This window comes from Stenotrophomonas sp. SY1 (assembly GCF_021202945.1).
Classification (GTDB): domain Bacteria; phylum Pseudomonadota; class Gammaproteobacteria; order Xanthomonadales; family Xanthomonadaceae; genus Stenotrophomonas.
This window is the reverse complement of the sequence record NZ_JAJOYR010000002.1, coordinates 227,182-284,852: the sequence shown is the minus strand read 5'-3', so window position 1 is coordinate 284,852 and position 57,671 is coordinate 227,182. Positions and strand designations below refer to the sequence as shown.

General features: G+C 65.2%; 46 protein-coding genes (2 of these 46 only partly in view). 21 read left to right on the top strand and 25 right to left on the bottom strand.

The genetic code is table 11. The features are described from left to right. From LR961_RS12790 to LR961_RS12780, 3 genes are all read right to left on the bottom strand, one after another. On the bottom strand, nt 1–208 hold the beginning of the coding sequence (locus LR961_RS12790) for an MFS transporter (RefSeq protein WP_232149843.1). 1,007 nt of this gene lie to the left of the window's left edge; the window shows 208 of its 1,215 coding nt (coding positions 1–208); the start codon lies at nt 206–208; the stop codon falls past the left edge of the window. Next, nucleotides 205–633, bottom strand: a complete 429-nt coding sequence (locus tag LR961_RS12785; RefSeq protein ID WP_232149841.1) for a MarR family winged helix-turn-helix transcriptional regulator — start codon at nt 631–633, stop codon at nt 205–207. The genes LR961_RS12790 and LR961_RS12785 overlap by 4 nt, the downstream gene beginning before the upstream one ends. A gap of 323 nt (nt 634–956) precedes the next feature. Then, nucleotides 957–3,152, bottom strand: a complete 2,196-nt coding sequence (locus LR961_RS12780) for a TonB-dependent receptor (protein WP_232149832.1) — start codon at nt 3,150–3,152, stop codon at nt 957–959. A 141-nt stretch (nt 3,153–3,293) separates the two neighbouring features. Between LR961_RS12780 and LR961_RS12775 the strand changes: the two genes are divergently transcribed. Next, nucleotides 3,294–3,707, top strand: coding sequence for a MerC domain-containing protein (locus tag LR961_RS12775; protein WP_232149831.1), 414 nt, complete (start codon nt 3,294–3,296; stop codon nt 3,705–3,707). Nucleotides 3,708–3,815: 108 nt separating this feature from the next. Beyond that, complete coding sequence (locus LR961_RS12770; protein WP_070208646.1) at nt 3,816–3,998, top strand: 30S ribosomal protein THX; 183 nt, start codon at nt 3,816–3,818, stop codon at nt 3,996–3,998. Between the two features lie 87 nt (nt 3,999–4,085). Here the strand turns inward: LR961_RS12770 and pilH are convergent, their stop codons facing one another. Next, nucleotides 4,086–4,469: a twitching motility response regulator PilH gene (gene pilH, locus LR961_RS12765; protein WP_232149830.1), complete on the bottom strand. Its 384-nt coding sequence runs from the start codon at nt 4,467–4,469 to the stop codon at nt 4,086–4,088. Between the two features lie 105 nt (nt 4,470–4,574). Continuing rightward, entirely contained in the window at nt 4,575–5,570 is a 996-nt protein-coding gene (locus tag LR961_RS12760) for an oxidoreductase (protein ID WP_232149829.1), read from the bottom strand. Nucleotides 5,571–5,713: 143 nt separating this feature from the next. Here LR961_RS12760 and hflK point away from each other — a divergent pair, with 143 nt between their 5' ends. From hflK to LR961_RS12740, 4 genes are all read left to right on the top strand, one after another. Further along, the gene (gene hflK / locus LR961_RS12755; protein WP_232149828.1) at nt 5,714–6,814 is read left to right on the top strand and encodes an FtsH protease activity modulator HflK; all 1,101 of its coding nucleotides are present in this window, start codon (nt 5,714–5,716) and stop codon (nt 6,812–6,814) included. Further along, nucleotides 6,811–7,674, top strand: a complete 864-nt coding sequence (locus LR961_RS12750; RefSeq protein ID WP_232149819.1) for a protease modulator HflC — start codon at nt 6,811–6,813, stop codon at nt 7,672–7,674. Before hflK ends, LR961_RS12750 begins: the two co-directional genes overlap by 4 nt. A gap of 307 nt (nt 7,675–7,981) precedes the next feature. Then, complete coding sequence (locus LR961_RS12745; protein WP_232149810.1) at nt 7,982–8,167, top strand: DUF2065 family protein; 186 nt, start codon at nt 7,982–7,984, stop codon at nt 8,165–8,167. A 244-nt stretch (nt 8,168–8,411) separates the two neighbouring features. Continuing rightward, the gene (locus LR961_RS12740; RefSeq protein WP_232149800.1) at nt 8,412–9,704 is read left to right on the top strand and encodes an adenylosuccinate synthase; all 1,293 of its coding nucleotides are present in this window, start codon (nt 8,412–8,414) and stop codon (nt 9,702–9,704) included. 186 nt (nt 9,705–9,890) lie between these two features. Here the strand turns inward: LR961_RS12740 and LR961_RS12735 are convergent, their stop codons facing one another. Further along, nucleotides 9,891–10,298, bottom strand: coding sequence for a hypothetical protein (locus LR961_RS12735; RefSeq protein WP_232149797.1), 408 nt, complete (start codon nt 10,296–10,298; stop codon nt 9,891–9,893). Nucleotides 10,299–10,984: 686 nt separating this feature from the next. On the opposite strand from LR961_RS12735, the gene LR961_RS12730 reads away from it, so the two are divergent. Continuing rightward, nucleotides 10,985–11,698: an AraC family transcriptional regulator gene (locus LR961_RS12730; RefSeq protein ID WP_232149795.1), complete on the top strand. Its 714-nt coding sequence runs from the start codon at nt 10,985–10,987 to the stop codon at nt 11,696–11,698. A 72-nt stretch (nt 11,699–11,770) separates the two neighbouring features. Further along, nucleotides 11,771–13,156 carry a DNA repair protein RadA gene (gene radA / locus LR961_RS12725; RefSeq protein WP_232149793.1) on the top strand — a complete coding sequence of 462 codons (1,386 nt, stop codon included), beginning with the start codon at nt 11,771–11,773 and terminating at the stop codon, nt 13,154–13,156. A gap of 89 nt (nt 13,157–13,245) precedes the next feature. On the opposite strand, the gene ccsA is transcribed toward radA, so the two are convergent. Next, nucleotides 13,246–14,037: a cytochrome c biogenesis protein CcsA gene (ccsA, locus tag LR961_RS12720; RefSeq protein WP_232149791.1), complete on the bottom strand. Its 792-nt coding sequence runs from the start codon at nt 14,035–14,037 to the stop codon at nt 13,246–13,248. Nucleotides 14,038–14,144: 107 nt separating this feature from the next. Between ccsA and ffh the strand changes: the two genes are divergently transcribed. The 7 genes from ffh (at nt 14,145) to rplS (ending at nt 19,925) form a co-directional block, all read left to right on the top strand. After that, complete coding sequence (ffh, locus tag LR961_RS12715) at nt 14,145–15,524, top strand: signal recognition particle protein (RefSeq protein ID WP_232149781.1); 1,380 nt, start codon at nt 14,145–14,147, stop codon at nt 15,522–15,524. A 259-nt stretch (nt 15,525–15,783) separates the two neighbouring features. Beyond that, nucleotides 15,784–16,860 carry a nitronate monooxygenase family protein gene (locus LR961_RS12710; protein ID WP_232151145.1) on the top strand — a complete coding sequence of 359 codons (1,077 nt, stop codon included), beginning with the start codon at nt 15,784–15,786 and terminating at the stop codon, nt 16,858–16,860. Further along, nucleotides 16,857–17,675: an aminotransferase class IV family protein gene (locus LR961_RS12705; protein WP_232149779.1), complete on the top strand. Its 819-nt coding sequence runs from the start codon at nt 16,857–16,859 to the stop codon at nt 17,673–17,675. Before LR961_RS12710 ends, LR961_RS12705 begins: the two co-directional genes overlap by 4 nt. 112 nt (nt 17,676–17,787) lie before the next feature. Next, nucleotides 17,788–18,048, top strand: a complete 261-nt coding sequence (rpsP, locus tag LR961_RS12700) for a 30S ribosomal protein S16 (RefSeq protein WP_232149769.1) — start codon at nt 17,788–17,790, stop codon at nt 18,046–18,048. A gap of 37 nt (nt 18,049–18,085) precedes the next feature. Next, the gene (gene rimM, locus LR961_RS12695; protein WP_232149761.1) at nt 18,086–18,601 is read left to right on the top strand and encodes a ribosome maturation factor RimM; all 516 of its coding nucleotides are present in this window, start codon (nt 18,086–18,088) and stop codon (nt 18,599–18,601) included. Nucleotides 18,602–18,606: 5 nt separating this feature from the next. Further along, entirely contained in the window at nt 18,607–19,374 is a 768-nt protein-coding gene (trmD, locus tag LR961_RS12690) for a tRNA (guanosine(37)-N1)-methyltransferase TrmD (RefSeq protein ID WP_232149744.1), read from the top strand. 134 nt (nt 19,375–19,508) lie between these two features. Then, a complete protein-coding gene (gene rplS, locus LR961_RS12685) occupies nt 19,509–19,925 on the top strand; it encodes a 50S ribosomal protein L19 (RefSeq protein ID WP_232149743.1) in 417 nt (138 codons plus the stop codon). 687 nt (nt 19,926–20,612) lie between these two features. Here rplS and LR961_RS12680 read toward each other — a convergent pair. The 7 genes from LR961_RS12680 to LR961_RS12650 all read right to left on the bottom strand — a co-directional run bounded on the left by LR961_RS12680 (nt 20,613) and on the right by LR961_RS12650 (nt 28,440). Beyond that, on the bottom strand, nt 20,613–21,086 hold the full coding sequence (locus tag LR961_RS12680) for a hypothetical protein (protein WP_232149741.1): 474 nt from the start codon (nt 21,084–21,086) through the stop codon (nt 20,613–20,615). A 109-nt stretch (nt 21,087–21,195) separates the two neighbouring features. Beyond that, a complete protein-coding gene (locus LR961_RS12675) occupies nt 21,196–22,995 on the bottom strand; it encodes an MFS transporter (RefSeq protein WP_232149739.1) in 1,800 nt (599 codons plus the stop codon). Nucleotides 22,996–23,072: 77 nt separating this feature from the next. After that, on the bottom strand, nt 23,073–24,197 hold the full coding sequence (gene nagA / locus LR961_RS12670) for an N-acetylglucosamine-6-phosphate deacetylase (protein WP_232149737.1): 1,125 nt from the start codon (nt 24,195–24,197) through the stop codon (nt 23,073–23,075). Next, the gene (locus tag LR961_RS12665; protein ID WP_232149727.1) at nt 24,194–24,970 is read right to left on the bottom strand and encodes a DeoR family transcriptional regulator; all 777 of its coding nucleotides are present in this window, start codon (nt 24,968–24,970) and stop codon (nt 24,194–24,196) included. The genes nagA and LR961_RS12665 overlap by 4 nt, the downstream gene beginning before the upstream one ends. A 51-nt stretch (nt 24,971–25,021) precedes the next feature. Then, on the bottom strand, nt 25,022–26,338 hold the full coding sequence (locus LR961_RS12660; RefSeq protein WP_232149725.1) for a D-tagatose-bisphosphate aldolase, class II, non-catalytic subunit: 1,317 nt from the start codon (nt 26,336–26,338) through the stop codon (nt 25,022–25,024). 16 nt (nt 26,339–26,354) lie between these two features. Then, a complete protein-coding gene (locus LR961_RS12655; protein ID WP_232149723.1) occupies nt 26,355–27,293 on the bottom strand; it encodes an ROK family protein in 939 nt (312 codons plus the stop codon). Then, complete coding sequence (locus tag LR961_RS12650) at nt 27,286–28,440, bottom strand: SIS domain-containing protein (RefSeq protein ID WP_232149721.1); 1,155 nt, start codon at nt 28,438–28,440, stop codon at nt 27,286–27,288. Before LR961_RS12650 ends, LR961_RS12655 begins: the two co-directional genes overlap by 8 nt. Nucleotides 28,441–28,762: 322 nt before the next feature. Here LR961_RS12650 and LR961_RS12645 point away from each other — a divergent pair, with 322 nt between their 5' ends. From LR961_RS12645 to LR961_RS12635, 3 genes are all read left to right on the top strand, one after another. Beyond that, nucleotides 28,763–32,125 (top strand): TIM-barrel domain-containing protein, encoded by a 3,363-nt coding sequence (locus LR961_RS12645; protein WP_232149712.1) that lies wholly within the window; start codon nt 28,763–28,765, stop codon nt 32,123–32,125. A gap of 123 nt (nt 32,126–32,248) precedes the next feature. Beyond that, on the top strand, nt 32,249–35,224 hold the full coding sequence (locus LR961_RS12640) for a TonB-dependent receptor (protein ID WP_232149710.1): 2,976 nt from the start codon (nt 32,249–32,251) through the stop codon (nt 35,222–35,224). A 117-nt stretch (nt 35,225–35,341) separates the two neighbouring features. Next, entirely contained in the window at nt 35,342–36,697 is a 1,356-nt protein-coding gene (locus LR961_RS12635) for a Gfo/Idh/MocA family oxidoreductase (RefSeq protein ID WP_232149708.1), read from the top strand. Nucleotides 36,698–36,820: 123 nt separating this feature from the next. On the opposite strand, the gene LR961_RS12630 is transcribed toward LR961_RS12635, so the two are convergent. Next, entirely contained in the window at nt 36,821–38,272 is a 1,452-nt protein-coding gene (locus tag LR961_RS12630) for an MATE family efflux transporter (RefSeq protein WP_232149706.1), read from the bottom strand. Nucleotides 38,273–38,376: 104 nt separating this feature from the next. Between LR961_RS12630 and LR961_RS12625 the strand changes: the two genes are divergently transcribed. Next, entirely contained in the window at nt 38,377–38,784 is a 408-nt protein-coding gene (locus tag LR961_RS12625; RefSeq protein ID WP_232149704.1) for an RNA-binding S4 domain-containing protein, read from the top strand. A 201-nt stretch (nt 38,785–38,985) separates the two neighbouring features. Here LR961_RS12625 and LR961_RS12620 read toward each other — a convergent pair whose 3' ends face one another. Together LR961_RS12620 and LR961_RS12615 are read right to left on the bottom strand one after the other, a co-directional pair. Continuing rightward, the gene (locus tag LR961_RS12620) at nt 38,986–39,594 is read right to left on the bottom strand and encodes a DUF937 domain-containing protein (protein WP_232149702.1); all 609 of its coding nucleotides are present in this window, start codon (nt 39,592–39,594) and stop codon (nt 38,986–38,988) included. A gap of 316 nt (nt 39,595–39,910) precedes the next feature. Beyond that, nucleotides 39,911–41,422 (bottom strand): catalase, encoded by a 1,512-nt coding sequence (locus tag LR961_RS12615; protein WP_232151144.1) that lies wholly within the window; start codon nt 41,420–41,422, stop codon nt 39,911–39,913. Nucleotides 41,423–41,772: 350 nt separating this feature from the next. On the opposite strand from LR961_RS12615, the gene LR961_RS12610 reads away from it, so the two are divergent. Together LR961_RS12610 and LR961_RS12605 are read left to right on the top strand one after the other, a co-directional pair. Beyond that, nucleotides 41,773–42,465, top strand: coding sequence for a YafY family protein (locus LR961_RS12610; RefSeq protein ID WP_232149700.1), 693 nt, complete (start codon nt 41,773–41,775; stop codon nt 42,463–42,465). Between the two features lie 66 nt (nt 42,466–42,531). After that, entirely contained in the window at nt 42,532–43,149 is a 618-nt protein-coding gene (locus LR961_RS12605) for a glutathione S-transferase family protein (protein WP_232149699.1), read from the top strand. A 592-nt stretch (nt 43,150–43,741) separates the two neighbouring features. Here the strand turns inward: LR961_RS12605 and mutS are convergent. The 8 genes from mutS to LR961_RS12565 form a co-directional block, all read right to left on the bottom strand. Then, nucleotides 43,742–46,312, bottom strand: coding sequence for a DNA mismatch repair protein MutS (gene mutS / locus LR961_RS12600; protein WP_232151143.1), 2,571 nt, complete (start codon nt 46,310–46,312; stop codon nt 43,742–43,744). Nucleotides 46,313–46,440: 128 nt separating this feature from the next. Further along, a complete protein-coding gene (locus LR961_RS12595; protein ID WP_232149698.1) occupies nt 46,441–47,760 on the bottom strand; it encodes an amino acid permease in 1,320 nt (439 codons plus the stop codon). After that, nucleotides 47,757–48,662 (bottom strand): cation diffusion facilitator family transporter, encoded by a 906-nt coding sequence (locus LR961_RS12590; RefSeq protein ID WP_232149697.1) that lies wholly within the window; start codon nt 48,660–48,662, stop codon nt 47,757–47,759. Before LR961_RS12590 ends, LR961_RS12595 begins: the two co-directional genes overlap by 4 nt. Before the next feature lie 205 nt (nt 48,663–48,867). Next, nucleotides 48,868–51,159, bottom strand: coding sequence for an Orn/Lys/Arg decarboxylase N-terminal domain-containing protein (locus tag LR961_RS12585; RefSeq protein WP_232149696.1), 2,292 nt, complete (start codon nt 51,157–51,159; stop codon nt 48,868–48,870). Between the two features lie 30 nt (nt 51,160–51,189). Further along, complete coding sequence (adiC, locus tag LR961_RS12580) at nt 51,190–52,539, bottom strand: arginine/agmatine antiporter (RefSeq protein WP_232149694.1); 1,350 nt, start codon at nt 52,537–52,539, stop codon at nt 51,190–51,192. A 102-nt stretch (nt 52,540–52,641) separates the two neighbouring features. Further along, complete coding sequence (locus LR961_RS12575; RefSeq protein ID WP_232149692.1) at nt 52,642–54,087, bottom strand: DcaP family trimeric outer membrane transporter; 1,446 nt, start codon at nt 54,085–54,087, stop codon at nt 52,642–52,644. 323 nt (nt 54,088–54,410) lie between these two features. Next, a complete protein-coding gene (locus LR961_RS12570) occupies nt 54,411–55,520 on the bottom strand; it encodes a metallophosphoesterase (protein WP_232151142.1) in 1,110 nt (369 codons plus the stop codon). A gap of 233 nt (nt 55,521–55,753) precedes the next feature. After that, nucleotides 55,754–57,671, bottom strand: partial view of a TonB-dependent receptor gene (locus LR961_RS12565; protein WP_232149690.1) — the 3' portion only. The gene runs 593 nt beyond the window's last position; 1,918 of the gene's 2,511 nt are visible here — the last part of the coding sequence; its start codon lies beyond the right edge, outside the window; its stop codon occupies nt 55,754–55,756.

Genomic DNA, 57,671 nt, shown 5'->3' with positions numbered 1-57,671 from the left:
GCGCGCCGAACACCGGTTGCACCGCGCCCCATACGAACTGGCCGATGGCCAGCGAAAAACTGATCTGGGCAATGCTCAGGCCGGTGGACGAGTGGATGGGGTTGATCAGCAGGCCGCTGGTCTGGCGTACCCCCATCGTCACCATCAACAGTGCCGAGGCAACCACCAGCACGCCCCACGGCGTGCGACCCAAGGGCGTGGGATTCATGCGCTCACTCCTGCATCCAGCACCTGGGTCAGCGCTTCCAGCTGCCGGTTGAGGCCGGCCACGCGGGTGCTGCCGAACGCGGCCTCGACGTCTTCCTGCGCACGCTGCCACAAGGGAAAAGCCTTCTTCAGCCGGCGCCTGCCCGCTGCGGTGATGTGCAGGCGGCGCTGGCGTGAGTCCTTGCCGGGTTGCGAGGCGAGAAGCCCGCTATCGACCAGCGGTTTCAGATTGCGGCTGAGGGTGGTGCGGTCCATGCCGAGCGCGTCGGCCAATTCGCCCAGCGAACGCGGTTCGCGGGCCCGGCGCAGGATGGAATAGGCGTTGAGGCTGAGATCAGCGGCGGCCAGGTGGTGGTCATAAACCTGCGAAACCCGGCGCGCGGCGCGGCGCAGTTGGAAGCAGGTGCAAGGGCTGCTGGTGTCCATCACGGCATCCGGGAAGTGATGGTCCGCAGTTTATGTGCATATGCACCTATTTGGCGTGACGAAGATGGAACGCTGGCATCGCGTGGAAGTGCGGAAGCAGGAAGGAGCGGAAGCCGGTGCCGGGAGAATCAAAGCCCCTAAACAGGGATGGCAGAGTGAAAGTCCCAGAAACGGGGCCGGGAGCCGGAAAGCCGAAAGCCCCTCTCCCGTTTACGGGAGAGGAGTTGGGGTGAGGGCAAGCCGTTGCCAGTCCGCAGGATCGCCAGCGGCCCCCGCCGAGCACGGCTCGCCGCTACCGGATCGAGCCGTCCAAGCGTTGACGATCAGAACCAGGCGCGGATGCCGAACGCCACGCCACGGCCCGGCAACGGCGAGTAGTCACGCAGCAGCGAGGTATGCGGACGGGCCTCACGATTGGTCAGGTTGTTGCCGTCCAGGAACACTTCGTAGCTGTTGCTGCCATTGCGGTCCCAGCGATAGGCGAAGTGCGCATCCACCAGCGTGTAACCCGGGCTCGGCTCCTCGTTCTGTGCCACATCCTTCTGGCTGCCGTAGCGCACCGCGCCCAGCGAGGCACGCCAGCCATCGCGTGACCAGCGCAGGTCGGCACCAACGCGGGTCGGGGCGATGCGCGGCAGGTAACCGCTGTTGGCCAGATCCACCGTGTAGTTGTGGTTGTGGTCACCATGCGGCACCGCCAGCGCAACCGTGCGGGTGCCACTGCCATCGAGTTCGGCCTTCACGTAATCGCCGAACACGCGCAGGTCCCAGTCACCGGCATTGCCTTCGAACAGATGCACCGTCGCCTCGGCCTCGGCGCCCTTGAAAGTGGCGTCCTGCTGGGTCCACAAGCGCACCGGCAGCGATTCGACCACGCCGGTGTCGGCCAGATAGATGAAGTCCTTGAACTTGGTCTGGTAGATCGACGCGGTGAAATCCAGGCGGTCGCTGTGGGTATGGATGCCCAGCTCGACGCGCTGACCGCGCTCGGTCTTCAGGTTGGCATCGCCGATTTCCAGCGAGCGGGTGGCGATATGCGCACCGGCGGCGTACAGCTCCTCATTGGTCGGTGCACGCTCGGAGCTGTCGATGCCAAAGCGCAGGTCAACCGCTTCATTGACCTTCCAGATGCCGGCTGCCGACAGGTTGGTGGCATCGAATTTGCGGCGCGGGTTACTGTCGGCCGGGTCGAGCTTGACCTGGTCATGGCGGCCGCCGAGTTCCAGCTTGAACGGGCCGAACTGCTTTTCCTGCAACACGAACAGGCCAACGCTCTGCGTGCCGGTGTCCGGTACGAAGGCTTCCTCGCCCTTCGCGCCGAAATCACCGTTGCTGACCTGCAGGCCGAACGCACCATCCCAGCCGCCAATCTGCTGCTGCACCGCTTCCAGCCGGCCTTCAATGCCACGGTTGGTGAAGCGGGTGGACGGCGTGCCGGCTTCCAGTTCGGTGTGTTCGTAATCGGTGTAGCCGGCGCGCAGGTTGATGTTCTTCAGGAACGAGGTCGGGTTGTAGATGCCGGCCTTCATGTCGAAGCGGTTCTGCACCATGTCGATGCGGACATCGTGTTCTTCGCCTTCTTCCCCATGGTCGTGGTCATGGTCGTGATCATCATGGCCATGGTCATCGGCATGGACGTGCGCACCATTGGGAATGCCGTAGTTGGTGCGGTAGGTGCCGGCCGATACGCCGAAGTAGCCACCTTCACCCAGCCAGGTCGCGCCCAGGCCACCGGCGCGGGTGCGGATCGAACTGTTGTCCAGGCGGCCACGGCGCGGTTCGTCACCGTCGGCAGGATCGTGGTCATGCCCGTCGTGGTCTTCCAGGCCATCGATCACCGCATAGCCGGGGATGCGGTAGTCGTCACCGTTGCGCACCAGGCCATCGACATGCAGCACCCAGTTGCCGCTCACGCCATCGAGCCGGAACATGCCGCTGCGTTCTTCATTGACCGAGTTGCCACGCAGTTCGGCACGGCCGCTGAGCGGGCGGTCAGGGATCTCGCTGGCGATGCGGCCATCGACCACGTTCACCGCGCCACCGATCGCGCCGCTGCCGAACAGCAGTGTCGCCGGGCCCTTGAGCACTTCAATCTGATCGGCCAGGAACGGCTCGATGCTGGTGGCATGGTCAGCGCTGACGGTGGAGGCATCCATGTTGCCCACGCCGTTGGACAGTACCTGCACGCGCGGGCCTTCCTGGCCGCGGATGATCGGGCGGCCCACGCCGGGGCCGAAGAAGGTGCTCTGCACGCCGGGCAACTTGCCGACGGTGTCGCCGAGCGTGCCGGCTTTCTGCTCGTCCAGGCGTTCACCGGCAAGTACGTCCACCGGGCGGGCCAGCGATTCGGCCGGACCCTGCAACGGCGAGGCGGTGACCTTGACGGTGGACAGCTCGGTCAGATGGTGGCTCTGGCCGCTGGCGTCGTTGTCGTCGGCAGCCAGGGCGAGGCCGGGCAGGGCGGCGCTCAGCGCGACGGCCAGCAGGCGGCGGTTGAAGTGACGGGGAAGTGCATGCATTGGAAGGTGCCCTTGTTGTTACTGTGTATCACTTGGTTGGCGTGCTGAACCTGCGGCCAGGGGAGGAAGCGACAGGTGTTCGGCGCGGGTTCGAGATAATGTTATATTATTCCATAACGCTCTGCCGCCCTGCTGGAAGTCATGCCTCTACCGACCGCGCTACGCCAGTTCCTTGATCGCTTCGGAGCGACCGGCTCCCTGTTGTGCGCGGTGCATTGCGCGGTATTGCCGGCGCTGCTGGCGGTGGCTCCGTCGATCGGGCTGTCGTTCTGGTTGAGCGACAGCGTCGAATGGACCGTGGTCATCTTCGTGACGCTGCTGGGCCTGGCCAGCCTGATCTGGGGCTACTACCGGCATCGCGCGCTGTTGGCGCTGGCCTGGTTGGTACCGGGGCTGCTGCTGCTGTGGGCCGGCCTGCTGCACCCGGAACTGCACCATTCGCGGGTGCCGCATGCGGTGGTGATGACCGTCGGCGGTGTGCTGGTTGGCCTGGCCCATCTGCTCAATCTGCGACTGAATCACCGGCACGTTCACGACGCCAGCTGCGCACATTGAGGGGCGCGTGCTAGGCTTCCATCTCATGTGTGAGGGCGCCCGTTGCGGCCTCGCCAAACCCGTGTAAATACGGGTTTTTTTGGGATTCAAAACTAAGGAGTTGACGACATGGGTAAGGGTGACCGCAAGACCGCCAAGGGCAAGCGCTATAACGCCAGCTACGGCAATTCGCGCTCGCATGTGGTGAGCAAGGTGGCCGTGGGCGCTGCTGCGCCGGTCGCCAAGAAGACTGTCGCCAAGGCTCCGGCCAAGAAGGCTGTTGCCAAGAAGGCCGTCGCCAAGGCCGGTTGATTCCCGCCAGGCGTGGTGAAGAAAAAAGCGGCGCTTGCGCCGCTTTTTTTGTGGCTGCGGTTCCGGCATTACGGAACGCGGTGTTGCTCAGGCCGCCGGCGGCGCCTCGGCGCTGAACACCTGGGCGATCACCTCCGACAGCTCCTCTTCGGAGAACGGCTTGGTGATATAGGCCTTGGCGCCCTGGCGCATGCCCCACAACCGGTCGGTGTCCTGGTCCTTGGTGGTGACCAGGATGACCGGGATGTGCTGGGTGCTGGCTTCGCGCTTGAGCGTGCGGGTGGCCTGGAAACCATTGAGGTTGGGCATCACCACATCCATCAGCACCAGGTCCGGCAGCACCTGCTTGGCCGCTTCCACCCCGGCCGCGCCGTCGGTGGCGGTGAAGGTTTCATGCCCCAGCTTCTCGACGATGCGCTGGATGCCCATCAGCTGCGACGGTGAGTCGTCGACGATAAGGATGCGTGCCATGTGTTCCCCACTACCTTGTTTCCCCAAGATGCGGGCGAGTGTAGTGCCGGCCCGGCATGGACGTGAAGCGGCGTGCGTCACGTCCATGGCGCGGCGTGACCGGGTTCAATCAATTCTTACGACGGTGCGGCCGAAGGAGTTGCCGGCCAGCATCGTTTCGAACACCTCCGGCAGCTCGGTCAGGCCGACTTCGCGGGTGCAGATGCGGTCCAGGTGGCGCGGCTTCCAGTCACTGCCCAAGTGCTGCCAGACCTGCTCGCGCACGTCGCGGGCGGTACCGGCCGAGGCCACGCCCAGCAGCGAAACGCCGCGGATGATGAAGGGCATCACCGTCATGTCCAGCTCGGCGGTGGCCGCCAGGCCGGCCGAGGCGACGTTGCCATAGGGCGTGGTCTGCGCCAGCAGGCTGACCAGCATCGGGCCGCCGACGTTGTCCAGGCCGCCGCCGAAACGCGCCGATTCCATCGGCCGGCTGGTGGCCAGCGCATCGCGCCCCAGCACCTGGCTGGCGCCGATCGCGGTGAGGTAGTCAGCCGCCTCGGCCTTGCCGCTGACGGCGTGCACCTCAAACCCGGCGCGGCTGAAGATGTCCACCGCCAGCGAACCGACGCCGCCGGTGGCACCGGTGACCGCCAGCGGGCCGTGGGCGGGCGATTGGCGGTTCTCCTTCATCCGGAACAAGGCCAGTGCGGCGGTGAAGCCGGCCGTGCCCAGCACCATGGCCTCGCGCAGCGACAGTGCGGCGGGCAGTGGGATCACCCACTTCGATTCCAGCCGGACGTACTGGCTGTAGCCGCCGTCGCGGGTTTCGCTCAGGCCGCAGCCGGTGGTCAGCACGGCGTCGCCTTCGCGGAAGGCCGGGTCGGTGGAGGCGACCACCTCGCCAGCCACGTCGATGCCGCCGACCAGCGGGAAGCGGCGCAGGATCTTGCCCTTGCCGGTACCGGCCAGCGCGTCCTTGTAGTTGACCGAGGACCAGCGGGCGCGGATCACCACCTCGCCGGGGCTGAGCTGGTCCAGCGCCAGCGGCTCCACGCCGCTGCGGTAGCCGGCGTCGTCACTGTGGATGCGGAAGGCGGGGAACGGGGTGGTCACGGACATGCTCGGGCCTGCGTTGGAACGGGGGATGTCCAAGATAGCGGTTGCTAAACGGCAGGTCTGCCCCATCTTGTAGAATCGGGATTCGATTGATGGCTGGGCAGGTGGGAACCAACCCGCACCCGGCCCTTACAGATGGAGCATGCATGGCCTGGAATACACCCGGCGGCAACAGTGGGGACGACAACCGAGCGCCCCGCAAGCCACGCGGCGGCAATGGGGGTGGTTGGGGCGGTGGCCTGCCCGGACCTCTGCGCGACTTGTTTGATGGCGGTATCTGGCGCTGGGTGCTGATTGCGGTGGCGTTGCTGGTGTTGTTCTCCAGCTTCCAGCTGATCGGCGAACAGCAGCGCGGCGTGGTGCTGCGCTTCGGCCAGTTCTCGCGCATCCTGCAGCCGGGCCCGAACTTCAAGTTGCCGTGGCCGATCGAGTCGGTGGTCAAGGTCAATGCGACCCAGATCAAGACCTTCAGCAGCAACGTGCCGGTGCTGACCCGCGACGAGAACATCGTCAACGTGTCGGTGAACGTGCAGTACCGCGTGGACGACCCGCGCCAGTACCTGTTCGGCACGGTTGATGCCGACCAGATGCTGGAGCAGTCCGCGCAGAGTGCCGTGCGTGAGCAGGTTGGTCGTGCTGACCTGAACACCGTGCTCAACAACCGCGGCCCGCTGGCCGTGGTCGCCGAGCAGCGCCTGCAGGCTTCGCTGAAGGCTTACAACACTGGCCTGAGCGTCACCGGCCTGACCCTGCCCGACGCGCGTCCGCCGGAAGAAGTGAAGCCGGCCTTCGACGAGGTCAACGGCGCCCAGCAGGTCAAGGAACGCCTGATCAACGAAGCCCAGGCCTACGCGGCCAAGGTGGTACCGGAAGCGCGTGGCCAGGCCTCGCGTGCACGCACAACCGCCGAAGGTTACAAGCAGGCCTCCGTGGCCCGCGCCGAAGGTGATGCGCGCCGCTTCACCTTGTTGCAGGGTGAGTACAAGAACGCCCCGGAAGTCACCCGCAAGCGCCTGTGGCTGGAAACCGTGCAGCAGGTGCTGTCGGAGAACCGCAAGGTCATCGGTGGCGATGGCCGCCAGCTGATCTACGTGCCGATGCCGGTCGATGCGGGCAAAACCTCGGGCAATGCGCCGCAGCTGACCCCGGAAATGGTGGTGCCGGCACTGCCGGCCGCTGCCGACAGCATTCGCAATGCGGACCGTTCGGTCTCGCGCTCGGCAAGTCGTGAGGAGGCCGGTCGATGAAAAATTCTCTTGGAATCGGCCTGCTGGTCGTGGTGCTGCTGGGCCTGCTGGGCTCGGTCTACGTGGTGCGTGAAGACCAGACCGCGATGGTGCTGAACCTGGGCAAGGTGGTGCGCGCGGACATCAAGCCGGGCCTGCACTTCAAGGTGCCATTGGTGGAAACGGTGCGGGTGTTCGACCGCCGCTTCCAGGTGCTGGACACGGCTCCTGCGCGCTACTTCACAGCCGAACAGAAGGACGTCAGCGTCGACTTCTTCGCCATCGGCTACATCTCCGATGTGCGCTCGTACTACCGCGCCACCGGCGGTGACGGCAAGGTCGCCAATGCGCGCCTGGCGCCGATCATCACCGACTCGCTGCGCAACCAGATCAACTCGCGCACGCTCCAGGCGCTGGTGTCCGGTGACCGTGGCGAGCTGATCGCCGGCCAGCTGAAGAGCATCAACGAGGCAATCGTGCCGCTGGGCATGCAGATCGTGGACCTGCGCATCAAGCAGATCGACCTGCCGACCGACAGCCAGGTGATCACCGACGTGTACGAGCGCATGCGTGCGCAGCGTAAGCAGGAGGCCGCCAAGCTGCGCGCCGAAGGTGAGGAACAGTCGTTGACCATCCGCGCCCAGGCCGACCGCGAAAGCACCGTGATCGTGGCTGAAGCCGAGCGTGATGCGCAGCAGCTGCGTGGTGAAGGCGATGCCCAGGCTGCCGCCATTTATGGCAAGGCCGGTTCGGCTGACCCGTCGTTCTATGCCTTCTACCGCAGCCTGGAGGCCTACCGTGGCTCGATGACTGACGGCAACGGCGTGATCGTGCTCGACAAGAACGACCCGTTCCTGCAGTACCTGAAGAACGATCGCTGAGCGCAGTTGCTCATGGCCCCTCTCCCGTTGGTGAGAGGGGCAGTTTGCGAACCACCGGTTCGCTGCCCATCGAACGCCCTTGCGTCAGCGCAAGGGCTGGCGCAGCGGGGGAGGGCAGCTTGAATAGAGCGCCTGGCCCCTATCCGCCCTGCGGGCACCTGTACTCGGCACATCCATGTACCTCATCCTCCGGGCGGCCAAGTCGTACAGATCGGCAGTCCTGCCGACCTGTCGTCCCGCAAGCGGGAGAAGGGATGGTCGAAGGCCAAAGCCAAAGCTCAAGCCCGAGTCTTGCTCCCTGGATCCAATGAACGACCTCTTCTCCGCTCTCTGCCTCGTCGCTGTCCTCGAAGGCCTGTTCCTGTTCGCCGCGCCATCGGCGTGGAAGCGCATGGCCGCGCAATTGCTGGAATTGCCGTCAGCTGCCCTGCGCAGGATGGGCGTGCTGGTTCTGGTCGTCGGCCTGGCGGCGCTGTGGTGGTCACGCCACTGAACGGGCGGCCACCGGCTCCGGTGGGCGTGACGCCAAGGGGTGGAAGCCGTCAGACAAAACCCGGATAATCCACAAAAGCCGGTCGGGACTGCTCCAAACAGAGCGCCTCGTTCGGCTTTTTCCGTGTATGGCCTTCGCGTTTGCCGGACGCTCCCCGATGGGGCTTCCACCGTGGCGGATGCTTTGCGATGCGCGGCCCCGTCCGCGGCCCCGATGGCCGCAGCAAATTCAGGAGTTACCCGTCATGGGTCAATCAGTTGTTGTTCTCGGCGCCCAGTGGGGCGATGAAGGCAAGGGCAAGATCGTCGATCTGCTGACCGAGGAAATCGGTGCAGTGGTCCGTTTCCAGGGTGGTCACAATGCTGGCCATACGCTGGTCATCAACGGCAAGAAGACCGTCCTGCACCTGATTCCGTCCGGCATCCTGCGCGATGACGCACTGTGCCTGATCGGCAATGGCGTGGTGATTTCGCCGGCTGCGCTGCGCAAGGAAATCGAAGAGCTGGAAACGGCCGGCGTTGAAGTGCGTTCGCGCCTGAAGATCTCCCCGGCCGCGCCGCTGATCATGCCGTACCACATCGCGCTGGATCAGGCCCGCGAAAAGGCAGCCGGCGGCAAGGCCATCGGCACCACCGGTCGCGGCATCGGCCCGGCCTATGAAGACAAGGTGGCGCGGCGCGGCATCCGCATCGCCGACCTGCATTACCCGGAACAGCTGGCTGAAAAGCTGCGCGCCGCGCTGGATTACCACAACTTCGTGCTGACCAAGTACCTGGGCGTGGAAGCGGTGGATTTCGACACCGTCTACCAGGAAGCGCTGGCCTTCGGCGAGTACGTCGAGCCGATGAAGTCCGACGTTGCCGGCATCTGCCATGACCTGCGCAAGCAGGGCAAGCGCGTGCTGTTCGAAGGTGCGCAGGGCGCGCTGCTGGACATCGACCACGGCACCTATCCGTACGTCACCAGCTCCAACACCACCGTCGGCGGCGCACTGGCCGGTGCCGGTGTTGGCGCCGATGCGATCGACTACGTGCTGGGCATCGCCAAGGCCTACGCCACCCGCGTTGGCGGTGGTCCGTTCCCGACTGAACTGGATGATGAAATCGGCCAGGGCATTCGTGACCGTGGCGCCGAGTACGGTGCTTCGACCGGCCGTCCGCGTCGCTGCGGCTGGATGGACATCGTTGCGCTGAAGCGCGCTGTGGCCATCAACGGTATTTCCGGCCTGTGCATCACCAAGCTCGACGTGCTCGACGGCATGGAAAAGCTGAAGATCTGCATCGCCTACGAATACCGTGGCAAGCGTACCGAGTACGCGCCGCTGGATGCGCAGGGTTGGGAAGAATGCACTCCGGTGTACCTGGAGTTCCCGGGCTGGAGCGAGAACACCCACGGCGTCACCGAGTGGGACAAGCTGCCGCCGGCCGCCCGTGCTTACCTGCGCGCGCTGGAAGAACTGGCAGGTTGCCCGATCTCGATCGTTTCGACCGGTCCGGACCGCGACCACACCATGGTCCTGCAGGATCCGTGGGGCTGATCGCAGCCATTAGTTGCGAACGATGATTGAAACAACGCCCCGCTCAAAGCGGGGCGTTGTCATTGGGGCGCCGGCAGGCCACGTCTTGGTCAAGGCGCGGGGCCGGTCGCCAGCGTGAACCTCGCGCGGTCGGCATCCGTGCGTAACGGAATTCTATGGTCGTCGCGCTTGAGAGCCGGTGACAGCTCAGGCCTGGTCGAGCGGGATGTCGTTGATGCGGCGTTCGACGATTTCCAGGATGGTCGGCGTGCTAACCCCGAACGAGCCGGCCTGGCCGTCGTCAAAGGCCTGGCGCCACTGCGCGTAGCCCTTCTGGTACGACGGGTCCGGATCGCGCTGGCCGATCAGGCGCAGCTCGCTGCGCTGCAGGGTCTGCTCGGTGACCGGTGCGTGGTCCAGTTGGGTCATGTAGCCGCCCGGGAGGCCGGGGTGACGGATCTTCAGTGCGCCCAAAGTGACGTGATAGATGTTGCCGCCGAGCGGGTGCTGATCAATGCGGTTGATCAGCAGAGTGGGCTGCTCGTCGGCGTGGCGGCCCTTGCAGGCCCACAGCTGGCCGACGGCGTAGTGGTTCGGGGTGGAGGCTTGGCTCATGGCGCGGCTTCGGTTTGCAGGTGTCGCCGATGATGCCGGCTATGCGGGCAGGGCACTTGTCCTGATCTGGCGGATGCCGGGCTTGGCGCGGTGCTGGCGTGGCCGGGTGGCTGGATGTGGGCGCGGTATCGCTGGTGATGATCGTGATGGCATATCGTTCAGATGTGCTTTCCTTTCGTTTGTGTCGGATTCGGCGATGTATCGTTGTCGAGATGTGGGAATTGGCATATTCAGACGGATTCAGCTTTGTCCTGCAGGCTTTCGATTGTGCTGAGTTCGGCCGCATGTCAGATTGAATTGCTCAAGACGAGACTCGGTCCGTACCCGGAAGATCAATGCCAGCTAACGCGTGTCGAGCCGCACTGCGATCCAATGCACGGCGCGAAGGCGCAGCGATGCCGTCGCCGGGCAGCGCTGGTGATCATCAACCCCGAGGTGCCATGAACGGATCCAGCAGTGACACGGCAGCGGACGTGATGCCGGCGACCTGGCTTCATGCCCGGCGACGCCGGGTCGCAGGTGGTGGACCGTTCCGGTTCGCGGGCGTGTTGAAATCCGAACCGACCAGCACTCGTCGTGGATGGTATGGGGCCCTGACGTCCACTACCGACTTCTATGGCATCTTGGCGTCTCGGCTATTGTCCGGACACAAGCTCCCTTTCTTTCCTGCTTTTCAGTAGTCCCAGATGCGTATCGACCCCGCCGAAATCGAAGCCCTGTTCGACGCCATTCCCAGCGTGCTGTTCTTTGCCAAGGACACGCAGGGGCGTTACACCCACGTCAACATGACGATGATGCAGCGGCTCGGGGTGAAGTCGCGCAGTGAAGTGATCGGCAAGCGTGCCGATGAGTTGTATCCGGTCGGTATGAGCGAAGCCTACGTCGAGCAGGACGCACGCGTGCTGGCCGGTGAAGTCATCGAAAACGTCATGGAGTTGCAGTTGCTGGCCAATCAGCAGCCGGGCTGGTGCCTGACCTGCAAACGGCCGGTGGAAGAGGACGGCAAGGTGGTCGGGCTGATCGGCATCTCCCGCGACCTGGGCCAGCGTGGCGGGCTGGAGTCGCAGTACGAGCCGCTGCGGCTGGCGCTGGATTACCTCAACAACCATTACGCCGAAAACGTGCGCATGCAGACCCTGTTGGACATCACCGGGTTCTCGCTGTCCAAGCTGGAGCGTTCGTTCCGCAAGGTGTTCCAGATGACCCCGCAGCAGGTGCTGACCCGCCTGCGGATCCAGATCGCGCTGCACCTGCTGCACGGCGAGGACAGCGTGGCCAGCATCGGCCAGGCCTGTGGCTTCACCGACCAGAGCGCGTTCACCCGCAAGTTCAAGGCCGAAGTGGGCATGGCGCCGCGCCAGTACCGGGCGATGATCGCCGCCAAGAACGCGCAGGCCTGAGTCACGCCGGCCCGGTCGCAGCGGTTGCGACGGGCCTCGGCTATCCTGCGGTCCCCCGCAGCAGGAGCCTCCATGGCCAAGACCCGTACCAGCGCTTACGTCTGCACCGAATGCGGTGCCGAGTACAGCAAGTGGCAGGGCCAATGCACCGAATGCGGCGCATGGAACGTGCTCAGCGAAATCGTGCTGGAAAGCGCTGCTGCCGCGAAGTCGCCGGCGTCGCGCCGCAGCGGCTGGGCCGGCAAGGTCGAGGCGCCGAAGATCACCGCACTGAAGGACGTGCAGCAGACCGAGCACCTGCGGGTTTCCACCGGCATCGGCGAGTTCGACCGGGTGCTGGGCGGAGGTCTGGTTGAAGGCGCGGTGGTGCTGGTCGGTGGCGACCCGGGCATCGGCAAGTCCACCTTGTTGCTGCAGGCGCTGGCGAAGATGGCCAGCACGCTGCCGGTGCTGTACGTCACCGGCGAAGAATCATTGGCGCAGGTGGCCGGCCGCGCAGTGCGCCTGGACCTGCCATTGGATGGCCTCAATGGACTGGCCGAAACCGGGGTGGAAAACATCCTGCAGCACGCGGCCAGTTCGCGTCCGAAGTTGATCGTGGCCGATTCGGTGCAGACGCTCTGGACCGAATCGTTGACCGCTGCGCCGGGGTCGGTGAGCCAGGTGCGCGAGAGTGCGGCGCGGCTGGTGCGCTTTGCCAAGGAAACCGGAACCGCGGTGTTCCTGGTCGGCCACGTCACCAAGGAAGGCGGCATCGCCGGCCCGCGCGTGCTGGAGCATATGGTCGATGCGGTGCTGTACTTCGAAGGCGAGAGTGGCAGTCGTTTCCGGGTGCTGCGCGCGTTCAAGAACCGCTTTGGCGCGGTCAACGAACTGGGCGTGTTCGCCATGGGCGACAAGGGCCTGAAAGAGGTTCCCAATCCGTCGGCGATCTTCCTGTCCGGCGGGAGTACCCGACAGCCCGGCAGCTGCGTGATGGTCACCCGCGAAGGCACCCGCCCGCTGCTGGTGGAAGTGCAGGCGCTGGTGGACTCCTCGCCGTTGTCCAACCCGCGTCGTGTCGCGGTGGGCCTGGAGCAGAACCGTCTGGCGATGTTGCTGGCGGTGCTGCACCGTCATGGCGGCGTGGTGGTCGGCGACCAGGACGTGTTCGTCAACGTGGTTGGCGGCATCCGCGTACAGGAAACCGCAGTCGATCTGCCGGTGCTGCTGGCGGTGCTGTCCTCGTTGCAGGACCGGCCGTTGGCCGAGAAGACGATTGCATTCGGTGAAGTGGGGTTGTCCGGTGAAATCCGCCCGGTGCCCAATGGCGAGGATCGCCTGCGCGAAGCCGCCACGCATGGCTTCAAGCGCGCCATCGTGCCCAAGGCCAATGCGCCCAAGACCGGCTCGGTGAAAGGCATGGAAGTGATCGCGGTGGAGCGCTTGTCCGAGGCATTGGAAGCGGCCGCCGAATAACGCTTGAACGGTAGAGCGGAGCCATGCTCCGCAGGGGCTTTGCCGGAAATGTTTCGTGCCGAGCGTGGCTCGGCACTATTTTGGTTGGTTCAGTTGCTGCCCAGCACCAGCTCGATCACGAACCGGCTGCCAAAGAACGCCAGCAGCAACAGCGCCATCGCGCTCAAGGTCCAATGCACCGCCTTGCTGCCGCGCCAGCCGTAGCGGCGGCGGCCGATCAGCAGCGTGCCGAACACGATCCACGACAGCACGCTGAGCACGGTCTTGTGCACCAGCTTCTGCGCCAGCAGGTCATCGACGAACAGCACGCCGGTCACCAGGGTCAGCGTCAGCAAGCTGAAGCCGACGGCGATCGTGCGGAACAGCAGCGTTTCCAGATCGCTCAGTGGCGGCAGCGCCCGCAGCCAGGGGCGGAAATCACGCTGACGCAGGGCGCGTTCCTGCAGCCACAGCATGATCGCCAGCAGCGCGGCGATGCTCAGCGTGGCGTAGGCCAGCAACGCCAGCCAGGCATGGGCGGCCAGGCGCCAGCCCAGTGCCTTGCTCGGTTCGTGCCCGTAGCCGTGATAGGCCAACAACAGCAGGGCGGCCATCGGGAACACCACCACGCCCAGCGCCGCCATGCGTCCACGCGCGCCGACCAGCGCAGTCAGCACCGCCATGCCCAGGCCCACCAGCGACAGCGCGGCGAAGAAATGCATGTCCGGGCCGCCGGACGTGCGCATCGCCACCAGCAGGTGGTAACTGCCATGCAGCACCGCTGCGGCGACCGCCGGCAACAGCCAGGTGCGTGGCGGCGCGGAGCGGTCGGCCGCCAGTCCGCGTACGAGCAGGGCCGTGGCCAGCAGATAGAGAGCGGTGGCGATGAGAACTATTGTCATCGCGGCAGTTTCGCACACCGGCCGCTGCGGGCGAAGCGATCCGGCGAGCGTGCGGGCTGCCCGTTATACTTGCCCGCTCTGTTTCCACGCACCACAGGTTCGCCCGCATGTTCGAGTCACTGACCCAGCGCCTTTCCGGCACCATCGAGCGCCTGCGTGGACGCGGCCGCCTGACCGAGGAAAACATCCGCGAGGCCACCCGCGAAGTCCGCATCGCCCTGCTCGAGGCCGATGTGGCCCTGCCGGTGGTGCAGGCGCTGGTCGAGAAGATCAAGGTCCGCGCGGTCGGCCAGGAAGTGCTCAAGTCGCTGACTCCGGGCCAGGCGCTGATCAAGGTGGTCCGTGACGAGCTGACCGCAGTGATGGGCTCGCAGGCCACCGACCTGAACCTCAACGTTCCCGCGCCGGCCATCATCCTGATGGCGGGCCTGCAGGGTGCGGGCAAGACGACCACGGTCGGCAAGCTGGCCAAGCACCTGAAAGAAAAGCGCAAGAAGAAGGTGATGGTGGTCTCGGCCGACGTCTATCGCCCGGCCGCGATCGAGCAGCTGAAGACACTGGCCGACCAGGTCGGCGTGCTGTTCTTCCCGTCCAGCGCCGAGCAGAAGCCGGTGGACATCGTCCGCGCCGCCATTGATGACGCGCGCAAGTCCTTTGTTGACGTGCTGCTGGTCGATACCGCCGGCCGCCTGGCCATCGACGAAGCGATGATGGCCGAGATCAAGGCCCTGCACGCGGCGGTCAACCCGGCCGAAACCCTGTTCGTGGTCGATTCGATGACCGGCCAGGACGCGGCCAACACCGCCAAGGCTTTCGGCGAGGCGCTGCCGCTGACCGGCGTGGTGCTGACCAAGACCGACGGTGACGCCCGTGGTGGCGCCGCACTGAGCGTGCGCTACATCACCGGCAAGCCGATCAAGTTCACCGGTACCGGCGAAAAGGTCGACGGGCTGGACGTGTTCCATCCCGAGCGTGTGGCCGGCCGCATCCTGGACATGGGCGACGTGCTGTCGCTGGTGGAGCAGGTCGAGCAGCAGGTCGACAAGGAAAAGGCGCAGAAGCTGGCCGAGAAGGTCGCCAAGGGCAAGAAGTTCGACCTGAACGACATGCGCGACCAGTTGGAACAGATGCAGAACATGGGCGGCATTGGCGGCCTGATGGACAAGCTGCCGGGCCTGGGCCAGATCCCGGACCACCTCAAGCAGCAGGTCACGCAGAGCAAGGAAGTGCCGCGCATGATCGCCATCATCAGCTCGATGACCAAGAAGGAGCGTCGCAACCCGGGGCTGCTCAATGGTTCGCGTCGTGCCCGCATCGCGCGTGGCTCCGGTACCCAGCCGGCCGACGTCAACAAGCTGATGAAGCAGTACATGCAGATGGAAAAGATGATGGGCAAGCTTGCCGGTGGTGGCATGAAGGGCATGATGCGCAACATGAAGGGCATGCTTGGCGCCATGGGCGGCAAGGGTGGTCTGCCGTTCCGTTGATGTTGCGCGGGCTTGGCTGGAGCGTTCCGGCGGCTCGATGTGTGAACGCAACATGTGTGAATGCAACGGTTGTTTTCCCTTCTCCCGTTGATGGGAGAAGGTGCCCCCAAGAGGGGCGGATGAGGGGCTTTGCTTCTGCCATCCCATCCGTTCGCGCTGGCTTTGCCCGCGAGCGACATGATCGCTTCGTCTGCTGCACCGTCCGTGGCTTGAAGGCTGGATTCAGACAATTCCAGCAGTCCCCAGGTTGGAGTCAGTTCTGCCAATGAATCCGCTCATCCAGCAGCGCGTTGCATCCTTCTGCCAACGCTTTGGCGTTGAACTCCCCATCCTGCTTTCACCGATGGCCGGCGCCTGCCCGGTGCCGCTTTCGGCCGCCGTGGCCAATGCCGGTGGTATGGGCGCCATGGGTGCGGTGTTGTCCGCGCCGGAACAAATCGGGCAGTGGATGGATGCCTTTCGCGTGCAGTCGCCGGGCCCGGCACAGGTCAATGTCTGGATTCCCGATCCGGCGCCGCTGCGTGAACCGGTGGCCGAAGCCGCAACGCGCCAGTTCCTCGCCCAATGGGGCCCGGACGTGCCGGCCTCCGCAGGTGATGCAGGTCCGGCCGATTTCGATGCCCAGTTCGATGCGCTGATCCAGGCCCGGCCTGCGGTGGCCTCGACCATCATGGGCGTGTTTTCGTCAGCGCAGGTGCAGCGGCTGAAGGATGCCGGCATCGCCTGGTTTGCCTGCGCCACCACGCTGGCCGAAGCCCTGCAGGCACAGGCGGCTGGTGCCGATGCCGTCATCGCGCAGGGCATGGAGGCCGGTGGTCATCGCGGTGCCTTCGATGCGGCCCAGGCCGAACGGCAGATGGTGGGTTTGTTCGCGCTGCTGCCGAGACTGGTCGATAACCTGGATGTGCCGGTGATCGCCGCTGGCGGCATCGCCGATGGCCGTGGCGTGGCTGCCGCGCTGTTGCTCGGTGCCAGTGCCGTGCAGGTGGGCACTGCCTTTCTTGCTGCCGAGGAATCCGACATTCCATCCGCTTGGCGCGACGCTCTGGCTGCCGCCGAGCCTGAGACGACCTGTGCAACCCGGGCCTTCAGCGGCCGGCTCGGCCGCGCATTGGCGACCGATTACGTGCGTGCGGCGGCTGCGGCCGAAGCCCCGTCGCCGCAGCCCTATCCGGTGCAGCGTGGTTTGACTGCCGGCATGCGCAGGCAGGCCAGTGCTGACAACCGGCTCGCAGCGATGCAGGCCTGGGCAGGGCAGTCGGCCTGGTTGGCGCGTCGCGCGCCGGCGGCCGAGATCCAGCGTGCGATATGGGCACAGGCGCAGGAGCTGCTGTGAGCAGGTTGTTCTGCAACGGCCAGCCGGTCGATGCGTCGTTGCTGGGGTCGGCGCTGGTCAACTACGGGCATTTCACCTCGCTGCAAGTGCGGGACGGTGCCGTGCAAGGCTGGGCCCTGCATGTGCAGCGCCTGCAGCAGGGCACGCGTGAGCTGTTCGATACGCAGCTGGACGTGGCGCAGCTGCTGGCTTGGCTCAAGCAGGCATTGGCGGCCTGCGATGCGACCGATGCCTCGGTGCGCATCACCGTGTTCTCCAAAGCGTTCGACTTCCGCCAGCCGCTGCGTGCGGTGCCGGTGGATGTGCTGATCGGAGTCGGGGCTCCGGCGGTGTCGCCGGTGGCCGGGCGCGCGGTCGTGCCGGTGCGCTACCAGCGGGAGCTGGCGCACCTGAAGCATGTGGGTACATTCCCGCTGTTCCACTACCGGCGCCAGGCGATGGCCGAAGGCTTCGACGACGCGCTGTTTGTCGACCAGGCCGGGCGCATCAGCGAAGGCAGTACCTGGAATCTGGCGTTCTGGGATGGCGCGCAGGTGATCTGGCCACAGGCTTGCGCGCTGCGCGGGGTCACCGAGGCGTTGTTGATCCGGGGGCTTGAGGAGCTGGGGCAGGCCCCGGTTTGGCGCGAGATCGATCTGCCGGCGTTGGCCGGAATGCGCGGGGCGGTTGCCTGCAATGCGGCCGGGATATGGCCGTTGCTGAGGATCGGAGACGCGCGGCTGGAGGGCTCGGAGCGGCTGCTGACGCTGTTGCAGCGGGCGCTGGGCCAGGCGCCTTGGTTGCCGCTTCAGGACGGGAATGGTCCGGGCGCTTAAAGCCCCATTCAGCTGGAAAGCAGGGCACAGGGTTGGAATGGCACAAACCCGCCGCTATAATCGCCGGCTTACCGCGCCATCCTGGCGACTGGGCAACTTAGGAAAAACCACCATGGTCAAGATTCGACTGACCCGCGGCGGCGCCAAGAAGCGTCCGTTCTACCACATCATCGTGACCGACGTCCGTAGCGCCCGTGACGGCCGCAACATCGAGCGCGTCGGCTACTACAACCCGGTTGCCCAGGGCGCTGAACAGCGCGTGGTGCTGGACATCGCCGCTGTCGACAAGTGGGTTGCCAACGGCGCTCAGCTGACCGACAAGGTTCGCAACCTGTACAAGGAAGCGACCAAGGCCCAGGCCACTGCGGCCTGATCCTGACGGGCCGCGCGAAAGCGCGGCCCGACTGTTTATGAAGAAAGATTCCGAGCGCCGGATCCTGCTGGGCAGGGTTGCCGGCGCTTTTGGTGTGCGCGGCGAGATGAAGCTCGAGTCCTGGACCGAGCCACGCTCCGCCATTTTCCAATACCAGCCTTGGATCCTCCGCAGCCCCGCAGGGCAGGAGTCCGAGCTTGCCGGTGTGCGTGGCCGTGAATCGGGCAAAAACCTGATCGCCACCTTCCCGGGCGTGACCGACCGCGATGTGGTCGAGGCCATGCGCGGCACCGAAATCTACATCGCGCGCAGTGCATTGCCTCCGCCGAAGCCGGATGAGTACTACTGGGTCGACCTGGAAGGCCTGGACGTGCAGACCGTGGAAGGCGTGAAGCTGGGGCAGGTGTCGCACCTGTTCAACACCGGCTCCAACGACGTGCTGGTGGTTCGCGGCGACCGCGAGCGGATGGTGCCGTTCGTGATGGAGGACTTCATCAAGTCGGTCGATTTCGACGCCAACCTGATCGTGGTTGATTGGGACCCGGAGTTCTAAGGTCCGTGCGCGTCGACGTCATCAGCCTGTTCCCCGAGTTCCTCGCCCAGTCCGCCGCGCTTGGCGTGGTCGGGCGTGCGCAGGAGCGCGGCCTGCTTGAACTGCATGGCTGGAACCCGCGCGACTACGCCGAGGGCAACTACCGCCGGGTGGACGACCGTCCGTTCGGTGGTGGCCCGGGCATGGTGATGCTGATCGAGCCGTTGCGTGCCGCGCTGGCCGCAGCGCGTGCGGCTGATCCGCAGCCGGCGCCGTTGATCTACCTCAGCCCGCAGGGGCGGCCGTTGACCCAGGCCAAGGTCCGTGAACTGGCAGCACTGCCGCGCATGATCCTGTTGTGCGGACGCTACGAGGGCGTGGACGAGCGCTTCCTGGCGGCCGAGGTGGACGAGGAAATCTCCCTCGGTGATTACGTGCTGTCTGGCGGTGAGCTGGGTGCGGCGGTGATCATCGATGCGGTCACCCGGTTGCAGGACGGCGCTCTGAATGATGCTGAATCGGCTGTTCAGGATAGTTTCGAGGGTGATGGCCTGCTCGACTGCCCGCATTACAGCCAGCCTTCCAGTCATGTGCTGGGCGAGGTGCCAGACGTGCTGCGCTCCGGGAACCACGCCGCGATCGCGCGCTGGCGCCGGCAGCAGTCGCTGATCCGTACCGCGCTGCGCCGCCCTGATCTGCTGGACGAGGCCGGGCTGGGCAAGGCCGACCGCAAGCTGCTGGCCGAGGCCCGCGAGGCGCTTGCCGCAGATAGTGGCGCCAAGGGCAATCAATAGGCTAGAATTACGAGTTCCCATCGGCCGCTTGGCTGATGTTGGAAACAAAACAACAAACGTGCAGCGCAATTCGGTGACTGCATAAGACCACGCTGTCAAACGACACGCCCACCCCGAAGAATCGGTGTAATCCAATGAGCAAGCTGAACAAGTCCATCGTCGCGGAGTTCGAATCCGCCCAGGTCACCCGCGAACTGCCGAAGTTCAGCCAGGGCGACATCGTCGTGGTGAACGTGAAGGTCAAGGAAGGCAACCGCGAGCGCGTGCAGGCATACGAAGGCGTCGTGATCGGCACCAAGAATGCCGGCCTGAACTCCGCTTTCACCGTGCGCAAGATCTCGCACGGCTACGGCGTTGAGCGCGTTTTCCAGACCCACAGCGCGATGATCGACTCGGTCGAAGTCAAGCGCCGCGGTAAGGTTCGCGCCGGCAAGCTGTACTACCTGCGTGGCCTGGAAGGCAAGGCTGCTCGCATCAAGGAAGATCTGGCTGCTGCCCAGCAGGCCAAGGCTGCCCGCCTGGCTGCCAAGGCTGCTGCTTCCGCCGAGTAATACCCGCACGCAGGTTCGCCTGCATGCTGCAACGGCCGCCTTCGGGCGGCCGTTTGCGTTTGCGGGTTTGGGGTTTGAGAAAGCGGGAGAGCTGCGGCGCTTTGCGCCTTCCCCTCATCCGCCCCTGCGGGGCACCTTCTCCCGCAGGCGGGAGATGGGAGAGTGGTCAGGCCCGCTAGCGTCGAAGGCTTGCCTGATGCAGCTTCCGCGCGCAGTCGGGCCGCTTGTTCCCTTTCTCCCGTTTACGGGAGAAAGGGTAGCCAGGCGCTCCAGCGTCAGAGGCTTGCCTGATGCCGATTCCATGCACAGTCGGGCTATTCACTCCCTTCTTCTGCTTACGAAAGAAGGGAGTCGCCGAGCATCCGCATTCTGGAGGCTTGCCTAATGCCATTTCCGTATACAGCCGGGCCGGTCATTCTCTTCTCCTGCTTACGGGAGAAGGGGGGCGTCGGGGCCTCCGCGTTGGAGGCTTGCCGGATGAGGTTTCCGTGCACGACCGGGCCACTTACTCCTTCTCCCGCTTACGAGGGAAGTGAGTAGTCAGGCGCTCCCGCGCCGGAGGCTTGCCTGATGCAGTTTCCGTGCAAGGCCATGCTGCTTACTCCCTTCTCCCGCTTGCGGGAGAAGGTGCCCCGAAGGGGCGGATGAGGGCGGCTGTTGCCGGTCCGTTGAATGGCTGCACGGACCTCACTCCCGTCCGATGGCAGATTTCGGCCACCACCAGAACCAGAGTGGTGCGCAGTTCCTGTGGGGAACATCGATGCAATAGTCGCCGCGGCCCTGCAGCACATCCTCCAGCCCGTTGCGCATTGCCCTCAGTGGTTCAGCGCCCAATGCAAGAACGGCCAGTTCTTGCTTAACGGGAAACTTCCATTCGCATGGATCGCTGGAGAACGCCAGTTTCAGTTTGCCCGGGGCATGCCATGCGGCGTGGCCGGCCCTGTTGTTGGGTACGGCAAGGTGCGCGGCTGTCGGCGGCTTGATCTGGAAGGTCCGCATTGCTGGCTCGCCATCATTGGCCAGGGCATCGAGCAGTGCGATCAGTGAGCGGCACCCTTCGGTATCCGCAGTCAGATGCCAGCCCGGGTAATTGCGTTCGTTCTCGGTGTAGTACCAGAGAACAAGCGAGCCGGTCTGCTTCCATACATGGGCGTGCTTCATGGGTAGCTTCGTGGTGGTTGCCCGGTCTGCGCCGGGCGAAGCCGTCAGCTTGCCATCGGATGAGGTGGGCCGCTCGCCGAAGCTCGTAGCTGGCGAGCGGCCGCTGTCCTCAGCGGAAGTGGGCTTCGATCTGCTCCAGCGTCTTGCCCTTGGTTTCCGGCAGCCAGAAGGTGGCGATCAGGAAGAACACGAAGGTGCAGCCGGCCCAGAACAGGAACATGCTGGAATAACCATAGTGACCAACCGTTGGCAGGAACACCGCGGCGATCGTGGTGGAGACGAACTGGTTGATCAGCAATGCGATGCTCATGCCGTTGGAGCGGATGCGGTTGGGCATCAGTTCCGACAGCGCCAGCCACACGCACACGCCCGGGCCGACCGCGAAGAAAGCTACGAACACCAGGATGCAGGCGGCTACCAGCCAGCCGTGCGAGGTGGCCGGTACCGGGCCGAGCCAGGCCTGGTCGATGCGCAGCGGGGCGCTGGCTGCGGCAACCGGATCGGGGAAGGGATTCAGATGCAGGCGGCGGAAGAAGCTGCCGATGACGCTGTCCGCACGCACGGTGGCGTCGCGCTCGATCAGCAACTGGTGGTCACTGGCGTTGTCGCTGCGCAGGGAGCGCACGTCGCTGAAGCCGCCGTAGGCGTAGGACACGGTCAGTTGCAGCGGTTGCTCGCTGCGCATGCGGGCGCCAGCCAACTGCTGCCAGCGGCTGGGGTCCAGCTCCAGTTGCAGGCGATCACTGCTCACCATCTGCTGCAATTGCGGTTGCAGGTCGGCGCGGCCCTGTTCGGCCTTGAAGAACAACATTGCCGAGGCGAGCAGGGCGATGCAGATGCCGCCGCTGCCGAGCATCAGCAGGAACTTGCGGCCCTTGCGGTCCACCAGCAGCAAGGCCACCACGGTCATCACCGCGTTGAGCAGTTTGATTGCTACGTCCGCGCCGTTGGCCGCCGCGCCGGGCAGGCCGGCCTGGTTGAGGATGTTGACCGCATACGCCAGCACCGAGTTGATGCCGGTGGCCTGGGTGAAGGCCAGCACCAGGCAGGCCAGCAGGAACGGCACCATGTAGCGGCGGCTGAAGAGCCGGTCACGCTTGCCATCGGCCTGGGCCACGGCCGGCACCTGGATCTGCGCCAGGGTGCTTTCCACCTGGCTGGCCGGCACGGTGCGTTGCAGGCTGCGGCGTGCGGCATCCAGGCGGCCACGTTGCACCAGCCAGCGCGGTGATTCGTTCAACCACAACACGCCGATGCAGAACACCACGCCCGGCAGCAGGCAGCTCCAGAAGATGGTGCGCCAGGCGCTGTCCTTCACTTCAAACATCTGCTGCGCCTGCTGCACCAGCGGCAGGTTGCGCACCGAGTCGCTGGCCGCGTCCACTGCATGGGCGTGATACAGGCCGATCAATGCGGCCAATACCAGACCGATCGTCAGTAGCAGTTGGAACATCGCCGCGCCACGGCCGCGCCGCTCCGGTGCCAGTACTTCGGCCAGATACAGCGGCACCACCACGCCGATCAGGCCGCCGCTGACGCCCTGCAACAGGCGCCCCAGCAGCAGCGGTGTGTAGCCCGAGGCCAGCGCCATGATCGGAATGCTGGCGGTGAACAGCAGGCCGGCCAGCAGCATCGCGCCACGCCGGCCGATCAGGTCGGCGATCAGGCCGGCGAACAGGGAGGACAACACGCTGCCCAGCAGCACTGCCGCGACCACGAAACCAAGCTGTTGGCTGCTCAGCTGCCAGGCGTGACTGGCGGTTGCCTCCAGATAGGGCAGCGCGCCGGCGATGATGCCGATGTCGATGCCGTACAGCAGGCCGCCAAGGCCGGCGATGAAGAGCAGGTAGCGCACCGGCCAGCGCGGGGCGGCCTCGGTGGCGGGTACGGCGAAGGCGGTATCGGTCATCGGGGCGCTCCGGGAGCAGGCATGGTGCGCGGTTGCGCGGTGGATGCCGGTGCGCGCAATGCGCACCGGTGAGGACATCAAGGCAGCGGTGAGTGCAGGTCGATCTGATGACCGTTGGCCCAGACCTGCTGCAGTTGCAGGTCCGCACTGAGCACGACCATGTCCGCGCGCAGACCGGGGGCAATGCGGCCGCGGTCTTCCAGTGCCAGGTAATCGGCGGGGAAGGTGGAAACACGCTGCGAGGCATCGGCCAGGTCCAGGCCGACCTCGACCAGGTTGCGCAGCGCCTGGTCCATGGTCAGCGCGCTGCCGGCCAGCGAGCCGCTGGCCAGGCGTACGCAGCCCATGCACTTGTGCACGCGCTGCTCGCCCAGTGCGTACTCGCCATCGGGCATGCCGGTGGCGGCGGTGGCATCAGTGACCGCGTACAGGCGCGGAATGGCACGCGCGGCCAGACGGATCACGCCGCGGTGCACGTGCTCAAGGTCGGGAATCAACTCGGCGTATTCGGCATGCGCCAACGCAGCGGCGGCGATGCCGGGGTTGCGGTGATCCACGCCGGTCATGCCGTTGAACAGATGGGTGAAGCCGGTGGCACCGGCCTGCAGCGCGGCCACGGCATCTTCATAGGTGCCGGCGCTGTGGCCGACCTGCACGCGGATGCCCATCGCCGCCAGCGCCGGAATCAGCGCGGTGTGCTGGCCGATTTCCGGGGCGATGGTGAGCACCTTGATCGGCGCCAGTGCATGCAGGTGCTGCACCGATTCGAGTGTGGCTTCGAGGGTGCGCGGCGGTTGTGCGCCGAGCCGTTGCGGGCTGATGAACGGGCCTTCCAGATGCACGCCGATGATCTGCGCAGCGTCCGCATCCGGTGCGGCGATGACCTGCGCCAGTCCGCGTAGTGCGCTTTCGATTTCCTCGAACGCGGCGGTCATGGTCGTGCCAAGCAGGGTGGTGGTGCCATGCCGTGCATGGGTGCGGGCGATGGTGCGGGCAACGTCGCCGCCCTGCATCAGGTCAACGCCGGCTGCGCCATGCACGTGCAGGTCGATGAAGCCGGGCAGGATCGCCGGCAGGCTGGCGGCATCGCCGGCGTGGTCCTCCACTTCCAGCATGCGGATCTGCTGGTCGAAGTGGACATGGCCGCGGCGCCAGCCCAGCGGGGTGAGGATGCGGCCGTGCAGGGAATGAAGTTCGGTCATGGCGGTGGCTCGGCAGTGATCACCTCGATCCCCTGGCGTTGCAGGCCCTCGCGGGTGGCATCGTCCAGGCCGGTGTCGGTGATGATCGTGTGGATCTGATCGAGGCGGGCGATGCGGTGCAGGCTGACGCGGCCGAACTTGGAGGCGTCGGTCAGCACCACGATGCGCCGCGCGCGTTCGACCATGCGGTGATTGAGGCGGGCTTCGCCTTCGTCGTGCGTGGTCAGTCCGAACTGCAGGTCCAGCCCATCCACGCCCAGGAACAGCGTGTCGAAGCTGTAGGAGGTCAGGCTGGCTTCGGCCTGGCTGCCTTGCAGCGACAACGACTGCTTGCGCAGCAGGCCGCCGGTCAGCAGCACGTTCACGCCCGGCGCATTGGCCAGTTCCCAGGCGATGTTCAGGCCGTTGGTCATCACCGTCACCTCGCGGTGCGCGCGCAGGTGGCGGGCCAGGGTCATGGTGGTGGAGCCGGAGTCGATGATGATGTTCTCGCCCGGCTGCACCAGCTGCGCTGCGCGCATGCCGATGGACTCTTTCAGCGACAGGTTCAGCGCATCCTTCTCGTGGATGTCCTGCTCCTGCGGCGGCAGGCGCACCAACGTGGCGCCGCCGTGGGTGCGCGTGGCCAGGCCCTGCGATTCGATCTGGCCCAGGTCGGTGCGGATGGTCACCGCCGACACGCCGAACTGCTCGACCAGCTCCGATACCTGCACCGTGCCCTGTTCGATCAGGCGCTGCAGGATCTGCTGGCGGCGGGAGCGGGTGTTGCGCATGGTCATGGCTCGTTTCGCATGGAAAGACGCAGGGTACCTTTTCGCAAGGAATCAGGCTCGATTTCTTTCGCTTTGCTTGCGTGGACCGGCCTGGTTGGAGCTGCAGGCGCGCGCGTATTCGCCCAGGCACAGGCCAACGTGGTGCTGCACCAGCGCCTCGGGGCGGTTGGCCAGCAGGCCGCTGCGCACGGCGCGGAACTGCTCGGGCAGATGCTGGCTGAGCAGCACCAGCGGCGGGCTGTGTCGTTCCAGATTGGCGAACAGCGTCTGCACGGCGCTGACCAGCGCCGGCTCGCCCCAGTAGTAACGGCAGCGGTCGCTGAAGGCGTAGGCGCGCAGCAGGCGCAACGTGGCCTCATCGCCGTGGTAATGCGCCTGCCAGTTTTTCGGCTTGGCCAGCATCACCTGGTCCAGCACCTGCGGCAGCTGCGAGCATTGTTCGGCGGGCAGCAGCTGCGCTTCGATCGCAGCCAGCGCGAACAGCGCCTCGCGATAGGCGAAGGTGGCGGCCGGGCCGACCTTGAGGATGGCGAAGTGGTCGCGCACCAAAGCGTGTAGGCCGGATTCGCGCTGGTAATCGGTGGAGTGCGCTTCAAACACGATGCGCGGTTGTTGTTCGAGGAAATCGGCCAGTTCGCTGGCGGCGAGCGGGTCGTAGTCGTGCACGCTGCTGTGGTCGAAATCCACGCCCGGCTGCACCACCATCGCGATCACCCGCTGCCAGGCATCGCGTAGTTCCGGCGTGTCGAAAGCCTGCTGGTGGATGGCCAGCGTCTGCGCGGCGGCAGCTGGCGTGGTGACGGCAAGGCCGCCTTCGAGCGAGGCTTCGCCGCCCGGGATTGGCACTTCGGTGCCGATCACGTAGACCGGCAGCGGCAGCCCGTTTTCAGTGGCGGTGCGTTCGGCGATGACGGCCAGTTCGGCCGAGCGGGCGGCGACGATGGCATCCGGCAGCGGCGTCGGGTCATCGGCGCAGGACATGCTGCAGTCCAGATGGATCTTGTGGAAACCGGCGCCGACATAAGCTTCGATAAGCACCCGTGCATTGGCCATGGCTTCGGCGGCCGGTTGCTTCTGCCAGGCGTTGGGGCCGAGATGGTCGCCGCCCAGGATCAGCCGCTCACGTGGGAAACCTTCTTGATCGGCCAGTTGCTGCACGTAGTCGCGGTACTGCGGTGGGGTCATGCCGGTGTAGCCACCAAACTGGTCCACCTGGTTGGAGGTGGCTTCGATCAGCAGCGGTGTGGCGTACTTCAGAGCGACCTGCATGGCGGCGCGCAGCACGTGTTCGTTGCTGCAGCAGACGCTGTACAGGCCGACGTTGTGGCCTTGGCGATGGGAAGCAAGCAGGGTTTGCAGCGGCGACATGGATCAACTCCCGGAATCAGGAAAAAGCGGGTTGGCAGGCAAGCAGGGCGGCGCCACGTGCACCACCGGCATCGCCGAAGCGGGGCGGGACGATCGGCGGCACCTGCACGCCCTTGAACAGATGCGTGGCGATGGCGGCCGGCAGCTGCTGGTACAGCGGCGCGTACTGCGACAGGCCACCACCGAGCACAATGACGTGCGGGTCCAGCGCCAGGATCAGCGCGGCGAAGCTGTGGCCGAGCAGGTCACGATGGATGTCCAGCGCCTGGCGTGCGCGGATATCGCCGGCATCGGCCAGTGCAATCACGTCACTGGCATTGGCGGCGTTGCCGCCGAGATGGCGTTCGATCATCGCCACGCCGCTGCCGGAGACATAACGCTCCACGCAGCCGCGCAGTCCGCAACCGCAATCGAGCAATGGCAGACCGTGGCGTTGCAGCAGGTTGGCCGGAACGCTCCAGTGGCCCCATTCGCCGGCCAGCCCATTGAAGCCGCTGATCAGCCGGCCCTGCACGCAGTAACCGCCACCGGCACCGGTGCCGAGGATGGCGCCGAACATGCTCGGGTAGCCATCGGCCGCACCGCCGTGCGCTTCAGACAAGGCGAAGCACTGAAGGTCGTTGCCGAAATGCAGCGGGCGCTGCAGTCGGTTGCTCAGGTCCTGCGCCACGCACTGGCCGGTGAGTGCCGGTACGTTGGCACTGAGCTGGCGGCCGCTTTGGCGGTCGCGCACGCCGGGCAGGGCGATGCCGATGGCATCGGCAGCGCGACCGTGTTCGGCATCGGCGCTGGCGACCAGTTCCGTCACCGCCAGCAGGAAGGCGGAGTAGTCGCCCTGCGGGGTGGCGATGCGTTTGCGCCACGTCACCTGCATGTCCGCCGCGCAGGCCACCAGTTCGATCTTGGTGCCGCCGATGTCGATACCGTAGCAAGCCGTGGCGGTGGACTCAGTCATGGTGGATGGTGACGCCCTTGACCACGCGGTTGACGGTACCGTCCGGGAACGGGTTGTCCGGGGTCAGGCCGAGTGCGGCAGAACGCTGCAGCGCATACAACTGCGCGAAGGTCAGCCAGACCGGCGCCAGCCAGTTGTCCGGCAGTGCCGGCACCGGCAGCGTGTGGTCATCGTTGCCGACAGCGTCCACGCGCGGGCCGACCGACAGCACCTTGCCGGCCACGCCGTCATTGCGCAGCTCTTCCAGCAGGTCCTGTTCGTAACGGCGTGCCAACGGCTGGGCACTGCGCAGCATGACCACCAGCGTCTGCGCGTTGAGCGTGGACTTGGGGCCATGGCGGAAGCCCAGTGGCGTGTTGGCCAGTGCCAGCACGCGCCCGGCGGTGAGTTCCAGCACCTTGAGTGCGGCTTCGCGGGCGAGCGCTTCCAACGGGCCGCTGGCCAGGTAGATCACGCGATCGAACGGTTGCGCGGCCAGCGCGGCCACCGGCGCATCCCACTGCGCGATGGCCTCGCGCGCCAGCGCTGCAACCTGCTTCAGGCGGGCGGTGCGCGTGGCCCAGTCGCTGTTGTCGAACACGGTCAGTGCGGTCAGCAGCATGCAGGTCAGGCTGCTGGTCATGGCGAAGGCACGGTCGCACGAGACGGCCGGCATCAGCAGCGTGCAGGTGTCCTCACGCCCGGCGCCACGGCGGGCCAGCTCGCCATCGGCATTGCAGGTGATGTCCAGGAAGCGTGCGTCATCAACGTCGGCGCGCACGCGCTCCACTGCCGCCACGCTTTCCGGGCTGGAGCCGCTGCGGCCGAACGAGACCAGCAGGGTCGGGCGTTCGCGCTGCAGGTACAGCGCCGGGTGGGTAAGCAGGCTGGTGGTATGCACGGCGCGGATTTCCGCCGGCCATTGCGCGTTGAGTGCATCGGCGGCCATCTCGGCGATGAAGCCTGAGCTGCCTGCGCCGGTGAAGATCACGCGCTGCGCGGGGTCGGACAGGCGCTGGCCAAGGAAGGCCTGCACACGTGCCTGGGCGTCGGAGAGGGAATCGGCAAGCGTCTCCCACAGCTGCGGTTGCTGTGCGATTTCGGTGGCGGTGTCGGCGCCGCCCAGGCGCTGCCAGGCGGACAGATCGGAAAGCAATGTGGCGTCCATTCGGGGTTCCTGTTGAGCCAGCGCACGATCATCGTTTTCTTTCGGAATGTCAAATAGCGAAAGTAAAAAGAAAGATACTGGGATCATTTGTTTGCGATGAGCGGGCTGTACGAAAAACGAAAGCTCGCCAAGAGTCTGCTTTCGATGCAGATAAATAGGGCGATTCTTAGGCGAATACAAAGTGGTGCTTTGCACAAACTTTCGTTTTAAGGAAATACAACTTACTTTTTGCTTTCATTTTGTTGACATCTTTCAAATCGCTGCCCTAGAGTCGGCCGCATCGGCAATTGCAACGCCCGTTGAACGGGCCGGGGGAAACCAGGTGCAGATCCAGGTACGTCGTTCACCGCTGCTGGCGGCCCTGTTGGGCGCGATGCTTGTGCCGGTGGTGCCGGCACAGGCCGAGCCGCTGGGCAATCTGCGCACGGTGACGGCCGCGGATGGCCGCGACGGCCTGCGTGCCTGGGAGCTGCGTACCGACAACGGCGGCACGTTGCGCATTGAAGTGCTGGCCGAGGACATCGTGCGCGTGCATGCCGGGCGCAACGGCAAGCTCAGCGGTGCCGGCGACAAGGCCGCGCCCATCGTATTGCCGCAGTCGGCCGCGCAGGTGCAGGCGCAGCTGGAAGAAGACGCCAACGAGATCCGCGTGCGCACTTCGAAACTGGTGCTGCACGTGCAACGCCAGCCGTTGCAGCTGCGCCTGGAACGACTGGATGGCGCGCAGGCAGTGCCGCTGTGGCAGGAACTGCAACCGTTGGACCTGGGCGCCGAGCAGAGCGTGCAGGTGTTGTCCTCGCAGGCCGATGAGGCGTTCTACGGCGGTGGCCAGCAGAACGGGAAGTTCCAGTTCAAGGGCCGCGAACTTGAGGTCTCCTATTCCGGTGGCTGGGAAGAGGGCGACCGCCCGAGCCCGGCCCCGATGCTGCTCAGCTCGCGCGGCTGGGGCATGTTGCGCAACACCTGGAGCGATGGCAGCTACGACCTGCGCCAGCCCGACCAGGCCACGCTGCTGCACCGCGAGGACCGCTTCGATGCGTACTACTTCGTCGGTGCCGACCTGCAGCGCCTGCTGGAGCGCTACACGCAGCTGACCGGGCGGCCGAATCTGGTCGCGCGCTGGGCGCTGTCCTACGGCGATGCCGATTGCTACAACGATGGCGACAACAGCAAGAAGCCCGGCTCCGTGCCCGAAGGCTGGAGTGACGGCCCCACCGGCACCACGCCGGACGTGATCGACAGCGTCGCAGCCAAGTACCGCGAAAACGATATGCCCGGCGGCTGGATCCTGCCCAACGACGGTTATGGCTGCGGCTACAAACAGTTGCCGGAGACCGTGCAGGGCTTGGCCAAGCACGGCTTCAAGACCGGCCTGTGGACCGAGAACGGCGTGGACAAGATTGCCTGGGAAGTGGGCAAGGCCGGCAGCCGGGTGCAGAAGCTGGATGTGGCCTGGACCGGCCACGGCTACCAGTTCGCGATGGACGCCAACCAGCAGGCCTTCAACGGCATCCTCGACAACTCCGACTCACGTCCGTTCCTGTGGACGGTGATGGGCTGGGCCGGCATCCAGCGTTACGCGGTGGCCTGGACCGGCGACCAGAGCAGCAGTTGGGATTACATCCGCTGGCACGTGCCGACCCTGGTCGGTTCGGGCCTGTCGGGCATGGCCTATGCCAGCGGTGATGTGGATGCGATCTTCGGCGGCAGCGCCGAGACCTTCACCCGCGACCTGCAATGGAAGACGTTCACGCCGGTGCTGATGGGCATGTCGGGCTGGTCGTCGAACGCGCGCAAGCATCCATGGGCGTTCGACGAGCCGTACCGCAGCATCAACCGCGACTACCTCAAGCTGAAGATGCGCCTTACGCCGTACATGTACGGCCTGGTGCATGACGCTGCGCAGAGCGGCGCACCGCCGGTGCGCGGGCTGATGTGGGATTTCCCCAACGACCCACATGCGCAGGACGAAACCTACAAGTACCAGTTCCTGCTCGGCCGCGAGCTGCTGGTGGCGCCGGTCTACCGCAGCCAGGCAGCGAGCCGTGGCTGGCGTCGTGACATCCATCTGCCGGCCGGTGGCTGGTACGACTATTGGGATGGCCGCCATGTGCAGGCACCGGCGGCTGGCCGCCAGCTTGACCGCAAGGTGGAACTGGCGACGCTGCCGGTGTTCGTGCGTGCCGGTGCGATCCTGCCGATGCATCCGGAGATGCTGTTCGATGGCGAAAAGCCGCTGGATGAAGTGACGTTCGATCTGTATCCGCAGGGCGAATCCAGCTACACGATGTACGAAGACGACGGCAGCACCCGCCGTTACCAGAAGGGCGAATCGAGCACCCAGCAGATCCACGTGCAGGCACCGGTGCAGGGCAGTGGCCCGGTGCAGGTGCGCATCGATGCGGTGCAGGGCCAGTACCAGGGCCAGCTGCCGCAGCGTCGCTATGGCCTGCGTGTGTTGAACCGGCAGGCACCGCGTACGGTGCAGGTGGGTGGGCGTGCCCTGACGCAACTGGCAGACGCTGCCGCCTTGCAGGGCGCGGCGGAAGGCTGGTACTTCGACGCGAAAGAGCGTCAGGGCACGCTGCATGTGCGCACCGCCACGCAGGACATCCGTCAGCCGCTGCAACTGCAGTTGGACTTCCCGGTTGCCGCAGCGCTGGCCGATGACGTGTTCCCGGCGGCACCGGAACTGGGCCGCGCGCTGCCTTCGGACAGCCTGCTGGTGGTCAACCGTCCGGCCGAAGAGCCGGGCCATCCGCTGGAAAACGCTTTCGACGACGACCCGGCAACGTGGTTCCGCAGCGTGCGCAACCAGGCCATCCGTACCGGCGCGCACGAGTGGGTGGTGGGCTTCGGTGAGCGCAAGCTGATCGACGGCATCGAACTGGCACCGCGCAACGACAAGCACTGGAAGCACGGCCAGGTCCGCGATTACGAAATCTACATGGGCGACAGCAACGGCGAATGGGGCCAGCCCATCGCGCGTGGCCACCTGCAGCTGAAGGAAGGCGTGCAGCGCATCGACTTCCCGGCACACGCTGGCCGTCTGCTGCGCTTCCGCGTGCTCAGCGTGCAGAACCCGGACGGTGATAACGCCGGTGCCAGCGATCCGATGGTGACCGCCGCGCAGGGCACTGCCGCGCGTGCGGTGGATGCACTGCAGCCTCGTGACGTCGGCCCGATTGCCTTGTCCACTTTCCATATCCTTGAGCAGCAAGCGGCCGAGCGGCCGGCGCAGCAGCAGTTCCTCTCCCAACTGCCGCTGCCGGCCGCGCTGGCCGCGTCGGTCCACGCAGACCGTGCGTTCAGTGCCGATGTGCCGATGCGCATGAACGGCCTGCAGTTCCGTCGTGGCCTGGGTGTAGGCACGAACAGCCGCATCGATCTGGCCATCAAGGGGCAATGGAAGCTGTTGCGCGCCGACCTCGGCATCGACGACCAGTGCCGCCAGGCCGGTGGCATGCAGTTCCAGGTCTGGGGCGATGGTCGCCTGCTGTACGACAGCGGCCTGGTGAAGGCACCGGGCGTGGTCAAGCCGGAGCTGGATATCCGCGGACTTTCGCAACTGAGCCTGCGCACGCTGGGTGCACAGGGCAGCCAACCTGCCCAGGTATGTGGCAACTGGGCCAACGCCGTGTTGATCGGCCAGGAGGGCGACACCGCGCAGCTCGTCGCCCCGTAAACCACTACCCGTAACACCGCAGCTCCCCCCGCAACACACCGACTACGGCCTTTGGGCCGTGGCCCGGGACCGCTTTGCCCCGCCAACTGCCGTTTTTGCGTGATTTAGCCAGGAGAGAACCCGATGTTGCCCGCCCACCGCAAATCCCATCGCTGTACATTCGCCCCCTTATCGCTGGCCGTTGCCAGCGCGCTGTTTGCCGTCGTTGCCCCTGCGCTTGCGCAGGACACCGAGGGCGAGCAGAAGGACTTGACCACCGAACTGGCCCGCGTCCAGGTCACCGGTTCCAACATCAAGCGTACCGACGTGGAAACCGCCTCGCCGGTGCAGGTCATCAGCAAGCAGGACATCGAGAACATGGGCGCGCGCACGTTGTTGCAGGTGCTCGACAACCTGCCGGCCGCACGGCCGGGTCAGGTGGATTCCAAGTCGCTGTTCACCGGTTCCGACGGCGCCTCGCAGGCCAACCTGCGCGGCCTTGGCGCGCAGGGCACGCTGGTGCTGCTCAACGGGCGTCGCCTGTCGTACTACGGTGCGCCGGCCGGCTTCCAGACCCAGTTCGTCAACATCGACGCCATTCCCGCCGCCGTCATCGAGCGCATGGAAGTGCTGACCGATGGCGCTTCGGCGGTGTACGGCACCGATGCAGTGGCCGGCGTCATCAACGTCATCACCAAGAGCAGCTACCAGGGGCTGGAAGTCAGCGGCACCTGGGACACCGCCTCGCGCTTTGATTCGTTCGGCGAAACCCAGGCCAGCATCACCGGTGGCTTCGGCGACATGGTCGAGGACGGCTACAACGTCTACGCCAGCGTCAATCTCTATGAACGCAATGGCATCCCCGACAGCGAGTGGTACCTCAAGAACCCCGGGCAGTTCTACGTCAACAATCCGGATTACATCAAGAACCTGCGGCTGGATACCGGCAGTGCGCCGGGTGTGTTCAACCCCGGCTACTACTACGCCATCGACCCGACGACCGGGGCACGGATGGATGAGGCTGCCCCGGGCTGCAACAACGTGCTGCAGGTAGCCAGTGGCACGCGCTGCATCTGGCAGACCTGGATGAACCGCCAGATCAATGGTGGTGCCGACTCCAAGCGCGTTACCGCATACGTCAACGGCCATTTCCAGCTCAACGATGCCACCGAGGCGTTCGCCGAAGTCACCTACACCGACATCGACCTGCATGCCAACGGCGGCACGCCGCGCGCCTATGGCACCACCACCGGCAACCCGCAGAGCTGGTTCTCGCGCAACACCGGCAACACGGTCAACCAGTTCCTGACCCCGTGGCTCGGCCCGAACAACGAATACAACCACGCCAGCCCCGAGATGAAGGCACTGATGGGCGGCGTGGTCGGCCTGGGCTACCTGTTGCAAGACGTTGGCGGCGGCCATTTCGGCCAGCGCAACACCGACGAGAGCTACCGCGCGGTGGCTGGCCTGCGCGGCAGCGTCGGTGACTGGAACTGGGAAACCGCGTTCGCTACCGCCGGTTCGCATTCGGTCACCTATCAGACCACCAACGTCCACCTGAAGGGCTTCGAGAAAGCGTTCGGACCGTACACGATCGATCCGGGTACCGGTCGCGTCATCATTTCCGATCACCCGGCCTACAAGTTCGGTGAGATCAGCGAAGCCAATGCCGCGTTGATCCGTGAAGCATTCCCGACCTTCGACATCGAGTCGTGGACCCGCCTGCACACCCTGGACGGCAAGATCGAAGGCCCGCTGTTCAACATGCCGGCAGGTGAGGTGCGTGCCGCGTTCGGTTTCAACGCCACCCGCGAGACCTTCTACACGCCGGGCAACCCGGATGCCGCCAACGGCCTGATCACCCAGCAGGGTGGCTCGTGGTTCGACGGCAAGCGCAACACCTACGCGCTGTTTGCCGAAGCCGTTGCGCCGCTCACCGAGAAGCTGGAGATGGACCTGGCGTTGCGCCTGGACAAGTACCCGGGCTTCAGCGCCAATGCCGCGCCGAAGATCGGCCTGAAGTACCAGGCACTGCCGCAGCTGATGCTGCGCGGTACCTACTCCGAAGGCTTCCGTGCACCCAGCCTGGCCGAAGCCGGCAGTGGTGGCGTGTACGCACAGATCGGTGGCTACCGTGATGAGATCCGCTGCAACGAGACCAATGCGATCGCCGGCCTGTTGCGGCAGTCCAGCCGTGTCGTCGACCAGGATCTGGGCAACAGCCTGTGGAACAGTGATTGCAGCCGCAACGTGGCACGCATGACCCAGCCCAACCAGGACCTGGAGCCGGAAAAGGCCAAGATCGCAACCCTCGGTGTCGTGTTTGAACCGACCGACTGGCTGTCGGTGTCGGCCGACTACTGGTTCGTGTACCGCCGCGACGAGATCGTCGCGCCGGATTACAGCAAGGAAGAAGACATCGATTCGATGACCCGCTTCCCGATCACCGAGACCGACCTGTCCAACCTGGCCGCGCTGGCCAACATGTGCAACGACCCGGCCAGCGGCGTGAGCTGTCCGTCCACCTTGCCCGGTTACAGCACCGGCAACGTGGCCAGCGTGATCGGCCAGTACAGCAACCGCGGCCGCACGCTGATCGACGGCTTCGACGTGGACCTGCGCAGCCGCTTCGACCTGGGTGAATGGGGCCGCCTGAACATCGGCGTGGCCGCGACCATCGCCAACCGCAACATGTACAACTCCGACAACGGTGACGGTTGGTACTACGGCAACCTGGTTGGCTACTACAACAACCCGAAGGTGCGCGCCACGTTCAACACCAACTGGACCTACGGCAACTGGGATACCGGCTTCTACATCAACTACGTCGGTGGTACCAAGTGGGCGTACGACCAGATCGATGCGCAGGACAACAACGCCCAGACCTGCACCGGCAGCTATCTGGATCTGGCGCCCGGCCATTGCGGTGGCGCACCGGCGTGGTGGACGGCCAACCTCAGCGTGAACTGGCGTCCGATCGAGAAGCTGAGCGTCGGCGTGACGGTGAAGAACCTGTTCAACCGCCTGCCGTTCTACGATCCGAACGACTGGATGAACTTCGCCGGCTACACCAACAACTTCGGTCGCATCTACAGCGTGACGGCGACCTACAAGTTCTGACGATGCCGGGCCACCGCGTCCTCCCCTTCATTGCATGAAGGGGAGGACGATGGCACCGTCAGCGCGGTGTCGATACGCATGCCGGCAACGGCACGATTTCACGAAAGAGGACATGCAATGAAACGCAGGGAATTCATCCTGACCAGCACGGCCCTGGCCGCCACCAGTCTGCTGCCATCCACGCCGGCCTGGGCGCGCAACCGCAAGGTGCGGCTGGGCGTGATCGGCACCGGCATGCGCGGCCAGGTGCTGCTGAAGGAGCTGGTACGCCGCGACGACGTGGAAGTGGTCGCGCTGTGCGACATCGAGCCGATCATGCTGGGCAAGGCCATGGGCATGGTGGCCAAGGCCGGCAAGCCGGCACCGCAGGCGTATGGCCAGGACCGCGATGAAAATGCGTGGAAGCGCCTGCTGGAACAGAAGGGCATCGATGGCGTCATCATCGCCACGCCTTGGGAACTGCATGCCCCGATGGCCATTGCCGCGATGCAGGCAAAGATCGCCGTGGGTTGCGAGGTTGTGGCCGGCATCACCCTGCAGGACCACTGGGACGTGCTCAACACCCAGCTGTCCACCGGCACGCCGTACATGCTGCTGGAGAATGTCTGCTATCGCCGCGACGTGATGGCTGCCCTGCAGATGGTGCGCACTGGCCTGTTTGGTGAACTGGTTCACCTGCAAGGCGGCTACCAGCACGACCTGCGCGGGGTGAAGTTCAACGACGGCACGCCGGAACATCCGTATGACAGCGGCGTGGAGTTCGGCGCCAAGGGCTGGTCTGAAGCACGCTGGCGCACCGAGCATTCGGTCAAGCGCAACGGTGAGTTGTACCCCAGCCACGGCATCGGCCCGTGTGCGATGTACACCGGCATCAACCGTGGCAACCGCTTCACCCACATCAATGCGTTTGCCAGCAAGGCACGCGGTCTGCACGAGTACACCGTGGCCAAGAGCGGTGGCACCACGCATCCCAGCACCAAGGTCAATTTCAAGCTGGGTGACATCGTCACCACCACGCTGGCCTGCGAGAACGGCGAGACCATCCTGCTGCAGCACGACACCTCGCTGCCACGTCCGTACTCGATGGGTTTCCGCGTGCAGGGCACCAAGGGCCTGTGGATGGACGTGAACCGTTCGATCCACATCGAAGGCCGCAGCCCGCCGCACCAGTGGGAAGACTTCAAGGGCTACCAGGACCAGTACGAGCATCCGCTGTGGAAACAGCATGCCGACACCGCCGCCAGCGCCGGTCACGGCGGCATGGACTGGTTCGTGATCCACGCCTTCGTCGAGGCGCTGAAGGCCAAGGCACCCATGCCGATCGACATCTACGATGCGGTGGCGTGGAGCGCGATCACGCCGTTGTCGGAGCAGTCCATCGCCAACAACTTCCAGACGCTGGAGTTCCCGGATTTCACCAACGGCCTGTGGAAGCAGCGCAAGCCGATCTTCGCGTTTGACGGAACCTACTGAGCAGCGTTGTCGCGCCCTCCCTTTGCCGCAGGCGAGGGGAGGGCGGGGAAGGGGCGCTGCCGTTCCCGACAAGTTCCCAGCCGAGCGTGGCTCGGCTCTATTGCAGTTGCCATTCCGCGTAACTCAAGCATTGGTATCAGCCACCGGCGAGGGCGGGCAGCTGCCCACTTCGGCCGGCGTCGCCAGGGTGTCCTGTTCGGGCTTGTGCAACATCGTGGCCGAGCGCCAGTTGCCCCAGCGGTAATAGGCCATGATCATCAACATCGAGCAGAACGCGCTGACCGGGAAGCTCCACCATATGGCGTCGGCACCCAGTGCGGGTTGCAGCCACTTGGCGAAGGGCACACGGATGCCCCACATCGCCACCGCCAGGATTATCAGCGGTGCGACCACCGCGCCGGTGGAACGCACCACGCCGGACAGCACGAAGGTCACCCCGAAGAACAGGAACGACCACACCGCGATGTGGTTGAGGTGGCGGCCGATTTCCAGCGCCGAGCTGGCCGCCGGCAGGAACAGCGCCAGGGTGCTGCGATCAAACAGGATGATCGGGGCGATCAAGGCGCCGGTCAGCAGGAAGTTGAACAGCACGCCGGTGCGCGCGGTGGCACCCACGCGCTGCCAGTTGCCGGCGCCCACGTTCTGCGCCGCCATCGACGAACAGGCCGCGCCAATGGCCATCGCCGGCATCTGCACGTAGGTCCACAGCTGCATGGCCGCGCCGTAGGCCGAGGCGGTTTCCACGCCATAACTGTTGACCATGCTGATCATCATGATCATCGCCAGTGAGATCAGCACCATCTGCGCACCCATCGGTACGCCCTTGGCGATCAGTGCCTTCAGGATCTCCGTATCTATCTTCAGCAGGTGGGCATCCTTGCGCCCCAGCCACAGCATGTGCCGTTTGTTGCGCAGGTACAGCAGCAGCCCGGCCAATGCCAACGCCTGCGAGAAGAATGTCGCCCAGGCCGAGCCCGCGACGCCCAGTTCCGGGAACGGTCCCAGGCCGAAAATGAACAATGGGTTGAAGACGATGTCCAGCAGCACTGCCAGCAACAGGAAGCGGAACGGCGTGCGCGAGTCACCGGCACCGCGCAGTGCCGCGGTGATGAAGGCGAAGGCATACAGCATCGGCATCGCCAGGAAGATCACCTTCAGGTAGGCGTCGGCCATCGGCAGGGATTCGGCCGGCGTGCCCATGGCCAGCAGCAGACGATGCGAAAGGAACCAGCCCGCCACCGCGATCACCGCCGACAGGCCGATGAAGAACGTGGCGCTGGTGCCCATCACCCGCCGTGCCTGCGGCAGGTCCTTGGCGCCGATGGACTGGCCGATCAGGATGGTGGCGGCCATGCCGATGCCGAACACCGAGCCGATCAGGAAGAACATGATGTTGTTGGCGTTGGCCGTGGCGGTCAGCGCCGCCTCGCCCAGGAACTTGCCCACCCAGATCGCATTGACCGAGCCATTCAGCGACTGGGCGATGTTGCCGGCGAGAATGGGCAGCGAGAACATCAGCAGGCCACGCCCGATCGGGCCTTCGGTCAGGGAGCGGGCGGAGCTTGTTTTCGACATGGTGCGGCGGTCCCGATACGAGGCAGGCACGTTAGCATCTTGCAGGTGACGGTACCGACGGCAGGTATGCACCGCCGGTGCTCAATGTGGAGACACGACAAGCGATGAATCAAGCAGCAGTTCTGGCCCCCGGCATCCGCCTTGATGTGTGGTTGTGGGCCGCACGTTTCTTCAAGACCCGCAGCCTGGCCAAGCAGGCGGTGGACACCGGCAGGGTCGATGTTGCCGGGCAGCGTGCCAAATCCTCGCGGGCAATCCGCGTGGGTGATGCGCTGCGTGTGCAACGTGGCGATGAAGTGTTCGAAGTCAGCGTGCGTGGCCTGAGCGGCACGCGCGGCTCGGCGCCCGTTGCCCAGACCTTGTACGAGGAAAGCGAAGCCTCGAAGAAGGCGCGCGAGGAACTACGCCTGCGTCGTGCCGCCGAGCGCACCGGTTACCAGCCGCCCGAACACAAGCCGGACAAGCGCGCCCGGCGGCTGATCCGCGCCTTGGGCGATATCGATGCGTTGTAGCAGGGCCGTGATCCGCAATGCGGGATCGGGGACGCTGTAGTTCGCGCTGCTGTTTGATGTCGCTGTGCTTGCGGGGGAACGGTAGGCCGGGAATGCAACGCATCGGAATCACGCGCGCAAGCCCTTCGCGTTCCACGTACCCCGCCAAAGAAAACGCCACCTTGTAGGTGGCGTTTTCATTTCATCACGCCTGAACGTGCATCAGCGCTTGGCGCTGCCCAGCAGGCCGCTGCCCAGCTTGATCAGATCGGCCACGCCGAACTGGCCATCGCCATCCTGGTCGAGCACGCTGCCCAGCAGGCCGCCGCCGATGCCGCCGGCCTGGGTGACCTGCTGCTTTTCCTGGCCAAGGATCTGCGCCAACCCGCCTGCATCAGTCTGGTTGCCGCCGCTGGCCATGCGCTGGGCCAGAAACGCCATCACGATCGGGGCGAGGATCTTCAACAATTGTCCCGAGCTGCTCGGGCTCAGGCCGGTGGCCTGGGCAAGGCCGGTCTCGGCCCGGCTCTCGTTGCTGCCGAAGATGTGGCCGAGGATACCGGCGCCGTTGGTGGCCGGGCTGTTGCCGCCACCGAGCACCGAGCCGAGCACGCTGCCGATGTCCAGGCCGCTGTGGTTGGTCTGCAATGCACCAAGCAAGGCTTCAGCACCTTGTGGCTTGGCGGCGTTGTTGCCCAGTGCGCCCATCAGCAGGGGCAGGGCGGCACTGATGGCACCCGAAGCCTGTTGGCTGTCTATGCCCAGCTGCTGGGAAACCTGTTGCAGCGGTGCGCCCTGCAACTGGGAAAGAAGGTCGTCGGTCAGGCTCATCGGGAGAATCCTTGCGGTTGGGTTGCCTGGTGGAATGGTACCCCCGGAGGGGTGGGTTGTAAGCGCATTCAACCAACCCTGCTGGCAAGGCGGCGTGCATGGGCGAGGACAGGGAACCGGAGGTGGTCTGTAGGAGCGGCTTCAGCCGCGAAGCTGGCGCAGGGTCCGGTGGCCGGGTTGCTGCAATTGCAGGACAAGTAGGCATCAGCGGTATCCCCAGCGTCGCGGCTGAAGCCGCGCCTGCGCGGGCAGGCCGATGTCTTCAGCAGCAGCCAGAACCAACCGGCCCGCCAGATGGCGGGCCGGTTGCGTGGGCTTAGAGGCTGATGTCCTCGGCGCCGGGTGTTGCTGCCGGATATTCGGCTTCCGGCTGGGCCGGCTTGAGCGGGTCGGGCTTGGTGCCGGCCAGCGCCTTCAGTGCGGCGGTGATGCCTGAGCCATATGCCGGGTCGGCCTTGGTGCAGTTGTCGATGTGGCGTTGCTTGATGAAGTCCGGTGCATCGCCCAGCGCTCGTGCGGTGTTGTTGAACAGACGCTGCTTCTGCGCCTCGTTGTAGCTGCGGAACAGCGCGCCGGGCTGGCTGAAGTAGTCGCTGTCATCCTCGCGGAAGTTCCAGAAGTCCGCATCGCCACGGATCTTCAACGGCGGCTCGCGGTACTGCGGCTGTTCCTGCCACTGGCCGTAGCTGTTGGGCTCGTAATGCGGCAGGCCACCGTAGTTGCCGTCCACGCGCATGGTTCCGTCGCGGTGGTTGCTGTTGACCGGGCAACGTGCGGCGTTCACCGGGATCTGGTGGTGGTTCACGCCCAGGCGGTAGCGCTGCGCATCGGTGTAGGCGAACAGACGCGCCTGCAGCATCTTGTCCGGCGAGGGGCCGATGCCCGGCACCAGGTTGCTCGGTGCGAAGGCCGACTGCTCCACGTCCTGGTACCAGTTTTCCGGGTTGCGGTTGAGCACGAACTCGCCCACTTCGATCAGGGGGTAGTCGCTCTTGGGCCACACCTTGGTCAGGTCGAACGGATGGATGCGGTAGGTTTCCGCTTCCAGCTCCGGCATGATCTGCACGAACAGCTTCCACTTCGGGAAGTCGCCGCGTTCGATGGCCTGGAACAGGTCGCGACCGTGGCTTTCGCGGTCCTTGCCGACCAGCACTTCGGCCTGCGCGTCGGTCAGTGCCTCGATGCCCTGCTGGCTGTGGAAGTGGAACTTCACCCAGTAGCGTTCACCGTCGTTGTTGGTGAAGCTGTAGGTGTGCGAACCAAAACCGTGCATGTGGCGGAAGCTGCGCGGGATGCCGCGGTCGCTCATCACCACGGTCACCTGCATCAGCGCCTCGGGCAGCAGCGTCCAGAAATCCCAGTTGTTGCGGGCGCTACGCAGGTTGGTGTGCGGGTCGCGCTTGACCGCCTTGTTGAGGTCGCCGAACTTGCGCGGGTCACGCAGGAAGAACACCGGCGTGTTGTTGCCCACCAGGTCCCAGTTGCCTTCTTCGGTGTAGAACTTCAGCGCGAAGCCACGGATGTCGCGTTCGGCATCGGCCGCGCCGCGCTCGCCGGCCACGGTGGTGAAGCGGGCGAACATCTCGGTCTGCTTGCCCACGGCCGAGAAGATCTTGGCGCGGGTGTACTTGCTGATGTCGTGGGTAACGGTGAAGGTGCCGAACGCGCCCGAACCCTTCGCATGCATGCGCCGCTCGGGAATGATCTCGCGGTTGAGGTTGGCCAGCTTCTCCAGCAGCCACACGTCTTCCATCAGCAGCGGGCCACGCGGGCCGGCGGTCTTGCTGTTCTGGTTGTCCACCACCGGCGCACCGAAGGCGGTGGTCATCGGCGTCACCGGCGCGTCGCCCTGCTTCTGCTTGGGCGTGGTGCTGGTGTCGCGTTGCGATTGTGCCGCCTGTTCGGGGCTGGGGGCGCTGTGATACGGACAGGTCGGTTTGGTGTCGTTGCTGCTCATCGCTGGCTCCTGCTGGCTGAGGGAACATCTTCACCCGACTGTAGCTACGGCCAGGTGAAATGAATAATCGAATGATTCGCTCGGACTGATAGCGTTCACCTATCGGTGCGACCGATTGAATCTGCCAGCTCTGTTGCCGTGGACACGCCACCGCATGGTTGCCGCGCAGCAAGCCGGGAGGTACCAGCGATATGCTGTGCCCCCTCTTTGCGGACACCTGCATGACCCAGCGCGCCACCCGTCTGCTGCATCTGCTCGATGAATTGAGGCGGCGCCGTAAACCGGTGCGCGGCGCGTTGCTGGCCGAACGACTGGGCGTAAGCCTGCGCACGCTGTACCGCGACATCGATGCCCTCCGCGGGCAGGGCGCGGACATCATTGGTGACCCGGGAGTCGGTTACCAGCTGCGTGCCGGCTTCCTGTTGCCGCAGATGATGTTTTCGGCCGAAGAGCTTGAAGCTGTCGTGCTGGGAACGCGTTGGGTCGCCTCGCACGCCGATCCGGAACTGGCCGCCGCTGCCGGCGCCGCACTGGACCGGATGATCGGGGTGCTGCCGGAAACGCTGCGTTTGCAGGTGGAGACCAGCGGCCTGTTCGCCCCGCAATGGCGACCGGTTGAACCCGAACCGTGGTTGCCGGCATTGCGCCGCGCCATCCGTGCCGGCAATGCGGTGCGCATTCAGTACCGCGATGGCGAAGGACGAACCAGCGAGCGGGTGATCTGGCCGTTCGCGATGGCCTTTCTGGCGGACATGCGGCTGCTTGCGGCATGGTGCGAAATGCGCGGCGACTTCCGCCATTTCCGGGCTGACCGGATGGTGGCGCTGGTGGATACCGGCCAGCGCTATCCTGAGCAGCGGCATACCCTGCTCAAGCGCTGGAACGATGCGCGTCGTCGGCGCAGGGGTGCCTGACTGCTGACATTGGCTGTCAGCAGGCCCCACGCACACTGCGGACTCCCAACCAGACAGGTACCGGCCATGACCGCCACGCTGACGTTCTATACCCATCCCAATTCACGCGGCCGCCTGGCACGTTGGATGCTGGAGGAAACCGGGTTGCCGTATGAAGAAGTGCTGCTGGAGTTCGGCACCAGCATGAAGTCCGCCGACTACCGCGCCATCAACCCGATGGGCAAGGTGCCGGCGTTGCGCCACGGCGAGGCGGTGGTCACCGAGAACGCCGCCATCTGTGCCTACCTGGCCGAGCTGGTACCCGAGAAGCAGCTGGCCCCGCCGCCGGGTTCTGTCGAGCGCGCGGCGTACTACCGTTGGTTGTTCTTCATGTCCGGCCCGTTCGAGGCCTGGCTGACCGCCAAGAGCATCGGCACGCTGGCGCCGGCAATGGGCGCCGGCTACGGCGCTGACGGAGATGTGCTCGACACGCTGGAACAGGCCGTGACCGGCCGCGCGCATCTGGCTGGCGATCACTTCACCGCAGTGGACCTGTATGTGGCCGCGTCGTTGTCGTATTTCATGATGATCGGCGTGGTGGAAAAGCGGCCCGCGTTTGAAGTCTTCGCTGCGCGCCATGTCAGCCGCCCGGCATCGGTGGCGGCCAATAATCGCGACAACGCGTTGGCCGCAGCGGCTGGTTGAAGCAAAAGCAGAGGCGCCCTTCTCCACGCGGGAAGGGCGCACTGCATGCAGAAAGAACGCGTCGTAGGAAGGGCTTCAGCCGCGAAGCTGGTGTTCCTGCCGGTTGCGGAATGGCGCGCAATTGCAGTGTGTGCAATGACAGGCGCCGCGATGACGGATGTATCGATAGCTTCGCGGCTGAAGCCGCTCCTACAGCAGCGGAGCAGGCTCCGGTGCAGGAATCTGTAGGAGCGGCGTGAGCCGCGAAGCTGGTTGTCCTGCCGGTCGCGGAGTGGCGTGCAATTGCAGTGCGTGCAATGACAGGCGCTGCGATGATGGATGTATCGTTAGTTTCGCGGCTTACGCCGCTCCTACAACAGCGGAGCGGATCGCGGTGCAGGAATCTGTAGGAGCGGCGTAAGCCGCGAAGCTGGTTGTCCTGCCGGTCGCGGAGTGGCGTGCAATTGCAGTGCGTGCAATGACAAGCGTTGCGATGACGGATGCATTGATAGCTTCGCGGCTTACGCCGCTCCTGCAACAGCGGTGCGGATCGCGGTGTGGGAACAACGCGGGCGGGCGTGCCGGCGCCCGTGCTTGGTCTCCGTCGCTGCGGTTACAGCAGCGACTTCACCCGGTACAGCGCTTCCAGTGCCTGCTTGGGTGTCAGCTCGTCAGGATCGATCGCCTGCAATGCGTCCAGCGCCGCCGAGGTCGGTGCGGCGAACAGGCCAAACTGCTGCGGTGCGTCCAGCGCCTGGGGTGCCATCGCCGCAGCCTGCGTCTCGCCGCCACGCTGCTCCAGTTCGGCCAGACGGCGCCGTGCCTGCGCCACGGTCGCACGCGGCAGGCCGGCCAACGCCGCTACCTGCAGGCCGAAGCTGCGGTTGGCCGGGCCGTCCTTCACCGCATGCATGAACACCAGCCGCTCGCCACCGTTCTTGTCGGTGTGTTCCACCGCATCCAGGTGCACGTTGGCGATGCCACTGGCGCCGCCCTCGTGGCTCTCGTCGGCCAGTGCGGTCAGCTCGAAATAGTGCGTGGCGAACAGCGTGTAGCAGCGGTTCTGGTAGGCCAGGTGGCGGGCCACCGCATCGGCCAGCGCAAGGCCGTCGTAGGTGGAGGTGCCACGGCCGATCTCGTCCATCAGCACCAGCGAGTGCGCGGTGGCGTGGTGCAGGATGTAGCTGGTTTCGGCCATTTCCACCATGAAGGTGGACTGGCCCTTGGCCAGGTCGTCGCCGGCACCGATGCGGGTCAGGATGCGGTCGATCGGGCCGATCACCGCGCGCCTGGCCGGCACGAAGCTGCCGATATGCGCCAGCAGCACGATCAGCGCGTTCTGACGCATGTAGGTCGACTTACCGCCCATGTTCGGGCCGGTGATGACCAGCATGCGGCGGTCCGGATGCAGGTCGATGTCGTTCGGCTCGAACGGTGCATCGCGCACGGCTTCCACCACGGGGTGGCGGCCACGTTCGATCCGCAGGCAGGGCTCGTCCTGCAATTCGGGCTGTGCCCAGTCCAGCGCCTGTGCGCGTTCGGCGAAGGCGGCCAGCACGTCCAGTTCGCTGAGTGCGGCGGCGCAGCGCTTGAGCGGCTCCAGGTGCTCGGCCACGATGTCGAGCAGGCCTTCGTACAGCAGCTTCTCGCGGCTGAGCGAACGCTCGCGTGCGGACAGCACCTTGTCCTCGAAGCTCTTCAGCTCCTCGGTGATGTAGCGCTCGGCATTGGTCAGGGTCTGGCGGCGCGTGTAATGCACCGGTGCCTTTTCTGCCTGTCCCTTGCTGATTTCGATGTAGTAGCCGTGCACGCGGTTGTAGCCGACCTTCAGCGTCGCAATGCCGCTGGCCTGGCGCTCGCGGGCTTCCAGATCGATCAGGAACTGGTCGGCATGCGTGGACAGCCGGCGCAGTTCGTCCAGCTCTGCGTCATAGCCTTCGGCGATCACGCCACCGTCGGACAACTTCAGCGGCGGTTGCTCGGCAATCGCGCTGGCCAGCAGATGGGCGCTTTCATCATGCGAACCCAGTTCGGCGCGCAGCTGTTGTAGGCGCGGCGAATCCAGACCATCCAGGTGTTCGTTGATGGCCGGCAGCAGGCCCAGGCCGTCGCGCAGCGTCGAGAAGTCACGCGGGCGCGCCGAGCGCAGCGCCATGCGGGTGAGGATGCGTTCGATGTCGCCCAGGGCGCGGAAGCTCTCCCGCAGATCGGCATCGGTGCCACGGTCGATCAGGGTGGCCACCGCATGATGCCGTTGCTGCAGCACGTTGCGCAGGCGCAGCGGACGGTGCAGCCAGCGGCGCAGCAGGCGTCCGCCCATCGGCGAGACGGTGCTGTCCAGCACGCCAAGCAGGGTGTTGCGGGTATCGCCGTCAACCCGCGTGTCCAGTTCCAGATGACGGCGGGTGGCGGCGTTCATCGCGATCGCCTCGCCGGCGTTTTCCATCGAGATGGACGTCAGGTGCGGCAGGCGCTGCTTCTGGGTTTCCTCGACGTAGCCGAGCAGGGCGCCAGCCGCGGCGGTGGCGCGCGGCTTGTCGTCGATGCCGAAGCCGGTGAGGTCATGCAGCTTGAAGAAGCTCAGCAACTGGCGACGGCCGCTGTCGGCGTCGAACAGCCACGGCGCACGCCGGCGCACGCCGCTGCGCTGGCGCAGGAACTCGGGCCAGTCTTCTTCGTCGGGCACCAGCAGCTCGGCCGGTTCCAGCCGGGCCAGTTCGGCTTCCAGTGCGTCGTCGGTGTCCACTTCGTTGACCAGGAAGCGGCCACCGGCCAGATCGGCCCAGGCCAGGCCGTAGCCGGCCTTGTTGCGCGACAGCGCCATCAGCAGGGTGTCGCGGCGCTCGTCCAGCAGGGCTTCGTCGGTGACGGTGCCGGGGGTGACGATGCGCACGACCTTGCGTTCGACCAGGCCCTTGGCCAGTGCCGGGTCGCCGATCTGCTCGCAGATGGCCACCGATTCGCCCAGCGCCACCAGCCGCGCCAGATAGCCTTCGTAGGCATGCACCGGCACACCGGCCATCGGGATCGGCGCGCCGCCGGAACTGCCGCGCTGGGTCAGGGTGATGTCCAGCAGGCGCGCGGCCTTGCGCGCATCGTCGTAGAACAGCTCGTAGAAATCGCCCATCCGGAAGAACAGCAGCAGGTCCGGATAGTCGGCCTTGGCTGCGAAGAACTGCTTCATCAACGGGGTGTGTTCGGGCTTTTTCTCGGTCACGCGGGATCCACTTCGATTGCCGGGCAGGGGCTGCCGTAAGGGCGCCATTGTAGGGGCTGGCCCGCCGGCACACGAAGGGTAGGGAAGCCGGGGCGCTAGCGGCCGCCCCCGGCCTCCAGCATCCGCTTGCGGAAGAACGGGTACAGCGCGGCGCTGAACAGCATGGCCACGGTGGCGTAGGCCAGCAGTTGCGGGTCGGCGCCGAGCAGGGCGTACAGGCAGTAGGCGACCGCCGCGGCGGCGGTCAGCAGGCAGCCGGCACGCAGCCAGCCCTGTTCATTGCGCTCCAGCGTGGTCGCAGCCAACGCGCCGGCCGAGAACAGGTACGGGATGATGGTCAGCAGCACCGCGATGTTGGTCAGCTGGTCGAACTGGCGGGCCAGCGTTGGCGAGGAGGTTACCAGCAGCAGCGCGCTCATCAGCACCGCCACGATCATCAGCCCGGTGCCGGGCATGCCGTGCCGGTTGAGCTTGCAGAACACGCGCGGGAACAGCCCATCCTCGGCGGCGGCCTTGGCCGATTGGCCGACCAGCAGCATCCAGCCGCCCAGCGCGCCGAATGACTTGAACACCGCGCACAACGCGATCACCGCCACGCCCCACGGGCCGACCATCAGGCGGGCGGCGTCGGCAAACGGTGCGGAGGAATCGCGCAGCGCTTCCATTGGCAGCATGCCCATGATCACAAGCGAGCAGCTGATGTAGATCACCGCCGACAACGCCAGGCCGAACAGGGTGGCCAGCGGGATGTTGCGTTTGGGGTTGTCGATGACGTCGGCCGACACTGCCGCGCTTTCAACGCCCATGAACGCCCATAGCGCGATCGATGCGCTGCGCGAAATGGCCGCGCTGTCTTCCATGCCGCTGACGTTCCAGCCGGCCTTGAACAGCTCCGGGTCGAACCACCACCAACCGGCGATGGCGATGCTCAGGATCGGGATCAAGGCGAGCAGCAAGGTGCCGGTTTCCAGTGCGCCGATCCAGCGCGCACCACGCGCATTGGCCAGGCTCAGCAGCCAGATCACCGCCAGGGTGAAACCAAGGCGCGGGTAGATGTCCTGCAGCCACGGCCACAACTGGCTCAGGTAGCCGGTGACCACGAGCGCGATGGCGACATTGCCGATCCAGTTGCCGAACCAGTAGGCATAGTTGCTGACGAAGCCGATGTAGTTGCCGAACGTATCGCGCGCATAGGCATATGGCCCGCCCGGCTGCGGGTTGAGTTGGGACAGCCGTGCGAACACCAGCCCCAGCGCGATGGCGCCGGCGGTGGCGATCAGCCAGCCAAAGGAGGAGATGCTGCCAACGGTGGCCAGGTTGGCCGGCAGCAGGAACACGCCGGTGCCGATCATGTTGCCGGCGACCAGCATGGTGGCCATCATCAGGCCCATTTTCTGTGGGGCAGGTGCGCTCATGTCCAGGCAGGGTCGGAGGTGAAATCGATGGTCAGCCAGAAGCGGCCTGAGCGTGCATCCAGGCGGGTGGCGATCTCATCGCGCAGCCGGTCGACGTCACCGATGGTGCCCAGTTGGGCGTCGGGGCGGGTCAGGATATGGATCTCGATGAACTGCATGCGGCCAATCTTGGCTACATGGCTGGTGAAGCCTTCGAACCGATGCTCGGCAATGAACTCGCTCATCACTTCCTGTACGCGCCGGTCCAGTTCATCCGGTGCGACCTGCAGCACTTCGCGTGCGGCCTTCCATGCAGCACGCAGTGGGACCGGCAGGGCCACCAGACTGATGCCGGCCAGTACCAGCGGGTCCATATAGGGAATCCAGCCTTCGTGCGCACCGCCGCGCAACGCGAAGGCGATCACGAACGACAGCACCACGGCCAGGCTCATCAGGCCGGTCAGCAGCCAGGCGCGTGCGTCCAGTGCGAGCAGTCCGGATTCCAGACGGCGGGCATGGCGTCCAATCCATACCGCCATGGCCAGATCCACCACCGCCAGCAGCGCCGCCCATGCCAGGCCGGGACCCAGCCGGGTTTCATGTCCGCCGCTGCTGAAGCCGATGACCGCGTTGGCCAGGGCGTAGATGCAGGCAAGACTGAGAATGGCACCGCCGAGCGCTTCGACCATCGGTTCCAGGTGCCAGAAGCCGTACTGGAAACGCGGGCTCTGTTCGGTGCTCATCAGGCGCAGCACCGCCAGCGCAACCAGGGTCAGGGCCACGTCCACCAGGCTGTAGATGCCGTCGAAAAGGATGGCCTGCGAGCGCGCCAGCATGCCACCAATGAAACCGATCGCCGCAACCAGAACGGTTGCGGCGATCGACAATTGCAGCACGCGTTGTTCCTGGCGGGTACTGGTCATTGGTTGTGCGGGGAAGCCTTATGCAAAGCCCCTCTCCCGTGCATGGGAGAGGGGTTGGGGTGAGGGGAGCTTCTGATTCTGCTTCTGCAGTTGGTCATGCGGTCTGGTTCAAGTCAAAAGCGTTAAAGCCCCTCATCCGCCCCTTCGGGGCACCTTCTCCCGTTTTACGGGAGAAGGGAGTAGCCAGCATGTGCTGCTTCGGTGCTTACAGCTTCAACACCTCCACCTTGTAGGTCGGCTTGTCTCCGCTGTTGTCGATGATCAGGCCGTGCACGTCCGATTCGAAGCCGGGGAAGCGTGCGTTCTGTTCACGGGCGATGCGCAGCGACTGGATGATGGGTTCATCCTGTGCGCCGAAGCGTTCGCCCGGCATGATCGTCGGGATGCCCGGCGGGTAGGGCACCAGCATCGTGCCGGCCACGCGGCCGCTGATCTGGTCGATGTCCACGCGTTCGATCTGACCCTGCACCAGATGGTTGTAGGCCTCGGCCGGGGTCATCACCGGTTCGGGCAGGTCCACGTACATCTCGCGCATCACCTCGGCCACGCGGAACTCGTTGTTGAAGGCGTGCAGCGCCTCGCACAGGTCACGCAGGCCCCAGTCGGCGTAGGCCGTGGGGTGGTCTTCCACCAGGCTGGGCAGTGCGTGGCTGAGCGGGGCATTGCTGTCGTACAGGTCCTTGAACGCCATCAGCTCGGTGACCAGCGTGCTCCACTTGCCCTTGGTGATGCCCATCGAGAACAGGAACAGCACCGAGTACAGGTTGGTCTTCTCCACGGTGATGCCGCGCGTCCACAGGAACTTGCTCAACACGGCAGCGGGGATGCCAAGCTTGCCCATCTCGCCATCCATCGACAGGCCGGGCGTGAGCAGCGTCACCTTGATCGGATCGATCAGCACGTACTCGTCTGCAAGGTTGTCGAAACCATGCCAGCGTGCATCCGGGCGCAGGTACCAGTCCGGGCGCGAGGCGACCATCGGCTTGGCGTCGGTGCCGCCGTTGGCGAGCGTGCGTTCCACACCATCGGGCTGCCAGACCTTGAACCACCATTCGTCGCGGCCCAGGTCTTCGCTGACGTGCAGCATGGCGCGGCGGAAGGCAACCGCCTCGTCCTGCATTTCCTGCACCAGCGACTTGCCCGCGTCGCCTTCCATCATCTTCGAGGCCACGTCGCAGGCGGCGATGATGCCGTAGTGCGGGCTGGTGGAGGTGTGCATCATGAACGATTCGTTGAACCGCTCCGCATCCAGCTCGCGCGTGGAGGCGTTGCGCACGTGGATCATCGATGCCTGCGAGAACGCGGCCAGCAACTTGTGCGTGGAGTGGGTGGTGAAGATGATCGCATCCTGTTCGCGCGGCTTGCCCTTGGCCATGCCGTAGTGGTTCTCATAGAACGGATGGAAGGCGGCGTAGGCGTACCACGCCTCGTCGAAGTGCAGGAAGTCCACCGCGGTGCCGAGGTTGTCGGCAATCTTCTCGGCGTTGTAGCACAGGCCGTCATAGGTGGAATTGGTGACCACCGCGATGCGCGGCTTGACGCCCGGCTTGGCAACCTTGCTGGCCAACGGGTTGGCCTGGATCATCTTCTGCATCGCCTGTTCGGAGAACTGGTCCAGGCTGATCGGGCCGATGATGCCGTGGGCATTGCGGCTGGGAGTGAAGTACACCGGTACGCCGCCGGTCATGATCAGTGCGTGCAGCAGCGACTTGTGGCAATTGCGGTCCACGAACACGATGTCCCCGCGCGCCACGGTGCCGTGCCAGACGATCTTGTTGGCGGTCGAGGTGCCATTGGTGACGAAGAACGTGTGGTCCGCACCGAAATTGCGCGCCGCCTCGGCCTCGGCATCACGGATCGGGCCGGTGTGGTCAAGCAGCGAGCCCAGTTCGGGGACCGAGATCGACAGATCGCTGCGCAGCGTGTTCTCGCCATAGAACTGGTGCAGCGCACGGCCAACCGGCGATTTGGTGAACGCCACGCCGCCGGCATGGCCCGGCGTATGCCAGGAGTAGTTCGACTCGGCCGCATGGTGGATCAGCGCCTTGAAGAACGGTGGCAGCAGCTTGGCCATGTAGTCTTCGGCCGCACGCATCACCTGACGGGCGATGAAACTCTTGGTGTCCTCGAACAGGAAGATGTAGCCGTGCACGTACCGGAGCAGTTTCGCCGGTACCTTTTCGATGGTGCGGCGGTCGCCGTACAGGAATACCGGAAGGTCCGCACGACGCTGGCTCTGTTCACGCAGGAAGGCGAGCAGCTGCTGGAACTGGCCGTCGCTCTCCTCGGTGCCGTCGATGGAGATCAGCACCGCCGAGGCGGCGACATAGGTGCGCGCACCGGCGCGGGCATCGTCCAGGGTCAGGCCGCACAGCACGCGCTGGTCGTTCTTGCGCAACTCATCGGCCAGGGCGCGGATCAGGATGCCATTGATGCGCGGTGAATCGTAGTCGGCGTCGATGATGACCAGCGGGTAATCAAGCGATTTGAAATACATGGTTGTGTTCCTTTTCTACCGAGCGGGGGTTCAGTTCGTGGCGGCACGCGACGTGCCGGCCGGAGTGATCTTGGCAAGGCGCTGCTTGCGGCGTTCGTCACTAAAGAACGGATAGAAGACAGTGATGAACAGTACGAACAGGAAGGCGTACTGGACGATGCTGCCGGACGAACCAAAGATGGCCCACAGGCAGTAAACGACGGTGATGCTGGTCAGGAACCAGAAAGCACCGGTATGCACCAGCGTGTGCGAGCGTTCCACCACGAAGTAGCAGGCCACGCACGAATAGATGTAAGGCAGAAGGGTCAGCACGACCGCTGCCGAGGTGATGACGTCGAACTGTGCCGAGGCGGTTTCCGAGGTGGACGTGATCAACACCGCCAGGGTCATCAGCACCGCGACGATCAGTACGCCCTTCACCGGCACTTCGTTGTCATTGATCTTGCTGAAGATGCTCGGGAACAGGCCGTCATCGGAAGCTGCCTTGGCGCTCTGTGCGGTCAGCAGGATCCAGCCGCCCAGCGAGCCGGCCGCACCGATGAAGGCACACAGGCTGACCAGCGCGCCGCCCCAGCCACCGACCGCGTTGGCAGCTGCCAGTGCGAACGGCGCATCGGAGACCTGCAGGTCCGCGTTGGGCACCATGCCCATGATCACCGACGAACTGGCGATGTAGGCAACCGCCGCCAGGAATACGCCGGCCAGCGTGGCGCGTGCCACGTTCTTCTCCGGGTTCTCCACCACGCCGGCGGTCACCGATGCCGATTCCACGCCGATGAAGGCCCACAGCGTCAATGCTGCGGCACTGGATACTGCACCGAAGTTGGATTCGCCCGACACGTTGTACGCGCCCTTGAAGATGGCCGGGTCAAAGAAGAACCAGCCGAAGATGGCGATGCCCAGGATCGGGATCAGCGCGAAGCTGGTGGTCACCGTCTGCACCCGGCTGACGAACGACGGGCCGATCACGTTGGCGAAGCTCAATGCCCACACCAGCGCCAGCACCGCGATGCAGCGTGGCAACGGGTCGGACAGGATCGGGAAGAAGTAGCTGAAGTAGCCAACTGCCGCGATCGGAATGGCGACATTGCCGATCCAGTTGGCAAACCAGTAAATGGTGTTGGTCTGGAAGCCCATGTACGGGCCGAACCAGTCACGTGCATAGGCGTAGGGGCCACCGGCCTGGGGCGCGAGCTTGCCGAGCTTGGCGAATACGAATGCCAGCAGCAGCGCGCCGGCGGTGGTGATCAGCCAGCCCCAGATCGAAGCGGTACCGATCTTTGCCAGACTGGACGGTAGCAGGAACACGCCTGATCCCATCATGTTGCCGGCCACCAGGAAGGTGGCTCCGACTACACCGATTTTTTTTTGACCTGCCATGGAAGTCTCCTGTCACCGGCAGCGCCGGTGCATCGTCGAGGGAAAAACACGTTGCCTGTGCCTCTGCCGTTGCGTGTCGTGCTGCAACGGCGGGGCATTGGGTTACTTGATGAAGCTGTACTGGAGGCTGCCCTGCAGCCGCAACGCATCCGCGCTGCGGCCATCCTGGAGTTCCTGTTGGCCGTAGAGCACTTCCATGCCCATCGTCCATGAGGGCGCGGGGCTCCAGATAAGGTTCAATGCGCCATAGCGGCTGCGTCGGAACGCATCGCTGGCCAGTGCATTGGCATCGTCCACATGCAACTCGCCGTAGATCAGGTTGGAGCGCCACATCTCCGACCAGTAGTGGGTGTAGCCGAAGAATCCGCCGTACAGGGGCAAGGCCTTGAGTTCGCCGTTGACGTCGATGGCCGCATCCAGCCCGGAACCGGTGAGATCGGCGGTGTAACGGCCGATGCCCTTGCCGCCAACCAGCCCGAACAACAACAGGTCGCGTTCGGCCACCGCGTACGAACCACTGAACTGCGCGCCGCCGCCAAAAGTGCGGTCGCTGCGACCGTCACCGTCATAGCCCAGGCTGCGTGCCACTGCGCCCAGTTGCAGATGGCCCCAGCTGCGCTCCATGCGCGCCACCAGGCTGATATCGGGTAGGTGCTCGGTGCTGATGTCCGAATCGCCGGTGTTGGCCAGTTGCGAATCCGGGTCTTCGGCAGCGATGGTCAGGCTGTTGCCCTTGCCCAGTGCGAAGCTGTGATGGATACCGGCCACCAACAGGTAACCGGCAGCGCCGGGGCCGGCGAAATCCAGCGTGTCTGGCAGCGAGTCGGCATCCATGAAGGTGGAGTAGCCGTAGCCGGCGTAGGTGTTGCCCAGTTGGCCGTAGGCGTGGCGCAGGCGGTACTGATAGCTGTCGCTGCTGCCGAAGAAGTCGTTCTCCATGTAGAAGCGCAGGTTGCCGTGGGTCGTTGGCCGCCGTGCTTCAAAGCTGAAGCGGGTCTGCTTGGCGTGCATGGCGAACTCGGAGACATCCCGATGCGGACTGCCGACCGGGATGCTGGAGGTCACGAACTGTTCCTTGTCACCTGCGGCACGGTTGTCGGCGATCGCATCGAGCTTGGCGTAGCCGCCAAGGCGGATCATGGTTTCGGTGCCGGGGATGGCGAAGAAGCCTTTCAGTTCCGGATCGGTGGGCGAGGGCGCGTTGTCCGGTCGTGATGCAGCGATGGAAGGATCAGCCACCGAATCGCGGGGAGGGAGAACCGATTGGGTGGTCGAGGACGCCGGTGATGACTGCGGTTGCGTGGTGGCCTGCGTCGCGACATGTGCTGGGGCCGGCTGCGCCGACGCTGCCGGTGCAGCTGCCTGTGTAGCTGATGGCGGAGTGCGGCCCTGTTCGCGTTCCAGTGCGTTGAGTCGTTCGGTCAATGCCTGCAGATGGTTCTGCGCCTGGGTGATTTCCTGGCGCAGCGTGGCCACCGAGTCCTGCGCGCGGGCCCATCCAGGTGCCAGTGCCAGGGATAACGCGATAGCGAGGGTTTGTGGTTTCATCGCCCGTTCCATGAATAAAACGCACCACACGCAGCCGGCGCGTGTCCGGACACGATGTCTGCATCTGCATTTCAGGCATCGCCACGTGGTTCCTGAGGCGCGGCGATGCGACCGGGTAACGTTGTCCGAAAAGTGATGATGGAAGCGTGAATCGCCCCATGAAAATCACGAAAACCGCGCGCGCGGCCGTTATCGGCACAGAGGTAGTGCTGCCGCCGCTGTGATTGATGTTCGCCAGTGTGAGGAAGGGTGATAAGTGGCGGCAGTCCCCCGGGTGCCGGTCCGGGGTGCTGTCGCAAATTGCGACGCTTGCGGCAGCGGATTCAGTCCGCTGCGTCGATGACACCTGCGGCCAGCGGAACCCGGGAGCCGTCGAGCAGGCCACGGCTGAGCTGGCCGTCTTCGATGAACAGCAGCTCCCCGCTCTGGCCTTCTTTGATGCTGCTGTCGATGGCGATCACGCGCCCGTCGTGGAAGCTGCTGACATGCGGCATCGAGGTGTGGCCGACCACGATCCGGCGCAGGCCGAGCTGGTCGAGCAGTGCCTGCACGGCAGGGGTGTCCAACCGGCCATCGAAATAGCCGCGGTACCAGATCGGGCTGGTCTTGCCGTCGTACAGCGGTGCGGTTGCCGGGTCGGCCTTGACCTCTGCCTTGGGGCGGCCCAGTGATGCCTGGTACGCCGCATTGGTGGCCGCCGGCGCCAGTGCCAGCGGAACGGCTTCGGGCGAGATGCCGCCGTGCAGGAACAGGGTGTCGCCGATGCGCAGCAGGACCGGCCGGGTACGCAGCCATTGGCCGATCACCGAATCGGCACCGTACAGGTCGGGGTAGCTGCGGCCCAACAGCTGGGCACTGCGCAGGTACTTGGGATTGACGTAACGCAGGTCGTCGTAAAGCACCATCGTTTCGTGGTTGCCAAGGACGAAATGCACCGCGCCGCCAGCGTCGGCGGCCTGCTGCTGCAGGCTGTAAAGAAGCCAGAAGGCTTCGGTCACCTGCGGGCCACGGTCGAACACATCGCCGGCGATCACCAGCGTGTCGCGGCCCAGCGACCAGCGGTCCTGCGCATCAATCACATGGTGTGCGCGCAGCAGGCGGACCAGCAGGCCGTATTGGCCATGAATGTCGGAGACCGCCACGATGCGTGGCACCGCGGGCAGTACGGCAGCCGCCGAAGCGGCCGGTGCGGTCAGGCGCAGGGGATGAGGGTAGCCGCACTGCGGTGGCAGCCGCTCGCCGCTGGTGCGTTGCCGCAGCGTGCGCGAGACCACGTGGTCATCGCAGATCCAGTGCGCCTGCAGCCGCTTGCCGCTGCGGAACACGTAGGGCCCATCGGCATCGACGTGTTCGGCAGGCAGCACCGGTTCGGCGGCCGCCGCGATCATCGGGAACAGGCACAGGAGCAGGATGGCGGTACGGAGCAGGGACATCGGCAGGGAGCGGGTGACGGATGCGGAGGACATCGCGCCCGAGCTTATGCCGTCGTCATGTCGTACGGCATGTGCCGATGGTCGGCCTCAGCCACCGCAACCTGGCGCTGGGCCGGGGGGGGGGAACCGCCGCATCGCCAAGGCCGCACGGATGCGGTCCTTGGCGGTGGCCGGCGAAGGACGCACATTCCCTGCCGGCGGCGTGATGCCGCATCCCGGCAGGTAGCGGCGTATCACCAGCTCCTGCTGATCGTCAGGCGGAAATTGCGGCCGAACAGGGGCCGCCCGTAGATCGCCTCCGCCGTGCCTTGTCCGTCCAGGATGTCGGTGCGGGTGTTGCCTTCGGTCAGTCCCTTCTCGTTGGTCAGGTTGTCGCCGACCAGTTGCACGCCCCAGGCGCCGCGTTTCCACGACACTCCCATGCCCAGGGTCTGGTAGGCCGGCAATGCGGTCTGGTTGAACAGATCGACATAGGACTTGCCCACGAAGTCGTAGCGCAGCCACGTTTCAAACTGGTCCTGGCCACGGGCGTAGCTGAAGCTTGGGCGCAGGTTGCCGTACAGCTTGGGCTCGCGAACGATCTGCATGCCGTTCACCGCGGAGGGGTCGGCACCGGAGTCGTTCTGCAGATCCTTGTATTGCGGGTCGCTGACGGTGATTGCGCCGGACACGCTGAACCAGTCGCTAGCGTGGAACATGCCGTCCACCTCCACGCCCTTGGATACGGCGGTGCCGATGAACGGGACCGACTGGTCGTTGCGGCCGGTGCTGGGGTTGTAGGCAGTGAAGGAGGCATTGAGCGGATCGAACTTGGTGTAGAACGCCGTCAGGTAGAGATAGGAGCGGCCAAAGGCGGCCTTCAGTCCCAGCTCGTACTGGTCCAGCTTGGTGGTCACGATGGTGGCGTCGATGCTGCGTGCCACCGACGAGTTCGGCACCACTTCCATGTGCGAGATGCGTGCGTACGCACCCACGGTGGAGCTGAGGTCGTAGTTGGCCCCGAGTGTCCAGTTGGTCGCGTGCGGGTCCAGCGTGTGATGCTGGACGGTGCCGGTGAAGCTCCGGGTTGCGTCGTCGGCCAGGGTACTCGCATCCCCCATGTTGGCCTGCGTGGTCTGCTCGGCGTAGCCCTCGTAGCGGTAGCGCTCGTGGCGGATGCCGGCATCGAGTTTCAGCCGTTCGGTCACCGACCAGGTGTCGTTGGCGTAGACCGCGAACATGCGGGCATCGACTTCGCCGCGGTTGAGTGTGGTGGCGCTGCGCAGGATGCCGTTGTCGGTGACGTACCCCAGCGGGTTGCCATTGGCGTCATAGGCCACCAGGTCCAGCAGCTGGGGCTGGTCGTGGACCTGCAGCAGCATGTCCTGGTACACGTTGAACGAGGTGCTGCCATAGAACGAGGTATAGACGCCGACATTGACGTCGTGCGTTCCCAGGGCGGTTTCGAACAGGCGGGCCGCACCCAGGTCGGCCTGGCCGGAATAGAAATCCGAATCCGCCGCGCGGTACTGGCCGGACATCACCAGCCCGGATTCGGTGGAAGGATCGTACGGCACACTGCCATTGCTGCCGGCGATGGCGTAGCCGATGCGCGCCACCTCTGCGCCGAATGCGTTGCGGGCCGCCGAGAGGTAGCCGTTGGCGAAGGTGGTGGCGTCGCTGGGGTTGGTGGTCGAGTACAGGGCGTCGAACGTATTGCTGCCCTTGGTGTAGCCGGACTTGAGTGAGACGACCCAGTCGCCGGCGCTGTTCTCGTACTGGAAGCCAATGTTGCCGAAACGCATGTGGCGGCCATCGGCAAGATCACGGTTCATGCTCTGCACGGCGCCGGCACTGTCCAGGTACTTCAGGTCCACGCTGCGCAGCGACGGGGTATTGAGGGTGCCGGTGAAGTAGTCGATGTAGGGATCGAGCGAGACATTGGAATCGCGGGGGTCGGCCACCGGAATGGGCAGGTAGAACGTGTTGTGGTCATCGACGTAGGTGGCGCTGACCTTGAACCACTGGGTGTCGTCGATGAAGTGTTTGATGTTCGCGCGGATCTGGCCGCCCTTGTCATTCGGGAAGCCGTTGTCGCGGTAGCCATCATGCTCGCGCACGAATCCGCCGATCGCGTAGAAGGTGTCCTTGTCCAAGGCACCGGACTGGTAG

Excerpts from the sequence above, each read along its gene's own strand:
- LR961_RS12785 (WP_232149841.1), bottom strand. The coding sequence starts at position 633 with ATGGACACCAGCAGCCCTTGCACCTGCTTCCAACTGCGCCGCGCCGCG.
- LR961_RS12780 (WP_232149832.1), bottom strand. The coding sequence starts at position 3,152 with ATGCATGCACTTCCCCGTCACTTCAACCGCCGCCTGCTGGCCGTCGCG.
- LR961_RS12775 (WP_232149831.1), top strand. The coding sequence starts at position 3,294 with ATGCCTCTACCGACCGCGCTACGCCAGTTCCTTGATCGCTTCGGAGCG.
- LR961_RS12770 (WP_070208646.1), top strand. The coding sequence starts at position 3,816 with ATGGGTAAGGGTGACCGCAAGACCGCCAAGGGCAAGCGCTATAACGCC.
- pilH (WP_232149830.1), bottom strand. The coding sequence starts at position 4,469 with ATGGCACGCATCCTTATCGTCGACGACTCACCGTCGCAGCTGATGGGC.
- LR961_RS12760 (WP_232149829.1), bottom strand. The coding sequence starts at position 5,570 with ATGTCCGTGACCACCCCGTTCCCCGCCTTCCGCATCCACAGTGACGAC.
- hflK (WP_232149828.1), top strand. The coding sequence starts at position 5,714 with ATGGCCTGGAATACACCCGGCGGCAACAGTGGGGACGACAACCGAGCG.
- LR961_RS12750 (WP_232149819.1), top strand. The coding sequence starts at position 6,811 with ATGAAAAATTCTCTTGGAATCGGCCTGCTGGTCGTGGTGCTGCTGGGC.
- LR961_RS12745 (WP_232149810.1), top strand. The coding sequence starts at position 7,982 with ATGAACGACCTCTTCTCCGCTCTCTGCCTCGTCGCTGTCCTCGAAGGC.
- LR961_RS12740 (WP_232149800.1), top strand. The coding sequence starts at position 8,412 with ATGGGTCAATCAGTTGTTGTTCTCGGCGCCCAGTGGGGCGATGAAGGC.
- LR961_RS12735 (WP_232149797.1), bottom strand. The coding sequence starts at position 10,298 with ATGAGCCAAGCCTCCACCCCGAACCACTACGCCGTCGGCCAGCTGTGG.
- LR961_RS12730 (WP_232149795.1), top strand. The coding sequence starts at position 10,985 with ATGCGTATCGACCCCGCCGAAATCGAAGCCCTGTTCGACGCCATTCCC.
- radA (WP_232149793.1), top strand. The coding sequence starts at position 11,771 with ATGGCCAAGACCCGTACCAGCGCTTACGTCTGCACCGAATGCGGTGCC.
- ccsA (WP_232149791.1), bottom strand. The coding sequence starts at position 14,037 with ATGACAATAGTTCTCATCGCCACCGCTCTCTATCTGCTGGCCACGGCC.
- ffh (WP_232149781.1), top strand. The coding sequence starts at position 14,145 with ATGTTCGAGTCACTGACCCAGCGCCTTTCCGGCACCATCGAGCGCCTG.
- rpsP (WP_232149769.1), top strand. The coding sequence starts at position 17,788 with ATGGTCAAGATTCGACTGACCCGCGGCGGCGCCAAGAAGCGTCCGTTC.
- rimM (WP_232149761.1), top strand. The coding sequence starts at position 18,086 with ATGAAGAAAGATTCCGAGCGCCGGATCCTGCTGGGCAGGGTTGCCGGC.
- rplS (WP_232149743.1), top strand. The coding sequence starts at position 19,509 with ATGAGCAAGCTGAACAAGTCCATCGTCGCGGAGTTCGAATCCGCCCAG.
- LR961_RS12680 (WP_232149741.1), bottom strand. The coding sequence starts at position 21,086 with ATGAAGCACGCCCATGTATGGAAGCAGACCGGCTCGCTTGTTCTCTGG.
- LR961_RS12675 (WP_232149739.1), bottom strand. The coding sequence starts at position 22,995 with ATGACCGATACCGCCTTCGCCGTACCCGCCACCGAGGCCGCCCCGCGC.
- nagA (WP_232149737.1), bottom strand. The coding sequence starts at position 24,197 with ATGACCGAACTTCATTCCCTGCACGGCCGCATCCTCACCCCGCTGGGC.
- LR961_RS12665 (WP_232149727.1), bottom strand. The coding sequence starts at position 24,970 with ATGCGCAACACCCGCTCCCGCCGCCAGCAGATCCTGCAGCGCCTGATC.
- LR961_RS12660 (WP_232149725.1), bottom strand. The coding sequence starts at position 26,338 with ATGTCGCCGCTGCAAACCCTGCTTGCTTCCCATCGCCAAGGCCACAAC.
- LR961_RS12655 (WP_232149723.1), bottom strand. The coding sequence starts at position 27,293 with ATGACTGAGTCCACCGCCACGGCTTGCTACGGTATCGACATCGGCGGC.
- LR961_RS12650 (WP_232149721.1), bottom strand. The coding sequence starts at position 28,440 with ATGGACGCCACATTGCTTTCCGATCTGTCCGCCTGGCAGCGCCTGGGC.
- LR961_RS12640 (WP_232149710.1), top strand. The coding sequence starts at position 32,249 with ATGTTGCCCGCCCACCGCAAATCCCATCGCTGTACATTCGCCCCCTTA.
- LR961_RS12635 (WP_232149708.1), top strand. The coding sequence starts at position 35,342 with ATGAAACGCAGGGAATTCATCCTGACCAGCACGGCCCTGGCCGCCACC.
- LR961_RS12630 (WP_232149706.1), bottom strand. The coding sequence starts at position 38,272 with ATGTCGAAAACAAGCTCCGCCCGCTCCCTGACCGAAGGCCCGATCGGG.
- LR961_RS12625 (WP_232149704.1), top strand. The coding sequence starts at position 38,377 with ATGAATCAAGCAGCAGTTCTGGCCCCCGGCATCCGCCTTGATGTGTGG.
- LR961_RS12620 (WP_232149702.1), bottom strand. The coding sequence starts at position 39,594 with ATGAGCCTGACCGACGACCTTCTTTCCCAGTTGCAGGGCGCACCGCTG.
- LR961_RS12615 (WP_232151144.1), bottom strand. The coding sequence starts at position 41,422 with ATGACCACCGCCTTCGGTGCGCCGGTGGTGGACAACCAGAACAGCAAG.
- LR961_RS12610 (WP_232149700.1), top strand. The coding sequence starts at position 41,773 with ATGACCCAGCGCGCCACCCGTCTGCTGCATCTGCTCGATGAATTGAGG.
- LR961_RS12605 (WP_232149699.1), top strand. The coding sequence starts at position 42,532 with ATGACCGCCACGCTGACGTTCTATACCCATCCCAATTCACGCGGCCGC.
- mutS (WP_232151143.1), bottom strand. The coding sequence starts at position 46,312 with ATGAAGCAGTTCTTCGCAGCCAAGGCCGACTATCCGGACCTGCTGCTG.
- LR961_RS12595 (WP_232149698.1), bottom strand. The coding sequence starts at position 47,760 with ATGAGCGCACCTGCCCCACAGAAAATGGGCCTGATGATGGCCACCATG.
- LR961_RS12590 (WP_232149697.1), bottom strand. The coding sequence starts at position 48,662 with ATGACCAGTACCCGCCAGGAACAACGCGTGCTGCAATTGTCGATCGCC.
- LR961_RS12585 (WP_232149696.1), bottom strand. The coding sequence starts at position 51,159 with ATGTATTTCAAATCGCTTGATTACCCGCTGGTCATCATCGACGCCGAC.
- adiC (WP_232149694.1), bottom strand. The coding sequence starts at position 52,539 with ATGGCAGGTCAAAAAAAAATCGGTGTAGTCGGAGCCACCTTCCTGGTG.
- LR961_RS12575 (WP_232149692.1), bottom strand. The coding sequence starts at position 54,087 with ATGAAACCACAAACCCTCGCTATCGCGTTATCCCTGGCACTGGCACCT.
- LR961_RS12570 (WP_232151142.1), bottom strand. The coding sequence starts at position 55,520 with ATGTCCCTGCTCCGTACCGCCATCCTGCTCCTGTGCCTGTTCCCGATG.